The sequence below is a fragment of the Xanthomonas sp. CFBP 8152 genome (assembly GCF_014199025.1).
Classification (GTDB): domain Bacteria; phylum Pseudomonadota; class Gammaproteobacteria; order Xanthomonadales; family Xanthomonadaceae; genus Xanthomonas; species Xanthomonas arboricola_B.
Window position 1 is genome coordinate 57,672 of record NZ_JACHNO010000007.1, and the last position, 56,339, is coordinate 114,010.

Here is a 56,339-nt window from a genome sequence, read left to right on the forward strand (position 1 = left end):
GCATCGACAGCGCCGCCATCGACCTGCCCGAGGTGATCGCGCAAGTGACCGCCGCCTTCCACAGCTACGAGCAGGCCCTGATGCACGACGATATCGCCGCAATGGATGCACTGTTTCACGCCGCACCCAGCACGGTGCGCTACGGCGTGGGCGAAGTGCTCTACGGCATCGATGCGATCCGCGCCTTTCGCATCGGCCGCGGCGGCTCGCCGCAACGCCGGCTTGCGCATGTGCAGGTGCACGGCTTCGGCCACGACTTCGCCACCACGCATGCGGAATTCATCCGCGACGGCAGCAGCGTGCGCGGCCGCCAGAGCCAGAGCTGGGTGCGTTTTGCCGACGGCTGGAAAGTGGTCGCCGCGCATGTCTCGCTGCAGGGAACGCATGCATGAGCGTGATCGACGACAGCGTGCTGGACGATGCCGCCTTCGTGGCGCGCTATCGCGAGCTGTTCGAGCATTCGCCGTGGGTGGTCGAACGCGCTGCACGGCGGCGCCCGTTTGCCGATGTGTACCGCGGGTTGATGCAGGTGGTGTTCGACGCGTCGCAGGAGGACCAGGTCGCGTTGATCCGCGCGCACCCGGAGCTGGCCGGCAAGGCGGCGATCGACCGCACGCTCACCGCCGCGTCGGCCGCCGAGCAGGCCTCGGCCGGATTGGACCGGCTCGGCGAAGCCGAATTCAAGCGCTTCCACGCGCTCAATCAGGCCTATCGCCATCGGTTTGGATTTCCGTTCGTGATCTGCGTGCGGCTGCATGACAAGGCCGGCATCCTGGCCGCGCTGGAACGCCGGCTGGACGCCTCGCGCAGCGAAGAGATTTCCACCGCCCTCACCGAGATCGGCAAGATCGTGCAACTGCGCCTGGAGGCACTGCCATGAGCCTGGCCCAACTCGAACGCGAGCTCCACCACGACCTGCAACGCCTGGCCCACGGCGGCGATGCCTGGGTGCAGCCGCGCGTGCATCCGGCAGGGCACGTGTACGACGTGGTCATCGTCGGCGCCGGCCAGAGCGGCCTGGGCGCGGCCTTCGCACTGCAACGCGAGCGCGTGCACAACGTGCTGGTCATCGATGAGAACCCGGCCGGGCAGGAAGGCCCGTGGGTGACCTACGCGCGCATGCAGACCTTGCGCACGCCCAAGCAGATCACCTCGATCGACCTGGGCGTGCCGTCGCTGACGTTCCGCGCCTGGTGGGAAGCCCAGCACGGCGGCGCCGGCTGGGACGCGCTGGACAAGATCCCGCGCGGCAGCTGGATGGACTATCTGCGCTGGTACCGCGCGGTGCTGCGCCTGCCGGTGCGCAATGCCACGCAGCTGGCGCGGGTGGAGCCGGATGTGGCGCCGGGCATCCACCGCCTGCATCTGGCGATGGGCGCGCCATTGCTGACGCGCAAGCTGATCCTGGCCACCGGCATCCAGGGCGGCGGCCAGTGGATGGTGCCGGACTGGATCAGCCGCGCCCTGCCCGCACAGCGTTATGCGCATACCTCCGGCCAGATCGACTTCGCCGCGCTGGCCGGCAAGCGCGTGGGCATTCTGGGCGGTGGTGCCTCCGCGTTCGACAATGCCTGCTTCGCGCTGGATCAGGGCGCCGCCGGTGCCGAGGTGTTCGTGCGCCGCAGCGCATTGCCGCGCATCAATCCATTCCGCCACATGGAACAGGCCGGCATCATTCCGCGCTTTCTGGCGCTGCCGGATGCGGACAAGTACCGGATGATGGCCAGCTTCTTCGCGCATAACCAGCCGCCGACCAACGACACCTTCCAGCGCGCCTGCGCGCATGCCGGCTTCGCGCTGCATCTGGGCGCGCCATGGCTGGAGGTGGCCGAGCGCGATGACCAGGTGGTGGTGCGCACGCCGCAGGGCGAGCACCGTTTCGATTTTCTGGCCGTTGCCACCGGGCTGGTCACCGACCCGCAGCTGCGTCCGGAACTGGCCGCGCTGTCCGGGCGCATCGCCTGCTGGTCCGACCGCTACCAGCCGCCTCCGGGCCAGGCCAATCCGGTGCTGGATGCGCATCCCTACCTGGGGCCGGGCTTCGAACTGCTGCCGCGCACGCCCGAGGATGCCGCGCTGCTGCACGGCTTGTTCGCCTTCAACTATTCGGCGCTGATCAACCATGGCCCGTCGGCGGCGGCCCTGTCCGGGCTCAAGGTCGCGCTGCCTCGGCTGGCCCGCGCAGTGGCCGACCAGCTGTTCCTGGACGACCGCCAGGCCATCGTCGACAGCTACCTGGCCTACGACCAGCCCGAGTTCGTCGGCCAATGGCCGCAACCGACCCAGGCGGTGGCATGAGCACGCTCTCCACCCATGTGCTGGATACGGCCACGGGCCGCCCCGCCGCCGGCATCGCATTGCGCCTGTTCGCCGGCGCCACCCTGCACTTCGACGGCGTCACCAACCAGGACGGGCGCTGCCCCGCACTGGCTGCGCTCACGCTGCAACCCGGCCGCTACCGGCTGGAATTCGAGGTGGCCGGCTATTGGCGTGCAGCCGGCACCGCGCTGGCCGAGCCGCCCTTCCTGGAACAGGTGCCGATCGCGTTCGGCATCGCCGACGACGGCCATTACCACGTGCCGCTGCTGCTCTCGCCGTACGGGTATTCCACCTATCGCGGCAGCTGAGCGGCCGCCGGTTCGGCGACGGATCGGCGGGGCACACGCCGCGTTCCGCGTCGCCCCCGTAGAATGGCGCCTTTCCGGCCACAGGCCGGGGCCCCGGAATTGTCATGATCCACAACGATGTACTGCGCAGCATCCGCTACATGCTCGACCTCAGCGACGACAAGGTGGTGGAGATCACCCACCTGGCCGACCCGGAGTTCGCGCTCGACAAGCCGCAGGTACAGGCCTGGCTGAAGAAGGAAGACGAGCCCGGTTTCGAGCCCTGCACCGACGCAATGCTGGCGCGCTTCCTCGACGGCCTGGTGCTGCGTTTCCGCGGCCGCGACGAGAGCCAGCCGGTGCGCCCGCTGGAAACCCGCGTCGGCAACAACCTGGTGTTGAAGAAACTGCGCGTGGCCTTCGAGCTGAAAGACGTGGACATGCACGCCATCTTCGCCAGCGCCGGCTTCCCGCTGTCCAAGCCGGAACTGTCCGCGCTGTTCCGCCAGCCCGGCCACAAGAATTTTCGCCCCTGCGGCGACCAGCTGCTGCGCGCCTTCCTCAAGGGCCTGACCGCGCGGATGCGCGAAGCGGGTTGATGCCCGGGTGCTGAGGTCGGCCTGGCCTGGCTTGGCCGTCCAACAACGACGCAACTTGAATTCGCAGAGGTAGCGCAGCTGTCTTCTGTCTCGAAGTGACTGGATGGTGCCGATGGATCGATCCTGGAGCGGTCGATCTGTCGCTTGGCTGCAGGGCCCTTGCCCGCCCACCATCGCTGGACACGCCGCAAGTACGTCCATGTAGGCTCTGGCGCGGCATCCATGCCGCTCAAGGTCCCGCGACGGTGGGCGGGCAAGGACCAAGCGAGATGGTCGGTGTGCTTGGTGCAAGCAATGCACGACGTGCGTTGTGCGGATTATGAGCTTCCGGTTCGCTTCTCAATCGACGCCGAGCAACAGGCAAACCTTGAACAAGGCGATCTCGAACTTCGAAGCAAACACAGGTTTTGACCCGGCCACCGACCAAGGCTCTGGTGCGGTGTCCCCGCCGCTTGCGGGAACCTTGGTGGCATGATGCCGCCAAGGAGCCTCCACGGAGGGATGCACGGCGTGTCCCGCAAGCAGTGAGGGCACCGCGCCCTCGACGCACCGGGCTTTGATTCAAGCAGCTGCACCTGGGCCGCTACAACGCCTCACGCAATCAAGCCGCAGCCGCCAGCGGCGGCCGACGTGCATCCAGACGGAACACCGATACCGCTTCGCTCAGTTCCACCGCCTGCTCTTCCATCGCACGTGCCGCGGCCGAGGCTTCTTCCACCAGCGCGGCATTGCGCTGGGTGGTTTCGTCCATGTCGTTGACGGTGCGGGCGACCTGCTCGATGCCGGAGGACTGTTCGCGCGATGCGGCGGAAATCTCCGCGATCAACGTGGTCACCTGCTGCCCCGACTGCACGATCTGCTGCATCGTCTGCCCGGCCTGATCCACGCGCGCGCTGCCGCGCTCCACGCTGTTCACCGAGGCATCGATCAGGTGCTTGACCTCCTTGGCCGCGCCGGCCGAACGCTGCGCCAGCGCGCGCACTTCCGAGGCGACCACGGCAAAGCCACGGCCCTGTTCGCCGGCACGCGCCGCCTCCACTGCCGCGTTCAGCGCCAGGATATTGGTCTGGAACGCGATGCCGTCGATGACGCTGATGATCTCGGCGATCTTCTTGGACGACACCTCGATCTCGCCCATGGTGTCGACCACGCTGGCCACCATCTCGCCACCGCGCCCGGCGATCTCGGCGGCCGCCTGCGCGCCGCGGCTGGCCTGCTGCGCGGTGTCGGCGTTCTGGCGCACGGTGGAGGTGAGTTCTTCCATCGAGGCAGCGGTTTCTTCCAGGTTGGCAGCCTGCTGTTCGGTGCGCTGCGCCAGGTCGTTGTTGCCGGCGGCAATCTCCGCCGAGGCGGTGCGAATGGTCTGCGCGGCCACGGTGATGTCGCCGACGATATCGGTCAGGCGCTGCACCGTGGCGTTGGCATCGTCGCGCATGCGCGCGAATACGCCTTGCTGGTTGCCATGCATGCGCGCGGTCAGGTCGCCATCGGCGATCGCCTTGAGCAGCTGCGACAGCTCGGCCAGATTCTGGTCCACGTTCTGCATCAGGCCGTTGACGCCGCTGACCATGGCGCGGAACTCGAACTGATAGGCCTCGGCATTGCCGCGCGTGGCAAAGTCGCCGGCCGCCGCCGCGTCGACCAGGCCACGGATTTCGCCATTGATCGCCGCCAGGTTGCGCTTGGTGGTGTCCATCGCCTCGGTGATCTGCGCTTTCTCGCCCGGCAGACGCGGCATGTCCACCGACATGTCGCCGACCGCGTAATGCTGCATCACCTGCAGCATGTCGCCGATCAGACCGACCTGCGCGCCGATCAAGCCGTTGGTGTCGTCGACCATGCGGCCGTATGCACCCGGGAAGGCTTGCGCATCCATGCGGTAACTCATCTGCCCGGCTTCGTGGCGCTGCGCCATGTCGGCCTGCGCGGTGGAGACATCGGTGAGCGTGTTGACCACCTGGCCCATGGCCTGGCCAAGCAGACCGATTTCATCGCGATTGCTGACTGCTGCACGCGCCGACAGATCGCCAGCCGCCACCTGGCGTGCCGCACGTGCCACGTTTTCGATCGGGCGTACGATCGAGCGACGAATCCACCAGCCCAGCACTGCCACCAGGCACAGCGCCGCAGCGATCGTGGCCACCGCCGACAGCACCAGCTTGTGCTGCGCCGATTGCGAACTGGCCAGCACCGCCGCATCGGCCAGGGTCTTGCTGCGTTTCACCAGCGCTTCCAGCGTCTGGCTGGGCGCGCGGTCCTGGCCCTTGACCAGCTGGTCGCCCACCTGGGTGTCGTAACCGGCCTCGGCAAACTTGCCCAGCGCCGCTTCGTAATTGCGCTGCAAGGTCAGATGCGCCTTGGCAAAGTCCTGCGCCAGCGCGCGCGCCTGCGGGTCCCGGGTTGCCCTGGCCAGCGCCTCGGTGCTGGCCTGCACCTTCCTGCCCTGCTCGCGGAATGCGCCCAGGTGCTTGTCCAGCAGCGCCGGATCGCGCCCGCGGATCAGCACGTTCTTCCATTCCTGCACCTGCAGGCGGAAATCGCGGGTGATCTCTTCGCTGCTGGAGGCCTGCGCCACCTCCGGCGGCACCTTGCCCGACAGACTCAGCCACGCCGTGCCCAGACCGCCGAGGGCGCACAGCAGGATGACCGACAGACCCAGCGCGAGCGCGCCGAGCAGCTTGCTTTGCAGGCTGACGAATTTCGGGGTGACAGCAGACATGGTGCATCCAGATCGTGGATTACATCGGTTGTCGACATGTGTCTTACCGATCTGAAGCAGCGCCGGCCGCCGGAATCATCGCTTGAATGCCCGAAGAGGTGAGCACTTCCGGATTCCCTGACAGGCTTCACCCGACGGCCAACCATCGCGCCATCTGTGGCGGCCCCGTATCCTTCCCGCGCATGACCGAGCCTGCTTTTCCGATCGCCCCACTGCTGCCGCAGCTCCGCGACAGCCTGGCCGCCCATCCGCGACTGGTGCTGGAAGCCCCGCCCGGGGCCGGCAAGACCACCCAGGTACCGCTGGCCTTGCTGGACGCATCCTGGCTGGCCGGTCGCAAGATCGTGATGCTCGAGCCGCGTCGCGTCGCCGCCCGCAGCGCCGCGGTGTTCATGGCGCGCCAGCTGGGCGAGCCGGTCGGCGAGACCGTGGGCTACCGCATCCGCTTCGAGAACAGGACCTCCGCACGTACCCGCATCGAGGTCGTCACCGAGGGCATCCTGACCCGGCTGATCCAGGACGACCCGATGCTGGAGCACGTCGGCGCGCTGCTGTTCGACGAATTCCACGAACGCCATCTGGCCGGCGACCTCGGCCTGGCGCTGGCGCTGGACGTGCAGGCGCAGGTGCGCGAGGACCTGCGCATCGTGGCGATGTCGGCCACGCTGGATGGCGAGCGCCTGGCCGGCTTTCTCGACGCACCGCGCCTGAGCAGCGCCGGGCGCAGTTTCCCGGTGGACATCGCGCACTTTCCCGCGCGCCGCGACGAGGCGCTGGAGCCGCAGACCCGGCGCGCGGTGGAACACGCCTTGTCCACCCATCCGGGCGATGTGCTGGTGTTCCTGCCCGGCCAGCGCGAGATCGCACGCGTGCACAGCGCGCTGCAGGACATGCTGGACCCGGCGATGCAGGTGCTGCCGCTGCACGGCGAGCTGTCGGTCGAGGCGCAAAGCCAGGTGCTGCAACCCGACCCGTCCGGGCGCCGCCGCGTGGTGCTGGCGACCAACGTCGCCGAGTCTTCGGTCACCCTGCCCGGCGTGCGCGTGGTGATCGACAGCGGGCTGGCGCGCGAGCCGCACTACGACCCCAACAGCGGTTTCTCGCGCCTGGACGTCACCGCCATCGCGCAGGCCTCGGCCGACCAGCGCGCCGGCCGCGCCGGGCGCGTGGCCAGCGGCTGGGCGTACCGGCTGTGGCCGCAATCGCAACGGCTGGAGCCGCAGCGGCGCGCGGAGATCACCCAGGTGGAACTGGCCGGCCTGGCGCTGGAACTGGCCGCCTGGGGTAGCGCCGCGCTGCGCTTCGTCGATGCCCCGCCGGCCGGCGCGCTGGCCGCCGCGCAGGAATTGCTGCAGCGGCTGGGCGCGCTCACCGGCAGCGGCGGCATCACCGCGCTGGGCCGGCGCATGCTCGCGCTGGGCACGCATCCGCGCCTGGCCGCGATGCTGGCGCAGGCCGGCGATGCGACACGCGTGGCGCTGGCCTGCGACCTTGCCGCCTTGCTGGAAGCGCGCGACCCGCTGCGTCAGGGTGGCGATGGACTGGCTGCGCGCTGGCGCGCACTGGCCGCATTCCGGCAAGGCCGCAGCGCACACGATGCCAACCGCAGCGGCCTGGCCGCGATCGACAGCGCCGCCAAACAATGGCGACGGCGGCTGCGCTGCGACAGCGCCCCGCCTGCCAGCGTGGAGGCGCACGCGCTCGGCGACCTGCTCTCGCATGCCTTCCCCGACCGCATCGCCGCACGCCACCCCAACGACCCGCTGCGCTACCTGCTCGCCAACGGCCGCAGCGCGCGCCTGTTCGACCACAGCGACCTGCGCGGCGAACCCTGGCTGGTCGCCAGCGAACTGCGTTACGAAGCCAAGGACGCGCTGCTGCTGCGCGCCGCGCCGGTGGACGACGGCTATCTGCGCCGCAGCGTGCCCGAGCGCTTCGTGCAGCAGGATCTGGTGCAATGGGACGCGGACAAGCGCGCCCTGGTCGCGCGCCGGCAATCCAGCTTCGACCGCATCGTGCTCGACAGCCGCCCGGCCGGCCGCGTCGATCCGGCGCAAGCCGCCGGCGCCCTGACCGAGGCCGTGCGTCAGCTCGGCCTGGATGCCTTGCCGTGGACCGACGGCCTGCGCCAATGGCGTGCACGCCTGCAGTCGTTACGCGCCTGGATGCCCGAGCTTGCGCTGCCCGACCTGTCCGACCCGGCGTTGCTGGAGACGCTGGACACCTGGCTGCGCCCGGCCTTCGCCGGCAAGACCCGCCTGGACGCGCTGGACGAGGCCACTCTAGGCGAAGCGCTCAAGGCCGCCCTGCCGTGGGACCGCCGCCAGCTGGTCGACCGCCATGCGCCCACCCGCATCAGCGTGCCCTCGGGCATGGAGCGACAGATCGTCTATGCCCTCGACCACGCCGAGCAACCGTTGCCGCCGGTGCTGGCGGTCAAGTTGCAGGAGCTGTTCGGCCTGGCCGAAACCCCGCGCATCGCCGACGGCCGCATTCCGCTGACCCTGCACCTGCTCTCACCCGGTGGACGCCCGTTGCAGGTGACCCAGGATCTGAAGAGCTTCTGGATCACGACCTATCCGGATGTCAGGAAGGAGATGAAGGGCCGGTATCCGCGGCATCCGTGGCCGGAAGATCCATGGACTGCGACTGCAACCCATAGAGCAAAACCGCGCGGCACCTGATGTAAGCCCTTCTCCCGGCGGGAGAAGGGAGTCGACGTCGATACCGGCCAGGGCAGGCCTCTGTTGCATCCAGGTAAATGCCGAATCCAGGTAAGCACCGATCACAGCGTCGCCCCGCATCGTTACTTAACCGCAACCCAAACAAGCCCTGCCACCGCTAACACCGTCTATACGCACCAGCCCACACACTGCGGCACACGTACTCAGAAAGGAAACGCCTCCAATGAGCAAGCTGACTGTGATCACCGAACGCGCCCTGGAGCGTGCCCTGGAACTGGCTGGCAATGCCGGCGACCACCTGCGTCACGCCGCCTCCAACGCGGGCGATCAGGCCCGTCATGCAGGCAGCAGCCTGCGTCATTTCGGTCCGGGCGCCAGCGAATGGCTGAAGACCGGCGCTGCCCTGGGTGCCGTGCGCACCGGCGGCAAGGTCGTCAGCAAAGTGGTCAAGCGCAACCCGGCCGTCACTGTGGCTGCGGCTGTCGCCGGCCTGGGCCTGATCGGCTATGCCGTGTATCGCAAGCGCCAGCGTGACCAGCAGGTGCTCGGCGGCAATGTGCATCGTCTGGACCGCGAACATGCCAGCAACGCCAGCGCGCGTCGCGCCGCCTACCAGCGTCGCGGTGCAGTGACCCCGAGCGACGGCATCGAATAAGCCGTCTTTCAAGGCACAAACAAAAACGCCACGGCCCAGCGCCGTGGCGTTTTTGTTTGTGGACGACGGCCGGTGCCACCATGAAATGGTTAAGCCATCGATGCCCACTCGCGCGGTCGAAGAATGCGGCATTACATGTGCAGATTAACGATCGCGTGTGATCGCGTTGCTTGCCCCTAGTCGCGCCCCTGTCATTACCGCGCTTGCCCTGCCCCGCGCCGTCTTGCCGCATCGCAGGGTGGATCGGCCACGCAGGCACGCAACCGTTGCATCTGTGCGCGCGTTACCCATCCTGCTGCTCATGCCGCATGAGCGGTGCGGTAAGCGACGTCGTCCAAAATGCATCGAGCTCAGCGCCGCGTGCGGTGCAGCGACTGCTGTACCGAATGCAGGATCAGCGTCGCGTCCTGCCAGGGCGCGCGCCATGCGGTTGTTCAATGCGCCACTGGCCGGGCGCCAGCGCATCCAGGGTCCAGTCGCCGATCGCCACGCGAATCAGACGCAAGGTCGGAAGGCCCACCGAAGCGGTCATGCGCCGCACCTGGCGATTGCGCCCTTCGGTGATCCGCAATTCCAGCCAGGCATCGGGCACGGTCTTGCGCACGCGCACCGGTGGATCGCGCGGCCACAGCTGCGGTGCCGGATCGAGCCTGCGCACATCGGCCAGGCGGGTCGAGCCGTCGTTGAGCAGCACGCCATCGCGCAAGGCCTGCAGTTGCGCAGGTTCTGGGTCGCCTTCTACCTGCACCCAATAGGTCTTGGGTTGCTTGTGGCGCGGGTCGGTCAAGCGATGCGCCAGTGCACCATCGTCGGTCAGCAGCAACAGGCCTTCGCTGTCGTGATCCAGGCGACCGGCCGCGTAGACGTCGGCCGGCAGGCCGAATTCGGCCAGCGTGCGCTTGGGCGGCTGCGAGCGGTCGCTAAATTGCGACAGCACGCCATAGGGTTTGTTCAACAACACCAACATGCCAATCCTGTTGCGCAAGGTCGTTGCAGGGCACGCACATGGCGCGTGAATTCGTGCACCGGGTCAAAGAGGTTTCGCCACGAGCGACAGGTGATGCGCTGCATCTGCCCGTAACGGCATCGAACGCTGAGGCCGCGAGTATCGCTTCGCGAGAGGTTGCGCATCCCTGGCATGCTGGGTGCAAGCGCCGCAGCATCGGTCTGGCAGGCCGTTATTACGCTGCCGGCGCCGTCTATGCAGTCGCCTGATCGCACCGTCATCGCATGCCGCGCGTCATGACACCACCGACGCACCATCGTGGGCAGCGCCCAAGACCCTGCATGCCGACACGCGATGCGTCGGCATGCAGGCGGCGTCTCACTGCTTGACGAACTTCAAGGTCATGCGGTCGCTCTCGCCGATCGCCTTGTACTTGGCATCGTCGGCCTTGTCGTGGTTGTTGCTCGGCGGCAGGGTCCATACGCCACCGGCATAGTCCTTGGTGTCGCGCGGATTGGCGTTGACCTCGCTCTTGCCAGCGAGCTTGAATCCGGCCGCTTCTGCCATCGCGATCAACTGCGCCTGGCCGACATAGCCGCTCTTGTCGTCGGCCGCCACGTCGGCCTTGGCACGGTGCTCGACCACGCCAAGCACGCCACCGGGCTTGAGCACCTTGTAGAAGCCGGCAAACATCGCATCGGCATTGCCGGCCATACGCCAGTTATGCACGTTGCGGAAGGTCAGCACCAGATCGGCCGAGTTGTCCACGCCGAACGAAGGCGTCTTGGGCACATAGGACACGAACGACGGCTTGCCATACACCTCCGGTTTTGCCGCAAACTTCTTCTCCAGCTCGTCGCGCCCACGTTGTGCCGAGTCGCGGCCGCGCCCCTCCGGCACCGCCGCCGGGTCGACCACCGCGGCAACATACCTGCCCTTGTCGCGCAGGTACGGCGCCAGGATTTCCGAATACCAGCCGCCGCCCGGCGTGATTTCGATGACGATCTGGGTCGGCTTGATGCCAAAGAACGCCAGCGTCTGGCCCGGATGACGATAGACATCGCGCTGCACGTAGACCCGGTCGCGCCAGTTGCCGTCGATGGCTTTTTGCAACGCCGCATCGGGCGCCGGCAAGCTGGCGCTATCGGCCGGTTTCATTGCCATGGCCAGTGGCGCGCTCATCGCCACTGCCATCCCCACCACACACGCATACACCAGCTTGTTGCGGATCATCGCAGCGCCCTTTGCGGGAAAAAGTAGCGCGAGCCTAGCATGCGGCCCGAAGGCTGCCATGTGCATGGATCGGTGCGCCGCATGACGCGCCGCACCAGGCGCGCCGGGCTACATGTTCAAACGACGTGAGTCGATGAGGGCGATCTGCGGAACGCTGAATCCACGCAGGTGTCACACGCAACATCGACACGCATGACTATCCTGTCGGCAGTTCGAATCAGGAGCAACCGTGATGACCCACTCCCGCGCGCTAGGCCGCTCCGGCCTGCAGGTTCAACCGATCGTGTTCGGTGGCAATGTGTTTGGCTGGAGCGCCGACGAGGCGACCTCGTTCGCGTTGCTCGATGCCTTCGTCGATGCCGGCTTCAATCTGATCGACACCGCCGATGCGTACTCCGGCTGGGTACCGGGCAATCGCGGTGGCGAGTCGGAAACCATCATCGGGCGCTGGCTCGCACGCAGCGGCAAGCGCGACAAGGTGTTGATCGCCACCAAGGTGGCCAAATGGAGCGAGCATCCGGGCCTGTCGCCGGAGAACATCGCCGCCGCGGTGGAAGATTCGCTCGCCCGCCTGCAGACCGATGTGATCGATCTGTACCAGGCGCACGAAGACGACGAGTCGATTCCGCTGGAAGCCACGCTGGCCGCGTTCGGCCGCTTGATCGAACAGGGCAAGGTGCGCGCCATCGGCGCGTCCAACTACAGCGCTGCACGCCTGCGCGATGCGCTGGATATTTCCGAGCAGTACACACTGCCGCGCTATGAAAGCCTGCAACCGGAATACAACCTCTACGACCGCGCCAGCTATGAGGCCGAGCTGGAGCCGCTGGCGCGCGAACGCGAGCTCGGCGTGATCAGCTACTACTCGCTGGCCAGCGGCTTTCTGACCGGCAAATACCGCAGCGCCGACGACGCCGGCAAGAGCAGCGCGCGCGGCGCCTCGGTGGTCAAGCAGTACGTCAATCCGCGCGGTCTGCGCATCTTGCAGGCGCTGGACGATCTGGCGGCCACCCACGGTGCAACGCCGGCACAGATCGCACTGGCATGGTTGATCGCACGCCCGGGCCTAACCGCACCGATCGTCAGCGCCACCAGTGTGACCCAGTTGCACGACGTGCTGGCCGCCGCGCAGCTGTCGCTGAGCGCCGATCAGATTGCGCAGCTCGACGCCGCAAGCGCCCCCGAGCCGGCCGACGCGGCCTGACGCCTCGGCTTGCACCGCGTACGCAGGCGACCAGGCGCGTGTTTCCGCGCGCAGCCGCCATCGCGGCTGCGCTCCCCCCGTCGCGTACGCGCGGCCCTTTCCGCAAGGAATTCCCATGCCATCGATCACCAACCGCCGCATCGTGCTGGCCTCACGCCCGCACGGCGAGCCGAACGCAGCCAATTTCCGCATTGAAGACGTCGCCTTGCCGCCCACCGGGCACGACCAGATCCTGGTGCGCAACCGCGTCCTGTCGCTGGACCCGTACATGCGCGGACGCATGGACGAAGGCCCGTCCTATGCCGCACCGGTGGAGATCGACGCGGTGATGGAAGGCGGCACCGTCGGCGAAGTGCTTGAGTCGCACCATGCCGGCTATCAGCCGGGCGACCTGTTGGTGCTGCCCGGCGGTTGGCAGAGCCACAGCCTGCTCACGCCCGCCGCACCGTTGCGCAAGCTGCCCAAGGACGATGCCCTGCCGCTCAGCACCGCGCTCGGCGTGTACGGCATGCCCGGCTTCACCGCCTACGCCGGCCTGCACGAAATCGGCAAGCCGCAGGCCGGCGAAACCCTGGTGGTGGCGGCAGCCAGCGGACCGGTCGGTGCCACCGTGGCCCAGCTGGCGCGTCTGCAGGGGTTGCGCGTGGTGGCCATTGCCGGTGGCGAGGAAAAGGTGCGGTACCTGCGCGAGGTGCTGCGCGTGGATGTGGCGCTGGACCATCGCGCCGACGACTTTGCCGAGCAGTTGCGCGCGGCCGCCCCGGACGGGATCGACATCTATTTCGAGAACGTGGGTGGCAAGGTCTTCGACGCGGTGTTGCCGCAATTGAACGCCTTTGCGCGCATCCCGGTGTGCGGCGTGATCGCCACCTACAACAGCCGCGGCCAGGCATTGCCTGGGCCGGATCGCCTGCCGGAGTTCGTGGGCCAGGTGCTGCGCAAGCGGCTGACCGTGCGCGGCTTCATCCAGCACGATTTCATCCGCCTGATGCCCGCCTTCCTGCGCGAGATGGGCCAGTGGCTGCGCGACGGCCAGATCCAGTACCGCGAACACGTCCTGCACGGCCTCGACAGCGCCCCGCAGGGCCTGATCAGCCTGCTGCGCGGCGAGAACTTCGGCAAGGCCGTCGTCGCACTGGACTAATGGCTCACAGCGCCCCGCACGACATCAGCGTTTGCGATTCACGATTCCTCATTCCCGATTACCAAAGGAACACAATGACAGTCCCCGCATTCGGCCTCGGCACCTTCCGTCTCAAGGACCAGGTCGTCATCGACTCGGTGCGCAATGCACTGGAGTTGGGTTACCGCGCCGTCGATACCGCGCAGATCTATGACAACGAAGAACAGGTCGGCCAGGCCATTGCCGCATCCGGCCTGCCGCGCGATGAGCTGTATCTGACCACCAAGATCTGGGTCGACAAGTTCGACCGCAGCGCCTTGCTGCCCAGCCTGCAGGAAAGCCTGCGCAAACTGGGCACCGACTACGTCGACCTGACCCTGATCCACTGGCCTTCGCCCAAGGATCAGGTGCCGATGCGCGACTACCTGGAAGCCTTGAACGAGGCCCGGCAGCAGGGCCTGACCCGTGCGATCGGCGTCTCCAACTTCACCATCGCGTTGATCAAGCAGGCCATCGAGATCCTGGGCGCGGAGGCCATCGCCACCAATCAGATCGAAGTGCATCCGTACCTGCAGAACCGCAGCCTGATCGCGTTCCTGCGCGAGCAGGGCATCCATGTCACCTCCTACATGACGCTGGCGGTGGGCGAAGTGCTGAAGGATCCGGTGATCCAGGCGATTGCCGCGCGCCACGACGCCACGCCGGCGCAGGTCACCCTGGCCTGGGCATTGCAGCAGGGCTATTCGGTGATTCCGTCCTCGACCAAGCGCGACAATCTGGAAAGCAATCTCAAGGCGCAGACGTTGCGGCTGAGCGCGCAGGACATGGCCGAGATCGCGGCACTGGACCGCGGGCAGCGTCTGGCCAACCCGAAGGCCATCGCACCCGACTGGGATTGAGATCCCGGCTGCCACGGGTCGGCACTGCCCGGCCCGTGGCATCATCACCGCGACGACCGCTCGTCGTCGCGTGCTGGTTGCACGCGGCAGGCGCTGCTACGGTGCCGGGCACAGGGGGTAGTCTCGGCAACGGAGTCCTACCCATGCACAGCGCATCCGTCTTGACCCGCCGCACCGTCGATCTCGCCACGGAGATCGCCTACTGGCGCGATGTCCACGCCGAAGGCCATCTGGGTGGTTACGCGTTCGCCGATTACGCCCGGCTACTCACACTCGGCTACGACATCTATCTGGCCTATCCGCGCGCCACCGAGGCGCAGCTGTATCGCGTGCTGCAGGACGGCTATTACCACTACCAACCGCTGCTGTCGGTGCCCTGGGACCAGGCGCGCTGGATCGTGCGGCATGCGTGGCGGCATCTGGAGGAAGCCGCCGTTCGGCATTGAAACAAGCATTCTGAAAAAGAATTGGCCACTCGGACGACCGCGCAGCCCTTGCGGCTGCCCGGTACTGTCAGCTCACTGCGCCAACCCCATCGCCTGACGATCGATGCGGTGCTTGTCGGCCAGTGCCTGCATGCCCTGCAGCGTAGCGGCGATCAGGCCGGCATAGCGCAGCCGCCACAACGTGGCGCGGGCGTTGTCGTCATGCGTATTGCCCAGGCCGTCGAGCACCTGCGGCAGACGGCGGTCGGCCAGCGCGGAGGCGGCCAGATAGGGCTTCTCGGGTGCGATCACATCCACCGGTGCGCGCCAGTCGTTGGCAACCTGCTGGGAAATGCCGGCCAGGTGCGAGAGCTGGTGCATCCCGATCAGCGTCTCGTGCAACATCTCGCGGCACGCCCACTGCCACAGCGCCACCTTCTCCGATGGGTCCTTGGCAATCTCGGTGAGTGCCAGATCAACCTTTTCGATGCGTGAGTCGAGCATTGCTGAGCTCCGATGCTGCTGTGCAACATAATTCACACCATACACCGTGAGAATCAAGTGAGCCAAACGTTTGCAGGATGTCGGCGCAACGATGCTCGACCCGGTTCACGCTTTGCGTGTCGAGGCCAAGACGCCGCTGCGGCACCCTGACTTCCTGCCCATGGCCAGGCGTGCAGCTGCGCGCCATGCTGCCGCATCACCACTCCCGGGCATCCGTCATGCGCGTCCGCACCTTCCTGGCCCCGCTCCTGCTGCTGGCGGCCTGTAGCGCACAGGCTGCAACCGCCAGGCCGCAGGTGTCCGCACAGCAATGCGACGTCAGTACCTCCTACGACGTGCTGGCCGACAGCGGCGGCATCTGGCTGCGTCGCAAACAAGGCGTGCCGCGCGAAATTTTCTTCCACGGTGGCGAACTCAACATCGATCGCCAACCGCAAGCGGTCAGCGCTGCCGACGCGCAACGCCTGCGCGAACTCGAACAGGGCGCACGCGCGCTGATGCCGGCCGTGACCGCCATCGCCCGTTCGGTGGTCGACATCAGCTTCGACGCACTGGCCGGCGTGGTGCAGATGCTGACCGACAGCGCGCGCCAGGAGCGCAAGGTGGAGCGGCTGCGCGGCACCGCACTCGCGCAGGTCGATGCCACGCTGGGGCGTGGGCGCTGGGAACAGGCGCTGTTCGACGAACGTTTCCAAGCCAGTGTCGGACGTGCTGCCGACGACCTGGCCGGCAGCCTGGCCCGCAGCGTGATGTGGACGGTGATGACCGGACGCGCTGCGCAGCTGGAGCGACGCGGCGAGCAACTGGATGCGCGCATGGAGCAGCAGATGCAGGTACGCAGCCAGGCGCTGGAAGCACAGGCACAGACGCTGTGCACGCAGGCGCAGGCACTGTATGGAGTGCAGCAGGCGCTGGAATATCGTTTCCAGGGGCAGCGGCTGCAGATGCTCGAACTCAACACGCACCGGCAGAAAGACGACGCGGATGCGCCGGTGCCCAGCAGCGTTGTGGCGACGGCCGCGCGTTGACGGCGGCGATGCAGCACATGCGGACTTGCACGCCTTGTGGCAGCCCAACGAGTCGCTTCAGCCAGATGGCTGCCGTGACTGCGTATGACGCAATGCATGCATGAATGCAGGCATTGCGCAGCAGCCGGCGGCGCGCTGATCGCCGTCCCAGGACCGCTGCTTCAGAGCCCCTCATCCCGCACTGGTTGATGCCATCCCAGGGCGATCGCACGGCGGCAGGCATGGCTGCGTCGGCCGGTTGTCTCGGTATCAGGCGAGCAGCCACTGCCGCAATGCATCCGACACCGCCTGCGGCTGCTCCAGTGGCGACAGATGGCCGCACGCAGGCACTTGTACCAGACGCGCCTGCACTGCGAGTGCGGCCATTTCCTCATGCAAGGCAGGCGGGGTGATCGCATCGTCCTGGCCGCACAGCACCAGCAGCGGGCCGGCATAGGCGCGCAGCAGCGCGCGGCCGTCTTCCCGCTCCAGCCGGTTCTGCCGCAGGAACACCTCCACGCCCAGACGCTGGGTCATGCCACGCACCCGCTCCAGCAAGGCCTCGTCCTGCCAGCGCGAGGGATGCACGTAGTGGCGCAGCAGCCGTTCGCCGAATCCGTGGAAGGCACCGGCGCCACGCACACTCGCTTCCTGCGCGCGCCGTTGCGCCGTGCGCTCGGGCGAATCGGCACGTGCGGAGGTATCCAGCAAGGCCAGCCGCTCCACGCGTTCCGGCGCGATACGCAGGATTTCCTGCGCGACGTAGCCGCCCAACGAAAACCCCGCCAGCGCAAAACGCGGCGGCATCTGCGCCAGCAGCTGCGTCGCCAGCGCGCGCATGCGCTCGCCCTGGGTGATGTCGCCGACCACGCAGTCGGCAACCTCGGCCAGGGCCACGCGCTGCGCCTGCCACAATTGCGCATCGTTGAGCAGACCGGGGAGCAGCAGCAAGGTCGGACGCGTTGCGCTCATGCGCAGGCAAATCCGATCGGGATCGCAGAAACAGGCACTGTCATCGCGACAGTGTGCCGCGCGGTGACGCCCATCGCCAGCGCGTGCATGCGCGCCCGGACGCGGGTGCATCGACTCGTTGGCGTGTCTTGCATCCATGCCAGGTCACGCTGGCACAGCGACGCCGACTGTCTGTGTTCTTCAGGGCAGCGCTCCTGCCGCTGCAACAAAAAACGGCCCGACGCAGGCGCCGGGCCGTTTGTGACTCCACCACGTATTGCGCGTGGTGGTGCTGGCGTGGATCAGGCCAGGGTCAGGGTGACGTCGATGTTGCCGCGGGTCGCGTTGGAGTACGGGCAGACCTGGTGGGCCTTGTCGACCAGCGCCTGCAGTTCGGCCTGGTCCATGCCCGGCACTGCGATGCGCAGCTCCACGGCAATGCCGAAGCCGCCTGGAATCTGGCCGATGCCGACGCTGCTGTCGATGCTCACGTCGCCCGGCAGCTTGAGCTTGTCCTGCGCTGCGACAGCCTTCATCGCGCCGATGAAGCAGGCTGCGTAGCCGGCAGCGAACAGCTGTTCGGGGTTGGTGCCGTCGCCGCCGGCGCCGCCCAACTCGCGCGGCGTGGAGAGCTTGGCGTCCAGCGCCTTGTCGGAAGACACGGCACGGCCTTCGCGGCCACCGGTGGCAGTGGCGTGGGCGGTGTAGAGGACTTTTTCAGGTGAGGCCATGGTGGTTCTCCAGAATGAGCGCTGTCAGCGCGCGATGTAGCTGAATAGTTGGCGATTAAATCGTGTGCGATATTTTTAGGAAACGTACAGGCAACGCTGGATCGACTCACCCCGCACCGAGGCTGGAGCGTAACGTCTCCAGTTGCTGCTTGAGTTGACGCAACTCGTCCAATGAACACGCCGAGGCACACAACACCTGCTCCGGCACCGCGCCGGCCTTGGCGCGCAGTGCGCGGCCGGCATCGGTCAGCGCAATGATCACCTGACGCTCGTCGCTGGCGGCGCGGGTGCGGGTGACCAGTCCGGCAGCCTGCAGCCGCTTGAGCAGCGGGGTCAGCGTGGCCGAGTCCAGGTACAGGCGCTCGCCGATCTCCGACACGCTACGGCCGTCGGTTTCCCACAACACCAGCAGCACCAGATATTGCGGATAGGTCAGGTCCAGCGTCTTCAGCAGCCCGCGGTAGAGCTTGTGCATCGCCAGATTGGCCGAATACAGCGCAAAGCACAGCTGGTTGTCGAGTTGCAGCAGCGCATTGGTCCGGGCGGTGGTGGCTGTGGCGGTGTCCATGGCTGCAATTTACATTGCGCGCAATTTAATTGCAAGCGATTTTATCTATCGTGTCACCAGGTATCGTCGCCAACCTGGTCCATGCCGCCGTCCCGATCGGTCACGACGGCCTGTGGAATCGCGGGCCGGGCCGCGTGTGCACGTCTACGCCCGATGCGCGGTCGCCAGATACTCGGCGCTCTGCATCTCGATCAGGCGCGAGGCGGTACGCTCGAACGCGCCGGCCAGGCGCTGGCCGCTGTACAACGCAGGCGGTGCGTCCTGCGCGGTGCAGACCAGGTTGACGTGGCGGTCGTACAGCTCATCGATCAGATTGACGAAGCGGCGCGCGGCGTCCTCGTTCATGCGGTCGAAGTGCGGAATGCCGCCCAGCAACACGGTGGTGAATTCGCGCGCTATCTCGATGTAATCGCCCGGGCCACGCGGGCCTTCGCACAGCGCGGCAAAATCGAACCAGGCAATGCTCTTGCCGCGCGCGCGTACGCAAATCTTGCGCGCCTCGATTTCGATATTGCCGCTGCGCGCCTCCGAATGTCCGCTCAGTTCGCCCCACCGCTGCGTCAGCCACGCATCCGCCTGCGCATCCAGGGGTGCGCGATACACCGGTGAGCGCGTCAGCGCGCGCATGCGGTAATCCTCGGTGCCTTCGGCATAGAGTTCCACGCAGAACTTCTGCAGCAGACCGATCGCCGGCATGAAGCTGTCGCGCTGCAGGCCGTTGGCGTAGAGGTTTTCCGGCGCGGTGTTGGAGGTGGTCACCAGGGTCACACCTTCGGCGAACAGGCGTTCCAGCAGGCGCGCCAGCAACATTGCATCGCCGATATCGGTAACGAAGAATTCGTCGAGCACCAGCACGCGCAGATCCTCGCGCCACTGCTGCGCGATCTTGGCAAGCGGATCGCTTTGCCCGGCATGCTCGCGCAGTTGCTCGTGCACTCCGCGCATGAAGCGATGGAAATGGGTGCGGTACTTCTGCTTGATCGGCAACCCGTCGTAGAACAGGTCGACCAGGAAGGTCTTGCCGCGCCCCACCCCACCCCAGAAATACAGGCCGCGCACCGGCTCGGGCTTTTTCCAGAACGCCGACAGCCGGTCCAGCCAGCCGTCCTGCGCGCTGTCCACCAATGCCTCGTGGATGCGGTCCAGTTCCGCCAGGGCCGCCTGCTGCGCGGGATCGGCGCGCCAGTCGCCGCGTTGTACGCCGGCGGCGTAGCGCTGCGACGGGGTCATCTCACTCATCGTGTTCTCCGCGGGCCGGCTGCTGCCTTGCCCGCTCAACGGCGCATCGCCGGGCGATACGCATGGGCCCTGCCGCGGTCAGAGGGTGGCCGGCAACCAGCGCCGGACACCATGCTGGATCGCACCGCGCAGGTCGATCAATTTGCGGTGGAAAAAATGGCTGGTGTCGGGCATGCGTACCAGCTCCGGCGGCTGCTCCAGGGTGTCCAGCCAGTCATACACCGCCTGCGGGTCGACGACTTCGTCGGCATCGCCCTGGATCACCAGCCACTGCGCCGGCGGTTGCACATCGCTGAAATCCCAGCGCCCGGCCGGCGGCGCGATCGAGATCAGCACCTGCGGTTCGAGCGAACCGGCGGCGCGCAACGACACATACGCCCCGAAGCTGAAACCGCCCAGCCACAGCGTGTCGCCGGGGCGCTGGCTGCGCACCCATGCAGCGACCGCACGCAGATCGTCCTGCTCGCCATCGCCATGGTCGAACGCACCGGCCGAGTTGCCGACACTGCGGAAATTGAAGCGCACCACGGTGATCCCCAACTCGCGCAGCGCGCGCGCAGCCATGGTGACGACCTTGTTGTGCATGCTGCCGCCCTCGGTGGAGAGCGGGTGGCAGACGATGGCGGTGACCGGTTGCACGGCAACGTCCGGCTCGGGCAGATCGACCGCAACCTCGAGCGGGCCGACCGGCCCGTCCAACGTCAGTGCAGCCGCTTCGGTGGGGAATAAGGGATTGGACATGCCGTCATAATAGCCGCCCCGCCGGCCGCGTTCATCGCCCTGCCTGCACACTTCGTTGCGTTGCCCATGCATTTCCTGCTGTTTTCCGTCGTTTGCAGTGTCCTGGTGTCGGTGTTGCTGAAGCTTGCGCCACGCCGCGATATCGATGTGTTTCAGGCCATTACCTGGAACTACGCTACCGCCAGCGTGTTGGCTGTTGCACTGCTCAAGCCCTCGTTTGCCAGTCTGGGCGCGCCGGCCACGCCGTGGTTTGCGCTGCTGGGGCTTGCGTTCGCGTTGCCGGGTATTTTCCTGCTGCTCGCACGCTCGATAGGCGTGGCCGGCATCGTGCGCACCGATGTGGCGCAACGTCTGTCGCTGTTGTTGTCGCTGGCGGCGGCCTTCAGCGTCTTTGGCGAAACCGCCGGGCCGTGGAAGCTGGCCGGCCTGGGTGTCGGGCTGCTGGCAATCGTCGGTATCGCGCAGCGCCCGCGTGCTACCACTGCGGTCGAGCCCGCATCGAACGCCGACAACCGCGCGCGCGCGTGGCCGTGGTTGCTCGGCGTGTGGGCCGGCTTCGCGCTGATCGATGTGCTGCTCAAGATCATCGCGCTTTCCGGCACGCCATCGCTTACCGCATTGACGCTGTGCTTTGCGATTGCATTCGCGTTGCTGCTGGTCGCGCAGCTGGCGCGCACGCGGCGCGGCCATCGCCTGCATCTGCGCAGCATCGCTGCCGGCCTGCTGCTGGGTGTACTCAACTTCGGCAACATCCTGTTTTACGTGCGCGCGCACCAACGCCTGCCGCATAGCCCGGCAACGGTGTTTGCGACGATGAACATCGGCGTGGTGGTGCTCGGTGCGCTGGTCGGCATTGCGGTGTTCGGCGAGCGCACCACCGTTTGGACGCGCGTGGGCCTGGCCCTGGCAGTGCTGGCGATCGCACTGATTGCCTGGGGTTCGCGCTGACGCAGCACGCATGCGGTCGCGCAGGGCGTGCGCAACTCGCGCACGCGTTGCGCGGCAGCTTCAACGCTGCCAGTGCGGAAACGGATCGTCCAGCAGTTGCCATTGCGCCGGGCCCTGGCGCAGTTCCTGGTCGCTGAGCAGGCACGCATCCAGCGCTGCGCGCGTGCGCGGTGCATCCATGTCCACGCCGATCACCGCCAGCTCCTGGCGACGGTCGCCCCACAGCGGGTGCCAGAGCCGCTGCATCGCGGCGTATTCGCTGGCATCGCCGACCTCGTGCAAGTGCGGCAGCGGCGCGGTCCAGCACCGGGTCTGCTGACGTTGCCAGCCGATATCGGTGTACGGCAATGGCGTGATGCTGGTCTGCAGCGGCTCTCCGATCGCGTGCGCATCCACGCGATGGCGTGCGGCGAACCAGAAACCGGCCGCATTGGTCTGGGTCGCGCCACCCACGCTGGACAATTCGCCGACCCAATCCATGCGGCTGGCCAGCCAGAAAAAGCCCTTGCTGCGAATCACCTGCGGCAGCCCGCCCTGCACCATGCGCGCGAAACGCTGCGGGTGAAACGGCCGGCGCGCACGATAGACGAAGCTGCTGATGCCGTATTCCTCGGTCTCCGGCGTGTGCTGGCCGCGCAGTTCCTGCATCCAGCCCGGCGCCAGCTGTGCACGGGTGAAATCGAAGCGGCCGGTGTCGAGCAGCTGGCGCAGCGGCACCTCGCCGTGCGCCGCGTCGACGATCGCCGCCTCGCGATTGAGCGCACGCAACACCGCGCGCAGGCGTTGCAGCTGCCGTGTATCGATCTGATCGCACTTGCTGATCACCAGCACGTCGGCGAATTCCACCTGTTCGCCCAGCAACTGCACCAGCCCGCGGGTATCGTCCGGGCCGGCTTGCTGGCCAAGCTCGGCCAATGTGGCCGCCGAGCCGAAATCCTGCAGGAAGCGGCTGCCGTCCACCACCGTCACCATGGTGTCGAGCCGGGCGATGTCGGCAAGGCTGAAGCCGTCGGCATCGCGCACCGCAAAGGTGGCCGCCACCGGCATCGGCTCGGCGATGCCGGTCGATTCGATCAATAGATAGTCGTAGCGCTTCTGTTCGGCCAGCTTGCGTACCTCCTGCAGCAGATCGTCGCGCAGCGTGCAGCAGATGCAGCCGTTGCTGAATTCCACCAGCGTCTCTTCGGTGCGTCGCAAGGCCGCGCCGCCCTCGCGCAGCAGTTGCGCGTCGATGTTGACCTCGCTCATGTCATTGACGATCACCGCCACGCGCAGGCCGTCGCGGTTATGCAGGATGCGGTTGAGCAAGGTGGTCTTGCCGGCGCCGAGAAAGCCGGACAACACGGTGACGGGCAGGCGTGAATCGCGCTTGGGGGACAGGGACATCCTGAGGGCCTGGCTGGAATGGAAGTGTTACTATATAACACTCGCTCGACAGGACACCCCCCGATGCGCGTTACCGCTTCCGTGCTGGACAACTCGGCCATCGCCTTATCCAGCCTGTGCCTGCTGCACTGCCTGGCCCTGCCATTACTGGCCGCCACATTGCCGCTACTGGGTGCCTGGAGCCAAGCCGAATGGGTGCATGTGGTGTTTGCCGCGGCTGCCGTGCCGCTGAGCGGCTACGCGTTGCGGAGCAGCCATCGCCGGCATGCGCTGCCCGCGCCGGTGTGGGCGCTGGCGGTCTTCGGCCTGGCCGGCCTGGTGCTGGGCGCCAGCGGGGTTGCCGACGGCAGCTGGGAAACCCCGATCACGGTGACCGGCAGCCTGCTGCTGGCCGGCACGCACCTGCTCAACCTGCGGCTGCGCCGCCGCGCCGGGAGGTGCGCCAGATAGCGCGCTATAGCGAAAAACCCAGCAGCACCGGGTCGTGGTCGGAACTGCGCCACGGGCCGGGCAGGTTGCGCTTGGCATAGCCGGCGTCGTCCATGACATCGGCGTTGATATGCCATTCCACCGCGCCGCGCAGTTGCTTGGCCATCGCCGGGCTGAGCAGGGCGTGGTCCAGCCGCCCGCTCATGCCATCGTAGACGTAGCTGTAGGGCTGCTTGACACCAGCCACCGCAAAGGCGTCCTGCCAGCCGCTGGCACGCAGGCTGCGCATCGGGGTTTCCATCGCGTAGGCATTGAAATCGCCCAGCAGCACGGCCAGCCTGGTCTGCGCGCCGGTGGGGTCGGTCTGCAGCCACTGGTGCAGGCGCTTGGCCGATTCGGTGCGGGTCGCGTTCCAGCAGGCCTGGCCGTCGCGCTGGTCGGCATCGGCGCCGCTGGCACTGCCGCAGCCCTTGGACTTGAAGTGATTGGCGACCACCACGAAGGTCGCCCCGCGGGTGCTGCGAAACGCCTGCGCCAGCGGCACCCGGCTGTGGCTGTCGAACGGCCCGCCGGTCAGCGTGGCCGGCTTGCCGACCGGAGTGACCTGCGAACTGCGGTACACGATGCCGACCCGGATCGCGTCGTCGCCCGGGCCGCTGCCGGTGTCGACGAACTGCCAGTCCTTGTCCTTGTCGCCCGCGTTGAGCGCGGCGACCAGTTGCGCCACCGCCGCATCGGCGCCATTGCCGTCGTTTTCCAGCTCCATCAACGCGGCCACATCGGCACGTAGCGGCACGATGGTGGACACCAGCTTGGTCAGCTGCGCCTGGAACTGTTCGTGCGTGCTCGCGCCGCGCTTGGTCGGAAAGCCGCCGCCGCGGCCATTGCCGTTGAAGAAGTTCTCCAGATTGAACGAAGCGATACGCAGATCGCCGCCCACCTGCGGCGCCACCGCGGTCGGCATGGCCGGCAGCGTCAACGGACTCAGGACCTGGATGCGGTAGTTGCCGTCGTAGCGCTGGTCGACGATACCGTCGACCGACTTGAGCAGGCTGCCACTGCGTAGTACCGGATCGGCCGGCAGATAGGCCACCGTCTTGGGGCTGCGGCCATTGCGTGCGTCGTCCAGCAATACCTGGCGACGGGCATTGTCGGCCTCCACCTGCGCGAAGGCCGGGGTACCGGCGGCGGCCACGTCGCTTGGCTGCCACAAGCGCCCGCCGAACGCGGCGACCAACTCGCCATAGGTGTCCAGGCGATCGCTGCCATTGAGCGTCAACGCGGCGATGCGTACGTGCTCGCCTTCCAGCGCTTCCCAGTTGGCCGGCGGCCCGCTGAGCATGCGCACCGGCACCGGCTGGCCGCTGGCCAGTCGCTCGATGCTGCTGGCATCCACCGTGGTCAGGCTCGCCTCGCCACCTGCCGATGCCTCGCGCACGGTGCCGACGATGCGCACGCGGTCGCCCACCGCCACCTCGGCATTGCCGGCACCGGTGACGAACAGGCCGTGCGAGCGCCGCGGCTCGAAGCCGGGCTGCTGCACGAACAGACCCGCCAGGCCGGCACGCGTATCGGCGGTGACGATGCCCTCGACGTCGACCACACGGCCGTCGTGGGGGCTACGGGTGTCTTCGCCCTGCACGTCGGCGATCGACAGACGTTGCGGCGCGCCCTCGGCGGCACTGCCCAGCAGTGGCGCCAACAGACCGATCACACCGAGCACAACCAGCGAGCAACGCGACATCGACACACTCCAGAAGGACGTAGACCACATGCACGCGCCACCCCGAAAGGCGGTGCGTGAGAACCGCGACAGGCTAGCAAAACGTTGCGAGTGGCGACCAGTTGCTGCATGGATCTCGTGGCCGTGCGCAGGTGCCGGCAACTGCGTACATTCCCCGAAGCGATGGCGCTGACGTGGCCGCCCGAGGCTGACGTCGTCGTACAAACACGTCGTGCAGCGAGTGCAAGCGCTCGCGCAATGCCTGCCACCCTACAAAAGCAAAGCGTGCTCCAGCGCGCGCAAGCCTCGCGATTGACCAGATCGACGCGCCCGCGCACGGCAGGCGCTACCACCTGGCCGCACACCGACCGCTTGCATCAGCCGCTTGTTGCGAGTGCTTGCTGCTGCTTCAGGTGCTTACTTCAGGTTGCCCAGCATCCAGTCGACCGTGGCCCGCACCTGCTCTTCGGTCAACGCCGGGTTGCCGCCCTTGGGCGGCATGATGCCGCCGTCCGGGCCGGTATAGCCCTCGATCGCGTGCTTGTACAAGGTGTCCTTGCCCTGGGCGATACGCGCGTCCCAATGCGCATGGTCCAGCGTCGGCGCCTTGCCCACGCCGGTGGTGTGGCAGGCGGTGCACAGGTTGTCGAAGATGGTCTTGCCGTCGGTGCTGCCGCCATAGGCAGACTGCGAGGCGGCCTTGGCCAGCGCTGCCGCCTGGGCTGCGGCCTGTGCGGACGCGCCGGTGGTGCCGGCATAGACCGCGCCGGCCGGGGCGATGCGTTGCTGCACGCGCTTGGCCGCGGTGGGCGAGACTTCGTCGGGAATGGCGCGTTGCAAATAGGCTGCCAGGGCAATCAGGCCCAGGGTGATCACCACCAGTAGGCCGATCACCATCGAGAATTTCTTCAGGAACTCGAGGTCGTAATTCCGCACGCGCTCACCCCTGGCTGTTGGTCGAAGACCTCTGCTAGCGCCGGAGTATAGAGCACAGTTTGCGCCCGTCTGGCCACTGTGCATGACAGTGATTGCAGCGGTGTGCGCTGCGCCCTGGCGCGCTATGGGTCTTGCGCGCATGCACCGTCTGCAGCCGCCGATGAATTGCCGCAATGCCGCATGAGACGTTGGTCTGGCTGGACGGAATTGCGTATCATTCCCATCAATCCACGGTGATGCGGTCCTCGCCTCGCCCGGTCCCGCTGACGAGGAGTCGCCGCGATGAAGTCCTTCCTGCTGTCCTGCCTGGCCTTGGCCAGCATCAGTCTGTCTGCCCAGGCCCACGAGATCTGGATCGAGCGCGACGGCAGCGGCCCGGTGCGCATCTACTTCGGCGAGCCGGCGCAGGAAGCCCTGGATCACGGCGAAGACGAGATCAAGCGCCTGGTCAAGCCGACCGTGTTCGGCAGCGCCGGCAAGGCTGGCGCCCTGCAGCGCGGCAGCGCCTTCCTCACCGCGCCGTTGTCCGGCACCGGCGATGCCTGGCTGAGCGACGACAGCGTATTCGAGCCGTGGAAGGGCGAGGCCGGCGGCTTCGAGACGGTGAGCTACTACGCACGCGCCGGGCGCGCCACGCCCTCGGCCAAGCTCGATTTCGAACTGGTGCCCACCGCCGCCGACAGCAACACGCTGACCGTGCTCTATCGCAACAAGCCACTGCCCAAGGTCGAGGTGACGGTGATCGACCCGCAGAAGTGGCAGAAGACGCTGACCTCCGATGCCAAGGGCCAGGTGACCCTGCCCAAGCTGCGCGCCGGCCGGCACATCCTGGTTGCCACCAACAAGGAGCCGGTGAAGCGTGAGATCGCCGGCAAGCAGGTATCGATGATCCATCACATCAGCACGTTGACCTTCCTGGCCGAGTAAGTCGGCCACACGCCTGGCTGATCCGATGTCTACCGCACCGTCCCTGCCGCTTCCCTGGTTCAGGCGTCCCTGGCTGGGCGTGCTTGCGCGCACGCTGGCGGCGATGTTCGGCGGCTATGCACTCGCCAGTGCCACCAATCTGCTGCTGGCGCTGGTCCTGCCCCTGCCACGCAGCGAGGCGGTGTTGACCAGCATGCTGGTCGGCATCGTGGTGTGCGCCTGCGCGCCGCTATGGGCCTTCGCCACCGCCAGCGTGTGGCGCGCCTGGGCCGGCATCGCGGTGCCGGCGGCGCTGATGTTCGCACTGGCTGCATGGCTGCAACGGGGCGTGGCATGAAGCAGGGATTCCGCCAGTCGATGGCGTGGCTGCACACCTGGACCGGGCTGCTGGTCGGCTGGGTGCTGTTGTTGATCTTCATGGGCGGTACGGCGAGTTATTACCGCGACGAAATCAGCCGCTGGATGCGCCCGGAATTGCCCACCACCACGGTGAGCAACGCAACCGCGCTGCGCAGTGCCGAGCAGTATCTGCAGACGCATGCAGCCGATGCGCAGAGCTGGAACATCACCTTGCCGGACACGCGCAATCCGGTAGTCAGCATGTACTGGCAAAACCCTGCGCCAGCCGATGGCAAACCGGCCAGCCGCCGCCAGATGTACGGCAACGCCATCATCGACCCGGCCACCGGCAAGGAGATCGCCGCACGCGACACCCTGGGCGGCGAATTCTTCTACCGGCTGCATTTCGATCTGCATTATCTGCCGGTGATGTGGTCGCGCTATATCGTCGGTTTCTGCGCGATGTTCATGCTGGTGGCGATCATCAGCGGCGTGATCACGCACAAGAAGATCTTCAAGGACTTCTTCACCTTTCGCCCGGGCAAGGGCCTGCGCTCGTGGCTGGATTTCCACAATGTCAGCGCGGTGACCGCGTTGCCGTACCACGCGATGATCACCTACACCGGCATCGTGACCTTGATGTTCATGTACCTGCCGTGGGGCATCAAGGCGCAGTACTCCGACAACGAAATGCGTTTCTACGAAGAGGCCGCCAACCGGGTGGCCGATACGCGAAGCGCCTCTGGCACGCTGGCGCGCATGCTGCCGCTGGAACAATTGGTGGCGCGTGCGCGCAGCGACTGGCGCGGCGGCGAGGTTGGCAACGTGGCGGTGTCGCTTCCCAACGACGCGCACGCGGCGGTCGGCGTCACCCAGTTGGCCGACAATCTCTCCACCGATGCGCCGTCGATCCTGTTCGATGCGATCAATGGACAGCGCCTGCAGCGCAGCGGGCCGCCGGGCGGTGCCAGCCAGACGCGTGGGGTGATGGTGGGCCTGCATATCGCCCACTTCGCCGGGCCATGGATGCGCGCGCTGTTCTTCGGTTCCGGCTTGCTCGGTTGCCTGATGGTGGCCAGCGGCGTGGTGATGTGGGCAGTGAAGGAACGCCCCAAACATCTGAAGGCCGGGCGCATCGGCTTCGGGCTGCGGTTGGTGGATGCGCTCAACATCGGCACGGTCGCCGGCCTGCCGATCGCCTTTGCCAGTTTCTTCTGGGCCAACCGCTTGTTGCCGGTGAGCCTGGAAGCGCGCGCGGCAATGGAGGCCAATCTGTTCTTCGCCGCATGGGCTACTGCATTGCTGGCAGCATTCGTGTGGCCACGGCGCGCGATGTGGAGCTGGCAGCTGTATCTGGGTGCGGGCTTGTTCGCGTTGGTGCCGGTGGTCAATGCGATCACCACCGATGTGCATCTGGGCGTGACCTTGCCGGCCGGGCAATGGACGCTGGCCGGGGTCGATCTGGTCTGCCTGTTCCTTGGCGTGTCTCTGGGAATGGCGGGGTGGCGCTTGCAACACTGGAAGGCACCGCAACCGGCGTCGGCACGACGCGCGCGCGCCACTGCCGCCGCGCCTGCGCAAGGCAGTGTGCCGATGCAGGAAAGCGCATGAGCGTGTGGCTGTTGCTGGCGCTGAATTTTTCCGGATTCGCCGCGCTGTGCCTGGCGATGGACAAGCATCAGCAGGACGTACGTGGCCGCACGCTGGGTGCCGCGCGTTCGCGGCAACTGCGCGTGCTGGGTTGGCTGCTGTTGCTGCTCACCTTCGGCCTGGCGGTACGCGCGCAAGGCTGGGGCATCGGTCCGGTGTTGTGGCTGGGCACATTGACCGGCGCTGCCGCGTTGCTGTCGCTGGGGCTGCTGCCGTATCGGCGTGGATTGATTCTGCCGACGGCTGTGGCCGCGCCGGTGCTGGCGGGTGCGCTGCAGCTGTTGGTGGGTTGAAGGACGTCGTTACGCCTCAATCGGCGGATCGCCCCAGCTGCGCCCGTCGCGCGGCAGGCGGCCATCGTCGAACACATGCAGCACGTGTTCGGGCTGCAGCATGTCCACAAACAGCACCACGTTGATGCCCTGCGGCAAGGCCATGCTGGGAAAGATCACGCCGGGGATCTCCGCCTCGCGCAGCATGTCGCCGAGCACCCAGCTCACCGGTTCGATCTTGTTGACCAGGGCCTTGCGCCAGTCCTCGGTCCAATCGGCCCAGAGCGGATCCCAGCTGGCATCGAGCAGGCGCAGATCGGCCAACGCCGGCAGGTCGGCGGCGTAACTGACCAGGGTCAATGGCGGCAGGAACAGCGCGGCCTGCGCGTATTCGGCAGCAGCGGTTTCCAGCTGCAGCGACAGATACAGCGCCGGCTGCCCGAAACGATTGAAGCGCCCGCCCGAGCGCGCCGCACCGGCGCCGCTCAGCGGTTCGGCGGCCCAGCGCGGAGTGAAGGCGCGATACAGCGTGCAGCGCGCCGGGGCGCTCAGCTTCAACCGGCGGCCCCCGAGGCCACGGTGCGCAGATAGGTCAGCGCATCGTCGGTACGGCCCTGTTTGACCACTTCCAGCAAGGTGGCGAATTCGAACGCGGGGATCGGGGTGTTCTTGAGGTGGAACACCACCTGGCGTTCGTCCGGCTGGACCTGCGTCATCGCCACCAGCAGGCGCGACAGGTTGCGTAGCAAGTCCTGCACGCGCGGGCTTTCCGGATGCACCCGCAGGCTGTTGCGATGCACGCCGGCCAGCTCGGCCAGCTCCTGCTGCGACAGATCCAGCAGGCCGGCCATGGCCGTGGGCGACAGGATGGTGCGATCGGGCACGCGCAGGCGTTCGGTCAGGGCCAGGGGATTGAGAACGGCGACCATCGCACGACTCCAGCAGGACGAGTGCACATTATATGCACAGTAAGAAGAATTCATACAGCCCAGTTAGGCGCTCAGTCAGTGCACTGTCAGCCCGTCGGCTGGTGCGCTCCCACCGCGCGCAGGCAGAACCCGCAGATCGCCTCGACCAGTTGCTCGCCCTGCTGCGGGTCGCCACGCCTGGGGGCGATCGGCCCCACCAGCGCCTCGGTGAAGGCGCCGACGATGCAGGCCGCCGCCGCGTCCAGCGACTGCTGCGGGAACTCGCCGGCCGCCACGCCTTCAGCAAGCAGCTGGCGGAACACTTCGCCGAACAAGCGTCGGCCACGGATGCGCTCGGCATCCACTTCGCTTTCCACCGGCTCGGCGATGAAGGCATATGCCAACGCGGGGCCGGCCAGCGCGCGCCGCACGAAGGTCGCGATCGCATTGCGCAGGCGCTCAGCAGCGCTGGCCTGGGTAGTGGCGATGGCGCGCAGGATGGTCATCTCGCGCTGTATTGCCGCGTTGAGAACTTCCACGAAGAGCTCTGCCTTGGACGGGAAGTGTCGGTAAATCTGCCCGGTCGACACGCCGGCGGCAGCGGCGACGGCGGTCACCGGGGCATTGCGATAGCCGCCTTCGGCAATCAGGGCGCGGGCCGCATGCAGGATGCGTTCGCGATTGCCGGCCAGGCGTTCTTCCATCAGGGCGGAGCGTCGATAAGCCATGGTGTGATTCTGGGTTCAATAGTTGAATTTTAGTTCACTTTTTCATTGCGGACCGCTAGGCTGCTTACAAACGCCGTGCGGCCTGCCCGCTCCCACCCGGCACATCCCGATCCCTGCGGAGTCGCTCCATGCACGTGCCGTCCCTGAATTTTGCGCTTGGCGAAGACATCGATCTGCTGCGCGAAAGCGTGGCGGCCTTCGCCAGCCACCATATTGCCCCGCTCGCGGCCGCGGCCGATCAGGACAATGTCTTCCCCGCCCAATTGTGGCGCCTGTTCGGTGAGCAAGGCCTGCTCGGGTTGACCGTGGAAGAAGAGTACGGCGGCAGCGGCATGGGCTACCTGGCACATGTGGTGGCGATGGAAGAGATCTCGCGGGCCGGCGGGGCCATCGGCCTGTCGTACGGCGCGCATTCCAATCTATGCCTCAACCAGCTGCGCAAGAACGCCACGCCGGAACAGAAACAGCGCTACCTGCCCAGGCTGTGCACCGGCGAGCATGTCGGCGCGCTGGCGATGAGCGAGGCCGGCGCCGGCTCGGATGTGGTGTCGATGAAGCTGCGCGCCGAGGCGCGCGGCGACCGCTACGTGCTCAACGGCAGCAAGATGTGGATCACCAACGGCCCCGATGCCGATGTGCTGGTGGTGTACGCCAAGACCGACCCGGATGCCGGCGCACGCGGCATCACCGCCTTCATCGTCGAAAAGGGCATGAAGGGGTTCTCCACCGCGCAGAAGCTCGACAAGCTGGGCATGCGCGGCTCCAACACCTGCGAGCTGGTGTTCACCGATTGCGACGTGCCGGCCGAGAACGTGCTGGGCACGCTCAACGGTGGCGTGCGCGTGCTGATGTCCGGGCTGGATTTCGAACGTGTGGTGCTGGCCGGTGGCCCGTTGGGCTTGATGGCCGCGGCGATGGATGTGGTGCTGCCGTACGTGCACGAGCGCAAGCAGTTCGGCGAGCCGATCGGCACCTTCCAGTTGATGCAGGCCAAGCTGGCCGACATGTACGTCGGGCTCAACGCCTGCCGCGCGTATGTGTATGCGGTGGCGCGCGCCTGCGATGCCGGGCTGACCACGCGCCAGGATGCGGCCGGCGCGATTCTCTACGCCGCCGAAAAAGCGACCTGGCTCACCGGCCAGGCGATCCAGGTGCTGGGCGGCAACGGCTACATCAACGACTACCCCACCGGGCGCCTGTGGCGCGATGCCAAGCTGTACGAGATCGGCGCGGGCACCTCGGAGATCCGACGCATGCTGATCGGCCGCGAGCTGTTCGAACGCACCGCCTGACGGAGCCACCATGAGCGTGATCACCAGCCAGCTGCAGATCAGCGGCGAGAGCTTCCAACATAACGCCGCAGCGATGCGCACCGTGGTCGAGGATTTGCGCCGCACGCTGGCGCAGACCGCGCTGGGTGGCAGCGCCGCCGCGCGTGCCAAGCACAGCGCACGCGGCAAGTTGCTGGTACGCGAGCGTATCGATGCCTTGCTGGATCCGGGCAGCGCCCTGCTGGAGATCGCGCCATTGGCGGCGCATGGCATGTACGACGATCAGGTGCCCTGCGCCGGTGTGGTGGCCGGCATCGGGCGCGTGTCCGGGGTGGAATGCGTGATCGTGGCCAACGATGCCACCGTCAAGGGCGGCACCTATTACCCGATGACGGTGAAAAAGCATCTGCGCGCGCAGGAAATCGCGCAGCAGAACCGCTTGCCGTGCATCTACCTGGTCGATTCAGGCGGCGCGTTCCTGCCGCTGCAGGATGAAGTGTTTCCAGACCGCGACCACTTCGGGCGCATCTTCTACAACCAGGCCAACCTCTCGGCCAACGGCATCCCGCAGATCGCCTGCGTGATGGGCTCGTGCACCGCTGGTGGTGCCTACGTGCCGGCGATGAGCGATGAAACGGTGATCGTGCGCGAACAGGGCACGATCTTTCTCGGCGGCCCACCACTGGTCAAGGCGGCCACCGGCGAAGAGGTCAGTGCCGAAGAACTCGGCGGTGCGGATGTGCATACGCGCATCTCCGGCGTGGCCGACCACGTTGCCGACAACGATCTGCAGGCCCTGGCACGCGTGCGCGCCATCATCGCGCAGCTCAACTGGCGCAAGCCGGCTGCATCGCTGGCGCTGCAGGCACCGCTGTCGCCGCGCTACGCCGCCGACGAACTGTATGGCGTGATTCCCGCCGATACGCGCAAGCCCTTCGATGTGCGCGAGGTGATCGCCCGCATCGTCGACGACTCGCAGCTGGACGAATTCAAGCCGCGCTACGGCAGCACCCTGGTCACCGGCTTTGCGCATCTGCATGGCTACCCGGTGGGCATCATCGCCAACAACGGCATCCTGTTCTCCGAGTCCGCGCTCAAGGGCGCGCACTTCATCGAGCTGTGCACGCAGCGCGGCGTTCCGCTGGTATTCCTGCAGAACATCACCGGCTTCATGGTCGGGCGCAAGTACGAACATGGCGGCATCGCCAAGGACGGCGCCAAGCTGGTGATGGCGGTGGCCTGTGCCAAGGTGCCCAAGTTCACCGTGGTGATCGGCGGTTCGTTCGGTGCCGGCAATTACGGCATGTGCGGCCGCGCGTATTCGCCGAACTTCCTGTGGATGTGGCCGAATGCGCGCATCGGCGTGATGGGCGGCGAGCAGGCCGCCAGCGTATTGGCCACCGTGCGCCGCGACGGCATCGAAGCCAAGGGTGGCGCCTGGTCGGGCGAAGAGGAAGATGCGTTCAAGGCACCGATCCGTGCGCAGTTCGAGCAGCAGGGGCATCCGTATTACGCCAGTGCACGCTTGTGGGACGACGGCATCATCGACCCGGCCGATACCCGCCGCGCGCTGGGGCTCGGACTGTCGGCCGCATTGAATGCGCCGATCGAGACGACGCGCTTTGGCGTGTTCCGGATGTGAGGTGGTGATGCCCGTTTGCACGTGCTGCGCTTCACTGTCTTGCAGTGCACATGCATCTGCAAGCAGGCTGTTGCGTGTTGTCTGGAGCATTGCATGAGGACGCTCGCGTTGCCTGCTTCGAGCAGCGAATCGCATCAGGGCACAGTGGTGTCAGCTGCCATCGCACCGTGTACCGCGCAATCCATGCATCCGTATCTTCATCGCAGTGCCCGCCACCATGGCGGCGTACAGAGAACTTGGTCATGACCCAGCGCGAACTCACCACCACAGCAAGGCCGCCCTATTTCGACAAGATCCTGATCGCCAATCGCGGCGAGATCGCCTGTCGCGTCATCGCCACCTGTCGCAAGCTCGGCATCGCGACCGTAGCGGTGTATTCCGATGCCGACCGCGGCGCGCGGCATGTGCGGCTGGCCGATGAAGCGATCCATATCGGCGCCGCACCGGCGCAACAGAGTTATCTGCGTGGCGATGCGATCCTGGAAGCGGCACGCGCAAGCGGGGCGCAGGCGATCCATCCCGGCTATGGCTTCCTGTCCGAAAACGCCGCGTTTGCCGATGCCTGCGCGCAGGCCGGCATCGTGTTCATCGGCCCACCGGCGGCAGCCATCCGCGCGATGGGCGACAAGAGTGCAGCCAAGGCGCTGATGCAGCGCGCCGGCGTGCCACTGACACCGGGCTACCACGGCGACGAACAGGCGCCGGCCTTCCTGCGCGCGCAGGCCGATGCGATCGGCTATCCGGTGCTGATCAAGGCCAGCGCCGGCGGCGGCGGCAAGGGCATGCGCCGGGTGGATGCCAGCGCGGCATTCGAAGAGGCATTGGCCAGCTGCCAGCGCGAGGCGCAGTCGGCCTTCGGCAATGCGCAGGTGCTGGTGGAAAAGTACGTCGAGCGCCCGCGCCATATCGAGATTCAGGTATTTGGCGATACCCGGGGCGAGGTCGTCCATCTGTTCGAGCGCGATTGTTCGGTGCAACGCCGGCATCAGAAAGTGCTGGAGGAAGCGCCTGCTCCCGGCATGAGCGAACAACGCCGCGCCGCAATGGGCAAGGCCGCCGTGGATGCCGCGCGCGCCGTGGGTTATGTCGGCGCCGGCACGGTGGAATTCATCGCCGGCCCGGATGGTGATTTCTATTTCATGGAAATGAACACCCGCCTGCAGGTCGAGCACCCGGTGACCGAGTTGATCACCGGCACCGATCTGGTCGAGTGGCAATTGCATGTCGCCGCGGGCGAGCCGTTGCCGCTGCGTCAGCAGGACCTGCGCATCCATGGCCACGCGCTGGAAGCGCGCCTGTACGCCGAAGATGCCGAACGCGGCTTTCTGCCGTCGACCGGCACGTTGCGGCAGCTGCAGTTTCCCGCACCCGGCGCGCATGTGCGGATCGATGCCGGCGTGGAGCAGGGCGACTGCATCAGCCCCTACTACGACCCCATGATCGCCAAGCTGATCGTATGGGATGTGGATCGCCCTGCCGTACTGGCACGCATGCGCGAGGCGCTGGCGCAATTCCATGCGGTGGGCGTCACCACCAACAGCGCGTTCCTTGCGCGCCTGATCGGCACGGTGTCGTTTGCGTCTGCCGATCTGGATACCGCGCTGATCGAACGCGAGCAGGCCGTGTTGTTTGCCGAGGCAGTCAGTCCGGCCAACGCCTGGTGGTGCCTGGCGGCGGCGTTGATCGCCGCAACATTGCCGAAGGCGGCCGCCGATCCGGCCGACCCGTTTTCGCCATGGCAGCACACCGATGGCTGGCGCATCGGCGCGCATGCGGCGCACACCCTGACGCTGGAGGCCGCAGGCGAACGCCGCCAGTTCGGCGTGCGACCGCTTGGCGATGGCTGGCAGGTCACGGTTGCGGGCGACACCCGCACACTGCGCTACCACCTGCAGGACGATGCACTGCGCGTGGAAATGGATGGCCGGCAATGGCGCATGCAGGTCCTGCGCGACGGCGATACACTGACATTGCGCGATGCCACGCAGCGCGCGACATTCCGCCACCATGATGCGCTGCTCGAAGCCGATCAGCCTGCGCACGACACTGGTGGCCTGACCGCACCGATGCCGGGCCGCATCGTGTCGCTGGTCGTCCCGGTGGGGCAGTCCGTCACTCGCGGGCAGGCCCTGGTGGTGCTCGAAGCGATGAAGATGGAGCACACCTTGCATGCACCCAGCGACGGCACCGTCGCGGCGTACCTGGTGGCCGAAGGCGAGCTGGTCGCCGAGGGTGCCGCGCTGGTGGAATTTGTGTCCGCGTCTGCGTAGCGGCGCCTGGCCGCTGACCAACGGCACGTCCGCAGCGGCCGGCCTTGGCCCTAGCGTGGGGAAAGCGGCTGGAGTCGCCGTGCCCCAGACCGGAGACGTCCATGCAACGCCTGCTTTGTTTCGAGCACTGTCCGCCTGCAGCGACAACGCCGCGCCCACCACCGACAAGGCCGACAAGCCGGTGCCGCTGCCGCTGCCGCTGGTGCTGTTTGTGCATGGTGGCCCGTGGGCGCGCGGCAGCTACGGCGGCTACGGCGGCTACGGCATGCTGGTCTGCCTGACCTTCACCCCGGACGCGTTCAAATGCGGCGTGGACATCGTCGGCCCGGCCAATCTCAACACTTTGCTCGGCACCGTGCCGCCGTACTGGGCCAGCTTCTACAAGCAGCTGACCCAACGCATGGGCGACCCGCCCACCGAGGCCGGCAAGCAGTGGCTGACCGAGCGCTCCCCGCTCAGCCCTGTCGACAAGATCAGCAAGCCGCGACTGATCGGCCAGGGCGCCAACGACCCGCGCGTCAAACAGGCCGAGAGCGGCCAGATCGTCAACGCGATGAAGGCCAAGAACATTCCGGTCACCTACGTGCTGTTCCCGGACGAAGGCCACGGCTTCCGCCGCCCGGAAAACAGCACGGCCTTCAACGCGGTGACCGAGGGTTTCCTGGACCAATGCCTGGGCGGCCGCGTGCAACCGATCGGCAACGACCTGACCGGCTCCAGCATCACGTGCCGGAAGGCGCCGACAAGGTGAACGGTCTACGCGATGCGTTGAAGACCCATGCGCAGGCGATTCGGCGGTAACGCTATTTGCGAAGTGCTTGCTTTGGATCTACGTCAGCGCTCGCCTACAACGAAGAGCGCTGACGGTTGGACCGAGGTGCTTCAACGAACCGGTACGCTTGATTCCCCTCGCCAAGCGATCCAGATCGAGCGATGTGTGATGGTCTCTCGCTAATGGGGTCCGATGTCCTTGCCCGCCGCTGGGTCACGACCAGACGACCACACTGCGCCACCGGGATCCAGCTCGGTATTGTTCATCTCCTCGCCACGCCAACCGAATCCGCAGATGGCCAGTGGTCCGTCCTGGAGGCCGTCCAGGCCAAGCGCCTGTTCGATATCCACCTCGTTGATTGCCGAGGTGACAAACGCTCCCAGCCCCAGGTCGGTTGCGCTCAGATAAAGCGTCTGCGCGATATGGCCGACATCCAGAATCATCGCGCGGTAGGCCTTGGCATGGTTCCGATACTTCCAGAAACTGCGTAGAAACCGCGGTACCAGGATCACCAGCACCGGCGCATCGGCAAACCAGTGCTGCCCGGACACAGCACGACGCGCAAAGTCCACCAGCGGCTGCGGTGGCGACTGCAATGGCTGCAATGCATGATCGACAGGGCGATAGTGATAGAGACCGCTCGTCATTCCCTCGACACGTTGGACCAGCAGATAGGTTTCGGTGGGATGGAGACTGCCCCCCGACGGTACCGGCTTCTTCAAGAATGCGGTGTCGTGCCCCACTTCGATGCGCGCGCTTGCCATGACGCTGCGCTCAAGCATCTGGCCGAGCAAGATGGGTGACAGCAGACGCTGCGTATCGAAATTGCGACAGGTGACGCGACGCGACAGCAGCTCATCGAATGTGCCCGGGGTTGATCGCGGCAAGGCAATGCGCGCCTCCACGCCGCCCTTGCCTCGGTCTACGATCTCTGCCGGGGGTGCGCCCAGCCGGCCTACCATGCCTTCTGCAGTTGTCAGGCCATGCGCTTCCATGGTGGCCACGCTGTCTTCGCCGCTCCAGCGCGCCGATCGGTGCCATAACGCGGCCAATGGCCACCAGCGCTGCTGCTGCACGCACTCGTCGTTGCGGCGGTGCTGAACATGTTGTGGTTGGTCGCTGATCACAAGACCTTGCTCGATTAGACGCTCCGCCCAGATTGGCCACGGATGCACCTGATCGATGGAATGCCAGCGCGAGGAACTCAACTCGCCCAGCCATTCGCGCTCGTCCTTTGAAACCTCCACGTCTGCATCAAGATGAGGCGCGAGCGCCAACCAGCGTGTGCGGCGACGCAGGCCATCGCCACCGGCAAGCAATCGTGCAAGATCAAACACCGAATCGTCGCGCAGTTCAAAAAATAGCGTGGTACAGCGACGAATTTGCATAGGAACATCTCAAGGACGCATGAATACGGTCGATATTGTGTCAGGTCTCACGTCATACGACAGCGCATTCCCTCACTCTCCAGGCAAGCCACACCATGACAGACGCAGCCAATAACACCCATCTTCCGTTTGATGCATCCACAGCAGACAAGCTGCTGGAGCTACTGGCAACCGACGACGATTTCCGCGACTGCTTTCAATGCAATCCGGCGCAGGCGCTTGCCCAGATCGGTGCACCTGGCGTGAGTGCGGACAACGCCGTCCCTAGCGCAGGAGAGGCTTATTACTGCATGAACACCAATCAGCTCGCATCCAAGCAGGACATTGCAGCGGCTCGCGCCGAGCTGCGGAGCTACCTGACCGAAAAGGCCAATCACACCGTGATCTTCGCCTTCGAGTCGGACAGCATGCGTTCCACCCTGCTGCGTAAATAAGCAGGCAGACTCGGTAGAGGCCAGGCGCGCGCAAACGCCTGCGCCTGTTCGCGCGCCTCCTGGGTACGGCCGAGTGCGTGCAGCGATTCGGCCATCCAGAGCTGGGCCAGACGCGCATCGGCAACATTGAGCGGCTGCAGCGTTTGCGACGCATTTGCTTCGATGTAAGCACGCCCGCGATGGAGAAGCAGCCAACGTGCCTGTTGCAACGCCTCAGCGTGCCGACCGCTCTCGTGCAGTAGCGTGTAGAGCGTCACGCGCGCCAGAAAAAGATCGCCGTCGCTGACCGGCAGGCGTGCGATGGCTGCCTCACGGTCGCCCGACAGCGCCAGCTGCTGGGCTTCGACAATGGCGCGCAGGTCGGCAAGCACCGGCGTTTCATGCACAAGCGCCGGCTTGATCGCCGCAAGTGCGCGGGCGGTGAGGCTGTCATCGCCGCTCCGCTGCGCCTGGCTTGCGAGGATCAGCACCATCGCGGCATTGTCCTGCAGGTTTACCGTTGCCGATCCATCGTCAATGACCGCAGACACCAGCCGATCGAACGTCGGCTTGAGCGCTGCCGCCGTCGCCATGGATGGATCGACCAACGCATCGGTCGTCACCGCAATGACCGAGAATTGCCGATGGTTGAAATCGTCGCCTTGCTTGCTGCGCGCCAAACCTTGGGCGATCGCAGCGCGCGCAGCGGTCCAGTCGGCCTGATCAATTGCGATGCTGGTGCGATCGATCAATGGCACCACATCGTCGTTGGCGTAGCCTTGCTCGACGATCCTGTCGAGCGTTTGCTTCGCTTCGACATGGCGATTCAACACCGCCAGCGCGTTCGCCTGGCGCCGCAGCGGGCCGGCGCGATCGGCATCACCGGGAATGGAAAAGTGCTGCAGCGCCGCTTCGGCCTTTCCCTGAGCCAGCAGAATGCGTCCAACCCGATCGGTCGCGATCGCGCGCAGCGGGTCTTGCGGGACATCGGCCGCCTGCGCGTATGGCAACGCGTCGGCAAAACGATTGGCAACGAACAGGTGCCACGATGCGTTCGCGGTGCCGGCAAAATTGTCCGGGTAGAGCGAGGCCAGCGTTCTCCACAACGTCAATGCCTTGTCGGGTGCTAGCAGCTCCGCTGCCCATGCATCCATATACAACTGATCACGCTCAGGCAGACGCTGACGGAAACGAATTGCCTTCTCCAGGTACGGAAGCGCACCACGGCGATCAGAGACCGCCACCTTGATGCGTGCCGCCCCCAGATACGCGAGCGCAAATTCCGGATCGATGGCCACCGCGCGCTCGAACAGTTCCAGCCCTTCTTTCCATTGGCCTTTCGCCGTTGCGTCGACCCCCAGGGCATAAGCCCGCAGCGCATCCAGGCTGGACGTGGTCACTGCGGGTAACGGCACAGAATTCTTGTCGATCGACGCCACCACCTCACCCAGGCCCTGCCTGAGCTTGCGGGCAACCTGATCCACCGAGGACAGTGCCGATGGCAATCCATCGCCTTGCACAAACTCCGAGTAGACAGTGGTCTGGGTCCGCGGATCCACCAATTCAACGCCGAAACGGAGCTTGCCGCCGATCTCCGCGACGGTCGGCAGCAGCACAGCGCTTGCACCATCGCGCAGCGCCACCTCCGAGGCGATGGCGCGATCGACGATCACGCGATCCGGATCGCGCTTCATCCGGGCCATGGTTTCGCGCACTTTCATATCACTCAGGACATTGACGTAGCGCGACTGCTCCAGACTGATGCGCAGCGCCTGGTCGAGCGAACTGTCGAGCAATGTATTGCCGGTGAGATTACGTAGATCCCCGACCACCACCCACCCACGTTCGGAGAACGCAATGGCTGGCTCGGAACGGGTGAAAAACCACACCGACACGCACACCGCGACGACCAAGGCGGTTTCCGCCAACAGTGCCGCAGGCCGTCGCCACAGCGGAACATCGCGCCAGGCCTTTGCCGAATTCTTCGGCGTGCGCAACGGCGTCAGGCCGACTTCGCCAACCTCATAGATCTCCATCGGCGTGGGCACGCCCTTGAAGCGCCAGCGGCCGTGGGATTTCCACAGGATGCGGTCGCCGCGGTCGCCCAGTTCGCGTGCGGCGCGATGGGTCAACGACTCGGCCACTGCCGACAACAGGATCTGCCCGGGCCGCGCCATCGACATCAGGCGTGCGGCGGTGGGCTTGGCCAGGCCTTCGACTTCGAGCGGTTTGGCGCCGATGCTGACCGCTTCGTCGCTGTTGCGCCAGGTCAGCACTTCGCCGACGTGCAGCCCCTGGCGCGCGCACAGCGTCAGCGCGCGGGCATCGCCCATCGCCTTGAGGCCGCGGGCGTAATCCAGTGCAAAGCCCAGACCGTCGATGGGGCGATCGAACAGCAGCAGCAATCCATCCGAGCGGTCGATCAGGCGGCCACGCCACTGCTGCTGCAGTTTGACGACCAGCCGATCGTGCTCGCGAAACAGCGCGGCGGCGGCGTTATCACCAATGCGTTCGACCAGCGCGGTCGAATCGCACAGGTCGGTCAGCAGCAAGGTACGCAAGCGCGGCGCCTGGATCGCTTCCAACGACGCATCCTTGCGTGCGTGGGCGCGAGCGCTCATTGCTCAGCGATTGTCCGACGTGGTTGGGTTGCCGGATGGCTGTGTGACGCCCGACACCAGCGTTTCATGCATGCACAGCACGTTGCCGCCCTGTCGCTTTGCCTCGTACAGCGCGCTGTCGGCCAGCGTGTACCAATCGTTCCATGCCGCGTCGGCGTCGATCATGCACAGACCCACGCTGACCGAGCAGCCCTGCTCGCCCTGGCCATTGCCCAGGCGCGCCTCCACCGCGCGTACGATGCATTCGCCGATGTGATGCAGCAGCTCCTGGGTGCCCAGTGCGACCAGCACGCAGAATTCGTCGCCGCCGAGCCGGCAGGCGAGGTCGCCGTCGGCGATGACCGAACGCAGTGCATGGGCGACGTTCTGCAACACGCGGTCGCCAGCCAGATGACCGAATTCGTCGTTGATGCGCTTGAAGCGGTCGCAGTCGATCAGGATCAGGCCCACCCCGGGCACGCGGCCGGCGCGTCGGCATTCCTGCAGATGCAGGGCGAGGCCGCGACGGTTGTGCAGGCCGGTGAGCTCGTCGGTGCGGCTGAGTTCTTCGGTGTGGTTGAGCTGGTGCGAGGTGACGTAGAGGTTGTCCAGCGCCGCTTCCAGGTCGTGATTGCGCCGGCGCAACTGGCGGATCAGCAACTGCTCGTTGTTGACCACGCGCACGATGGAGCGGCGCAGAAAATGCGCCACCATCGACGGATTGCGGTCGACCAGGCGCTGGAAGTCTTCATGCGCCAGTTCGATCAGACGGGTGTCGGCGGATGCACTGGCGCCGGCACTGCGCGCATGGTCGCCGATCAGCAGGCCAAGTTCGCCGAAGAATTCGCCCGGGCCCAGGTGCTTGAGCATCAGGTCTTCGCCGAAATCCAGATCGACCTGGCCACTGACCACGATGAACATCTGCGTGCCCACCGCCCCGCGCTCGAACAGCGCCTGGCCGGCAGCCAATTCGCGAGCACGGCCAAAGCGGGCGAAAAACGCCAGCTCTTCGGCAGTCATCAGCGCATGCAGCCCGTCCGACAGCGTCTTTGCAACGCTCCCCGTCGGCTCCACTGCGCCGGCAGTGTTATGGCACGTCATCCAAATTCCCTTAGACCGACCTGCAGCGCCGGCCTGCCCTAGCATCGTACAGGAGCGTTTTGTTCAGCACCAGGTCACATTCTATCTCATTTAACTTGAGACGAAATGACGGGTATTTGCAAAAAAGTGAGGGCTCGGTTGCCCAAGCCCCTTGCTCCCTTCCTGCAGTAGCGCATGGCGCCGCGCGCGAGGCCGGCGCTGTTCTACGGTGCTGGCGCAGACTTGCCGGCGGGCAAAACCACATGCTCCGATCCATCCCGCAGCCAGCTGACGAGCGTTCGCGACGCAGCGTTACGCCGCCTTTTCGCCGTGAAACTGCTCTTCCTCGGTCGAGCCTCGCAGCGCGGTGGTGGACGACTGGCCCTGCTGGATGGCCTGTGTCACCGCGTCGAAATAGCCGGTGCCCACCTCGCGTTGATGCTTGACCGCGGTAAAGCCCATCTCGGCCGCCGCGAACTCTGCCTGCTGCAACTCGACGAAGGCACTCATCTGGCGGCGTGCGTAGCCATGCGCCAGGTTGAACATGCCGTAGTTCAGAGCGTGGAAGCCGGCCAGGGTGATGAACTGGAATTTATAGCCATAGCTCGCCAACTCGGTCTGGAATCTGGCGATGGTGGCGTCGTCCAGGTTCTTCTTCCAGTTGAAGCTCGGCGAGCAGTTGTAGGCCAGCAATTTGCCCGGGAATTTCGCATGGATGGCTTGCGCGAAGGCACGCGCAAATTCCAGATCCGGCTTGCCGGTTTCGCACCAGATCAGATCCGCATATGGAGCGTAGGCCAGCCCGCGGCTGATCGCCTGATCCAGCCCGTTGCGGGTCTTGAAGAAGCCTTCGACGGTGCGCTGCCCGGTGGTGAACGGCTGATCGTTGGCATCCACATCGCTGGTGATCAGATCGGCCGCCTCGGCGTCGGTGCGTGCGATCAGCAGCGTGGGCACGCCCAGCACATCGGCAGCCAGACGCGCGGCATTCAACTTTTCGATCGCCTCGCGGGTGGGCACCAGCACCTTGCCACCCATGTGTCCGCATTTCTTCACCGATGCCAGCTGATCTTCGAAGTGCACGCCGGCGGCGCCGGCTTCGATCATCGCCTTCATCAGCTCGAAGGCGTTGAGCACGCCGCCGAACCCGGCCTCGGCATCGGCCACGATCGGCTGCAGGAAGTCGATGTCGTCGTTGCCTTCGGCGTGATGCAGTTGATCGGCGCGCAACAAGGTGTTGTTGATGCGCTTGACCACCGCCGGCACCGAGTCGGCCGGATACAGCGATTGGTCCGGATACATCTGCCCGGCCAGGTTCGCATCGGCGGCGACCTGCCAGCCGGACAGGTAGATCGCCTTCAAACCGGCCTTGACCTGCTGCATCGCCTGGTTGCCGGTCAACGCGCCCAGCGCATTGACGAACGGCGTGGCGTGCAACGCGTTCCACAACTTGTCCGCGCCCAGCCGCGCCAGCGAATGCTCGACATGCACGGTGCCGCGCAAGCGCACCACGTCGGCGGCGGTGTAGTTGCGGGTGATGCCGGCCCAGCGCGGATTGCTGGCCCAGTCTTGCTGGATCTGTTCGGCGGTCTGCAGTGTGCTGCTCATGGTGCGTTCTCCTGGCAGGGATACGACGGATGCAACGAGGAAGGAATGGCGCATCAGAGGCGCGCCGGGCATGGCAAGGCCGTCGTTGCGCGCGTGGGCGCAACGGGCGGTGTGGTGCATGACGTTGATGGATTGCAGCGACAGCGCGCGTGCGCTGGCGTGTCGCGGCAGCGTTGGCTCAATCGATCAGGCGATACGCCGGCACGGTGAGGAAGTCGGCCAGCACATCGGCACGGCTGAGTGTGTCCAGCAGTGCAATGGCGTCGTCGATGCGCGCGGCGCCCGGCAGTGCATCGGTCGCACCCAGGCGTGCCGGCAGCGCACGCAACGTGGCCTGCAACAGGGGCTGATCGATCGCAGTGCCGTCGTCCAGGTGCTGGCCGTGATGCAACCACTGCCACAGCTGCGCGCGGCTGATCTCGGCAGTGGCGGCGTCTTCCATCAGGTTGTGGATGGGCACGCATCCATTGCCGTCCAGCCAGGCGGCCAGATAACGCACGCAGACTTCGACATTGCCCTCAAACCCGGCGCGGGTGACGGTGCCCGGCGAAGGCGCGATCAGCATGTCGCGCGTCACCTGCACGTCGTTGCGCAAGACATGCTGCTGATGCGCAGTGGGCATGTGTTCGTCGAAGATCCTCATCGCCACCGGGATCAGGGCCGGATGCGCCACCCAGGTGCCATCGTGCCCGGCGCTGACTTCGCGCAGCTTGTCGGCACGCACGCGTGCCATCGCCTGCTCGTTGGCGGCCTCGTCGTGATTGATCGGAATCTGCGCGGCCATGCCGCCCATCGCATGCGCGCCGCGGCGATGGCAGGTCTTGATCAGCAGTTCCGAATACGCCTTAAGGAAGGGCTGGCTCATGGTGACCTGGCCGCGTTCGGGCAACACGCGGTCGCGATGCGCGCGGAAGGTTTTCAGATACGAAAAGATGTAGTCCCAACGCCCGCAATTGAGCCCGACGATGCGCTCGCGCAGCGCATGCAGGATCTCGTCCATCTCGAACACCGCCGGCAGCGTTTCGATCAGCACGGTCACCTTGATCTGCCCATGCGGCAGACCGAGCATCGCTTCGATATGCGCCAGCGCGGTTTCCCACAGCGCGGCTTCTTCCATGCTCTGCAACTTGGGCAGATACAGATACGGGCCACGGTCCTTGGCCAGCAGGGCGCGGCCGTTATGGAAGGCGAACACCGCCGCGTCGAACAGTCCGCCGGCCAGCGGCTGGCCATCGATGAGCACGTGCTTCTCATCCAGATGCCAGCCGCGCGGGCGCACGATCAACACCGCCCGTTCGGCCTCCGGGCGCAACGCGTAGTGCTTGCCGTTGGGCGCATCGAAGCTGAGATCGCCTCGCACCGCAGCGGCCAACGTGCGCTGCCCGGCCAGCAGATTGCGCCAGGTCGGCGCGGTGGAATCCTCGAAGTCGGCCATGAACACCTTGGCGCCGGAGTTCAGCGCGTTGATGACCATCTTCGGATCGGTGGGGCCGGTGATCTCCACCCGGCGGTCCTGCAGCGCCGACGGCAGCGCGGCGACGCGCCACTCGCCATCGCGGATGGCGCGGGTGTCTGGGCGGAAGTCCGGCAACTGACCGGCATCGTAGTCGGCCTGGCGCGTGCGCCGCTGTGCCAGACGCTGCTGGCGACTGGGCTCGATCGCGCGATGTAGCGACACCAGCAAGGCCAGCGCGGCGGCAGGAAGGAGTTCCACCTGACCTGCGACCTGCATGGTCAGCGACAGACCGGGAGTGGCGCGTTCGGTAGGACGTGGGGCAAAAGCGGTAGAAGACATGTCGGGGAGTCCTTCTGAATCCGGACTTGCACCGTGCGCCGAACGCGAATATTTGACAAAGCAGTTTTATCAATGCTGTAAATAAGCCAGGCTTATATTTCATGCCGGAACGCACTGAGATGGCGCCAACCCCTCGATTTTCCTACAAATCCGATCGACTCAAACCGCTGCGCGCGTTCTGTCAGACGGTGCGTTTGGGTTCTGTCTCACGGGCGGCTGAGGCGCTGTATGTGAGCCAGCCGGCAGTGACCCTGCAGCTGCAGGCGCTGGAACGCGACCTGGGCGTGGTCCTGTTCGAGCGGTCGGGGCGACGCATGGCGCCCAGCCGCGAGGGCCAGCTGCTCTACGACATGGCGCTGCCGCTGGTGGAGAGCCTGGACGGGCTGGAGACGAGCTTCCGCGAGAAGGTGCGCGGGCTGGATGCGGGCGAGCTCAATATCGCCGCCAACAGTTCCACCATCCTGTACCTGCTGCCGCGCATCGTGGCGAACTTCCGCGCGCGTCACCCGGATGTGCGCCTGACCCTGCACAACGCCATCAGCGCCGACGGCACCGACCTGCTGCGCGAAGACGCAGTGGACCTGGCGATCGGCTCGATGCTGGACGTGCCGGCCGACCTCAACTACGCGCCGGTGTATCGCTTCGAACAGCTGCTGATCACCCCGCCCGATCATCCGTTGGCCAGCAAGTCCACGGTCACGTTGCAGGATCTGTCGCCGTATCCGCTGATCCTGCCGCCGCGCCGGCAGGTCACCTATCGGCTGGTCGATCTGATCTTCCAGCAGGCACGCGTGCCCTACACCGTGGCGTTGGAAGTGGGCGGCTGGGAAGTGATCAAGCAATACGTGGCGATGGACATGGGCATCTCCATCGTCACCGCGATCTGCGTTACCGAGGCCGATCGCGACAAACTTGCCACCCGCTCGCTGAAGGATTACTTCCCCACCCGCAGTTATGGCGTGGTGGTGCGCAAGGGCAAATATCTCTCGCCGCAGGCACGCGCATTTATCGAGCTGATCCAGCCGGATCTGTTTACCCCGCGCGGGTATGACGAAAGTGGCGATTCGGAGCGGTGACCCTCCTGCCTGCTTGTGCGCGTGAGTCCCAGTAGCCCCCGAGCGTGCTCGCCAGGCACTGCGCATGAGAACGCCATGCGTTCTCCATCGGCGATGCCGTGCGCGGCGTGCGGGTCGCCAGCCGAAGGGGTCGCTCGATCGAGCCGTACAAGCGACACGGGGTCGCCCCGACGATCGGCGCCGCATCATCTCGGCTCGATGCGACTGCACGGCGGTTGGTGTCATAGACTAACAACGGGCAACAAAACGCGGCGAGCGGTCGTCAGGTGGGGGCGGACGGCGCGCTCAGAGCCGGAGTGTACGAGTGGGACATGCCGATTCCGAACACCGGCCGCGCCCGCCTGACGGCGGCGCCGTCGTTTTGATAGCCGCTCTCAGCCGATGCTGTGGGTACTGCATGTCATCAACAGCTGGTCAGTCCGGGGAACCATTTGGCCAGATGCGCAGCCGTCCCGTACTGCGGGGCGAGCCGACTCAACCAACGCGAAGGGCTGAAGCAATGAATCCGACCATGGTGTTGCTGGTGCAGTTGGCGGTGATCCTGGGCGCGGCGCGTGCGTGCGGCGCGCTGTTGCAACGCTTCGGGCAGCCGCCGGTGATCGGCGAGATGGCCGCCGGCCTGCTGCTGGGGCCGATCGCATTCGGCGCGTGGCTGCCGACGTTGCATGGCGTGTTGTTCGCCTCCAGCAGCTTGCCGCCGCTGTCGGGACTGGCCAACATCGGCGTGGTGCTTTTCATGTTCATCGTCGGCGTGGAGTTGCGCGCGCCGGAGGGCACCGCCGCGCAGGTGCGCTCGTCGGTGCTGGTGGGGCTGTCCGGTATCGTGCTGCCGTTGCTGCTGGGGCTGGTTGCCGCGCCCTGGTTGTTTACGCGCTTTGCACCGCAGGGCATCGGCTTCTGGCCATTCGCCTTGTTCATTGCCGCGGCGATGTCGGTGACCGCGTTCCCGGTGCTGGCGCGCATCCTCAAGGACCGCAACATGACCCGCACCCCCGCCGGCCGCCTGGCCCTGGGCGCGGCGGTGATCGACGATGCCACGGTGTGGATGTTCCTGGCGATCGTGCTCACCCTGACCGGCGGCAACACCCATGGCGGTGTTGCGTTCACTGCGACCGGTGCTGTGGTGTTGATTGCGGTGGTGTTCGGCGTGTTGAAGCCGGTGTATGCACGTGTGCTCACGCCGCGCGCAAGCGATGGAGACTATCCGTCGACTGCGTTGGTGTGGGTGCTGATCGGTGTGCTGGCCTGCGCCGCGGTGGCCGAATGGATCGGCCTGCATGCGATCTTCGGCGCATTCCTGTTCGGCATCTGCGTGCCGCGCGATGACCGCCTGCTGGTACACCTGGCCGGGCGCATCGAACCCCTGGCGATCACCTTGCTGATGCCGGTGCTGTTTGCGGTCGCCGGCCAGGCCACCAGCCCGGGCGTGTTCGTCGGCGCAGGCGCCGCCGGCTTTGCGCTGGTGGTCGGCGTGGCGGTGACCGGCAAGCTGGTGGGCTGCACCCTGGGCGCGCGCCTGAGTGGGCACGATTGGCGCGATAGCCTGAGCGTGGGTTCGCTGATGAACGCACGTGGCCTGATGGAACTGGTGGTGATCAAGATCGGCCTGGACAGCGGTGTGATCGGGCCGGATCTGTTCACCCTGTTGTTCGGCATGACGCTGGTGACCACGGTGATGGCCTCGCCGATAGTGGCCTGGTTCCAACGCGGCCGGCCGGCCGTCACTGCCGGCGGGTTGGGTGCGGGTCGGTCGCCGCATTGACGAGGCAGCACAGGTCATCTGCGTGCGGCCTCGATGGACGCGTCTGCGTCGGCCTGCGATGTCCAAGGCATCAGTCGGCGCCACGCACCCTCACCGCTGCGGTCGCCGAGCAGCACCGCATCCACTTCTTGGCACAACGCACTGATGTCCGACCTTTCCGAGTCCTGTTATGCCGAAAGCCCGGCACCGCCGGCATTACGCACGCAGCTGCAGTGCAGTTGGCGCTTTCGCCAGGGCACGGCCACGATGGACCCCGTGCTGGTATTGCCCGATGGCAGCGTGGATCTGATCTGGGATGGCACGCTGCTCCTGGTTGCCGGGCCCGATCGCACGGCCGCCATGGCAGCGCTGGCACCGGGCAGCGCGCTGGCCGGGGTGCGCCTGGCGGCGGGTGCGGCGGCCGGCCTGTTGAAGCTCCCGCTGCACGCCATCGCCGGCCGACGGGTCGCACTGGAATCGCTGTGGGGCGTGCGAGGCCGCACCTGGCAATACCGCCTGGAAGACGGCGCCGACCCGCTGCACACCTTGCAGGCGCTCTGCCGACAGCACGGCACATCGCAAGACCGGCAGATGGCGTGGCTGTTCGATCGATTGACCGCCGGCAACCCTGCGCGGCTGAGCGACTTGACCCAGGTGATGGGTCTGAGCGAACGCTCGCTGCGCCGCCGCTGCCAGGATGCCTTCGGCTATGGCAGCAAGACACTCGAACGGGTGCTGCGTCTGCAGCGCTTCTTGCGTATCGCCGGCCAGCACCGCAGCCTGACCGACGCCGCGCTGCATGCCGGTTACGGCGATGCGCCGCATCTGGTCCGCGATGCGCGCCAGCTCACCGGCCTGAGCCCGCGCGTGTTGGTACAGCGCCACGCACGCTGAGTTGGCCGTTTTCGCCAAGCCAGGCGCGCGCGCCGATTGCATGCTGTGCCTCCACTTCCGCAGGACGCCACGCCATGATCGACAACGCGCCGCAGCACCGCATCGATTACCTCGAATTCGCCGTTGACTCGATCGCCATCGCCAAGGCGTTTTACGGGCAAGCCTTCGACTGGACGTTTCAGGATTACGGCCCGGATTACTGCGAATTCCGCGACGGCCGCCTGACCGGCGGCTTCTTCCACGGCCCCGCCCAGCCCGGTGGTGCGCTGGTGGTGCTGGCCTCCGACGACCTCGCCCATAGCCAGGCACGCATCGAAGCGGCGGGCGGGCAGATCACGCAACCGGTCTTCGCGTTTCCCGGCGGGCGACGTTTTCATTTCACCGATCCGCATGGCTATGCGCTGGCGGTGTGGTCGAAGGACTGAGCACCCAGCACGCGCAGGCTGCAACGGCATGGTTGCGCAGGCAGCGTGGTGCAGAACGTCTCGGTTGCAGCTGCAGTGCTGCGGCAGACATGCACCTGGCACGCGCATGGCGTGCCATCACTCGCGCCCGTACAGACCCAGGAACATCGCCACTGCCGATTCGGCCACCTGGCTGCGTTGCTGCGGCGACAACGGCGGCTGGCCCATGGCGATCTGCGGCCAGAACGCGAAACCCTTGATCAATGCCTGCAGTTGCTGCGCACCGACGTCCGGCTCCACGCCCGCCAGCCGACCGTCGGCCAGTGCGGCGCGCACCCAGGTAGTGGTGCCTTCTTCCTTGCTGCCCAACTGCGCGATCAGCGCGCGCGCGCGCTCGGGCGAATGGATGCCTTCGGCGATCGCGACACGCGACAGGTCGATAAATGCCGGATCGTTGAACAAGTGCAGCTTCTGCTGCAGCAGTTGGATCAGCTGCGCGCGCAGCGGCTGGTCGGGCCGGTAGACCAGATTCACCGCATCGGCGCTGCGCTGCCACAGCCCGCGCAGGATCTCGCCGAACAGCGCGTCCTTGCTGGGAAAATGGTTGTAGACGGTACGCTTGGACACGCCCGCGGTGGCCGCCACGCGGTCCATGCTGGTGGCCTCGAAGCCATGCTGGCGGAACTGGGCAATGGCCGCCTCGACGATGGCGTGGCGCTTGCGGTCGGTCAGCCGCAGCGGCGCAGCCAGGGGAATTGATGCAGTCGACATCGGGCCATTTTACACCGGACAGTTTACTTTTCGCGGAATAAAACTACACTGGCCAGTGTAACTTACTCCTGCTGTCATTCCCTGCCTCGGTCGGACTTTCCATGGCTACCTCTCGCCCTTCCCCTTATGCCGATTCACCGCAGTTTCGCGGTGGCCGGTTCCGCAATGCATTGCCGCTGCCGACCACCGTGCTCAGCCTGAGCAAGCAGATCGGTCTGATGTGGACGCTCCTCTTCGACAAGCCCAGCACCACGGTGCCGTCCGCGCCGCTGCCGGTACAGCCGCTGACACGCGCGCAGTTGCTTGCCGCGCCGGATCGCAGCCTGTATCGCCTGGGCCATTCCACCGTGCTGATGAAGCTGGCCGGTGGCCTGTGGCTGACCGACCCGGTGTTCTCCAGGCGCGCCTCGCCGGTGCCGTTCGCCGGGCCCAAGCGCTTTCATGCGCCGCCGATCGCGCTGGATGAGCTTCCGCCGCTGGCCGGGGTGATCCTCTCTCACAACCATTACGACCATCTCGACCGCGCCAGCATCCGTGCCCTGGCCGACCGCGTCGGCGTGTTCGTCGCGCCCCTGGGCGTGGGCGATTTGCTGGTGCGCTGGGGCGTGGACCCGGCCAAGGTGCGTCAGCTGGACTGGTGGGACACGATCACCGTCGATGGCCTGCGACTCACCGCCACCCCATCGCAGCATTTTTCCGGACGCGGCTTGTTCGATAGCGGGCGATCGCTGTGGTGTTCCTGGGCGATCCAGGACCGCGAGTTGCGCGTGTTCTTCAGCGGCGACGGCGGTTACGGCCCGCACTTCAAGACCATCGGCCAACAGCTCGGGCCGTTTGACGTGGCGCTGATCGAAAACGGCGCCTACGACCAGCAATGGCCGCATGTGCACATGCAGCCGGAGCAGAGCCTGCAGGCCTACCTGGACATTGGCGGGCAGACCCTGCTGCCTATCCACAACGGCACCTTCGACCTGGCCATGCATGCGTGGCAGGAACCGCTGGACCGGATCGTGGCATTGGCCGACAGCGCCGGCGTTGCACTGGCGACGCCGCGCATGGGCGAGCGGGTGGATTTGAATGCGCCCGGCAATCGCCTGCGCTGGTGGCGGCAGGATGCTGCCACGCAGGCGTCCGATGGCTTGGTGGCGACGCGCTAGCCCGATACATGGCGCCGCCGGCGCATGCGCGGCGGCGTTCGCGTTGCCCTGCGTCATTGCCATCGCAGCAAAGTGCGCGATAACCGCCGGGAAAACCCTGCTTTGCTTCGCTAGCGTAGGGCGCTAACGCCGTCGCTCCTGCTGGCGTGTAAGCGCAGACCACGCATCACAGGCGTTGCCACTCCAGCCCTTGGCCGCGCCGGTAATACACCGCCACCGCCTTGCCGTAGACGGCCGGCGCATCGACCAATCCGAAGTAACGTCCATCCAGGCTGTTGCCGCGGTGATCGCCCAGCATCAGCAGCTTGCCGGGCGGCACAGTCAGCCCGACGATGTTCGGGCCGCCGCCATTGCCGAGATTCAACTGCGCCAGGTGCGCCCCAAAACGTTCGGCATCGCCGCCCTCCGCTCCCAGCGGCTTGTCGTTGATCTGCAGATGGCCGTCGATCAACCCGACCCGGTCGCCTGCCACCGCCACCACACGCTTGATCAGGCGTGTGCCATCGCGCGGCGAATCGAACACCACCACCTCGCCACGCTGCGGTCGATCGCCATCGACGAGGATGCGGTTGCTCAACGGCAGTCGCCAGCCGTAGGCATGCATGTCCACCACCACGCGATCGCCCGGCTCCAGGGTGGGCTGCATCGAGCCGCTCGGCACCTGGTAGTGATTGGCGAACGAGGAACGCGCCGCGGTCATCAGCACCAGCAGCACCAACAACGGCAGCAGTTCCCTGCGCGACCAGTGCGCGGCGCGTTGCAGACGTGAGGCCGCCGGAGGGACTTGGCTCATGAGGCACCTGTTGGTTTGAAGGGTGACGGGCGATACCCGATGAAGATGCGCCTACGCGCCGGGCGGGCGGAAGTGACGAAAGGCATGGCACCAGCTGGGTCGTTACTTCGGATGCTGCCTGGGTGGCTGCCCTGCTGTCGCCAGTGCCGCTGCCGGGTGGCGGTTCAAAGGCAACAGCAAAGCACCATCGCCAAGGGCAGTCGCAACACCATCACCTGACCCGCCATCAAAAAAAAACGGGATGACGCGAGGCCATCCCGTTCGATTGCTGAGTGCGGCGATTACACGTGCATGCGCCAACGACGCAGGCGCGTCACCCAGTCGCTCACTCCGTCAGGCCGCGATTTTCCAGCAGCGCCTTGACGCTGGGATCCTTGCCGCGGAAATCGCGATACAACGTGGCCAGATCGACGGTGTTGCCGCGCGACAGGATCTTGGCGCGGAAGATGTCACCGTTCTTGCGGTTCAAACCGCCGTTTTCCTTGAACCATTCGAACGCATCGTCGTCGAGCACTTCCGACCAGAAATACGCGTAATACCCGGCCGAATAACCGCCGCCCCAGATGTGGTCGAAATAGCTGCTGCGATAACGCGGCGGCACTTCGGCCAGGTCCACCTTGAAGCGCTTCAAGGCATCGGCTTCGAACTTGCTCACGTCCTGCAGCGGCGCGCTGGCCGGCTGGGTGTGCCAGGCCAGATCGAGCAGCGCGGCCGACAGGTACTCGGTGGTGGCGTAGCCGCTGTTGAAGGTCTTGGCCTTCTTGATCTTCTCCACCAGCTCGGCCGGCATCGCCGCGCCGGTCTGGTAATGCTTGGCGTAGTTGGCGAAGACCTTGGGATCGGAGGCCCAGTGCTCGTTGAACTGCGAGGGGAACTCGACGAAGTCGCGCGAGGTGCTGGTGCCGGCGATCGAGGGGTACTTCACCTTGGAGAACATGCCGTGCAGCGCGTGGCCGAACTCATGGAACAAGGTGGTGACATCGTCAAAGCTCAGCAGCGCCGGCTGGCCGGCGGCCGGCTTGGTGAAGTTGCAGACGTTGTAGACCACCGGCTTGGCGCCGGTGAGGCCGTCCTGCTCGACAAACACATCCATCCAGGCGCCACCGGACTTGCTGTCGCGCTTGAAGTAGTCGGTGTAGAACAGCGCCATCGAGGTGCCGTCCGCGTCGAACACTTCATACACCTTCATGTCCGCGTGATAGGTCGGGATGTCGGTGCGCTGCTTGAAGGTGATGCCGTACAGCTGCGTGGCCGCGTAGAAAACGCCATTCTGCAGCACGTTGTCCAGTTCGAAATACGGCTTGATCTGTGCCTCGTCCAGGTCGTACTTGGCCTTGCGCACCTGCTCGGCGTAGAAGTCCCAATCGGAGGCGGCGAGCCTGAAATCGCCGGTCTTCGAATCAGCGCGCTGCGCGTCGATCACCTTCTGCATCTCGGCCACCTCGCGGCGTGCCTTGGCGGTGGCGGCCGGCACGGTGTCGGTCAGCAGCTTGAGCGCGGCTTCCGGGGTCTTGGCCATCTGGTCGCCCAGGCTGTAGGCGGCGTAGGTGTCGAAGCCGAGCAGCTTGGCCTTTTGCGCGCGCAGCTGCGCTAGGCGCTGGATGGTCTGGCGGGTGTCGTTGGCATCGCCCTTTTCCGCGCGCGTTTCCGACGCCTTGAGCACCTCGGCGCGCAGCTGGCGGTCCTTCAGCGAGGCCAGCACCGGCTGCTGCGTGGTGTTCTGCAGGGTCAGCAGATACTTGCCGTCGAGCTTGCGCGCCTTGGCCGCATCGGCGGCGGCGGCGATGTCGCCCTCGCTCAGGCCGTCGAGCCTGGCCTTGTCGTCCACCACCACCGCACCGGCAGCCGAGGCGGCAACCAGACGGGTGTGGAACTGGGTGGAGAGCGTGGTTTCTTCGATATTGAGCTTGCGCAGGCTGGCCTTGTCGGCATCGGACAGCTGCGCACCGGCGCGTACCAGCTCTTCGTAGTCGCGCTCGACCAGACGCTTCTGCTCCGGCTCCAGGTTCAGCGTGTCGCGTTGGTCGTAGATCGTCTTGACGCGTGCGAACAGCTTGGGGTCGAGATTGATCTCGTCCTGGTGCGCAGCCAGCTTGGGCGCGATCTCTTCCTGGATCTTCTGGCGTGCATCGCTGGTGTCGGCCTGCACCAACCCGAAGAAGATGCGCGACACGCGCGTGAGCGTTTCGCCGCTGCGTTCCATCGCCTCGATGGTGTTGTCGAAGCTGGCCGGCTCGGGGTTGTCGGCGATCTTGCGGATGTCGGCCAGGTGCAGGCGCATGCCTTCTTCGAAGGCCGGCAGGTAATCGGCGTCCTTGATCCTGTCGAACGGCGGCGCCTGGAACGGCAGCGTGCTGGCGCTCAGCAGCGGGTTCGGCGCGGCATCCGCGGCCGGGGTGGTGGCGGTCTTTTCGGGCACGGTGGTGGACTCCTTACCGGACGAATCTTTTCCAGAACAAGCAGCCAGTGCCAGGGTGATGGCAGCGGCCAGAACGACGGTACGCGACATGGCGTGTGATTCCTGAGTGGGTAGCGCAGCCGGTCACGCTAGCGGGTTTTCGCAGCGTCGGCATGTGCCGTTGGATTGGGGGGCTGGGTGCGCTTGAGGAGGCGTGTGCTACAGCGTCTCGTCCTTGAAGATCGCCACGTGCGGGGTACCGTCTGCGCCGATCCAGCCGCGGTACATGCCTTCGGTATTGAACGGGAATGCGGCGTTGCCCTGCGCATCCAGCGCGATGGCGCCACCGTCGCCGCCGGCCTTGGGAATCTCCTGGTCGATCACCGTGTCGGCGGCCTGTTGCAACGACTGCCCGGCGTATTTCATGCGTGCGCAGATGTCGTAGGCGGCCACCGCACGGATGTAGAACTCGCCCCAGCCGGTGCCGGACACCGCGCACTGGCTGTTGGCATAGGTGCCGGCGCCGATGATCGGCGCATCGCCGACGCGGCCGTAGCGCTTGTTGGTCATGCCGCCGGTGGAGGTGCCGGCGGCCAGGTGGCCGGCGCGATCCAGCGCCAGCGCGCCCACGGTGCCGAAATGCTTGGCGGTTTCCAGATCCAGTTCGGCCTGCGCCTGACGGTCGCCGGCTTCGGCCTTGCGCGCTTTCTGCAGCTGTTGCCAGCGCTTGTCGGTGCGGAAATAATCCGGGTCGACCAACGTGACGCCCTGCTCGCGCGCGAACTGTTCGGCGCCGTCACCGACCAGCATCACGTGTTTGGAATGGTCCATGACGCTGCGCGCCAGCTGGATCGGGTTCCTGACCGTGTGCGCACCGGCAATCGCGCCGGCCTTGCCGGTGGCGCCGTCCATGATTGCGGCATCCAGTTCGTTCTTGCCGTCGTGGGTGAACACCGCACCGCGCCCGGCGTTGAACTGCGGCGCATCCTCCAGCACGGTGATGGTGGCCGCCACCGCATCCACCGCACTGCCGCCACCTTGCAGCACCGCGTGCCCTGCGCGCAGCGCGCGTTGCATCGCCTCGCGCGCCTGCGCCTGTTCCTCGCTGGAAAGGCTGGATTTCTCCACCCCGGCGCCGCCGTGGATCACCAGCATCGGCGTGGCCGCCAGCACAGGACCGGCAGCG

General features: G+C 66.2%; 51 protein-coding genes, 1 other RNA gene and 1 pseudogene (2 of these 53 cut by a window edge). 28 read left to right on the plus strand and 25 right to left on the minus strand.

The features are described 5' to 3' along the window. The 5 genes from hpxZ to FHT09_RS18710 all read left to right on the plus strand — a co-directional run. A protein-coding gene (gene hpxZ, locus FHT09_RS18690; RefSeq protein WP_104606916.1) for an oxalurate catabolism protein HpxZ crosses the window boundary here: on the plus strand, positions 1–392 show its 3' portion. 4 nt of this gene lie to the left of the window's left edge; the window shows 392 of its 396 coding nt (coding positions 5–396); the start codon falls outside the window, past its left edge; the stop codon is at positions 390–392. Further along, positions 389–880 carry a 2-oxo-4-hydroxy-4-carboxy-5-ureidoimidazoline decarboxylase gene (gene uraD, locus FHT09_RS18695; protein ID WP_104606917.1) on the plus strand — a complete coding sequence of 164 codons (492 nt, stop codon included), beginning with the start codon at positions 389–391 and terminating at the stop codon, positions 878–880. Before hpxZ ends, uraD begins: the two co-directional genes overlap by 4 nt. Continuing rightward, a complete protein-coding gene (gene hpyO, locus FHT09_RS18700; RefSeq protein ID WP_184417076.1) occupies positions 877–2,298 on the plus strand; it encodes an FAD-dependent urate hydroxylase HpyO in 1,422 nt (473 codons plus the stop codon). The genes uraD and hpyO overlap by 4 nt, the downstream gene beginning before the upstream one ends. Beyond that, the gene (gene uraH, locus FHT09_RS18705; RefSeq protein WP_104606918.1) at positions 2,268–2,627 is read left to right on the plus strand and encodes a hydroxyisourate hydrolase; all 360 of its coding nucleotides are present in this window, start codon (positions 2,268–2,270) and stop codon (positions 2,625–2,627) included. The genes hpyO and uraH overlap by 31 nt, the downstream gene beginning before the upstream one ends. A gap of 104 nt (positions 2,628–2,731) precedes the next feature. Next, positions 2,732–3,205, plus strand: a complete 474-nt coding sequence (locus FHT09_RS18710) for a DUF1456 family protein (RefSeq protein WP_016901421.1) — start codon at positions 2,732–2,734, stop codon at positions 3,203–3,205. A gap of 601 nt (positions 3,206–3,806) precedes the next feature. Here the strand turns inward: FHT09_RS18710 and FHT09_RS18715 are convergent. Then, on the minus strand, positions 3,807–5,924 hold the full coding sequence (locus FHT09_RS18715; protein ID WP_181141394.1) for a methyl-accepting chemotaxis protein: 2,118 nt from the start codon (positions 5,922–5,924) through the stop codon (positions 3,807–3,809). Between the two features lie 182 nt (positions 5,925–6,106). Here FHT09_RS18715 and hrpB point away from each other — a divergent pair, with 182 nt between their 5' ends. Both hrpB and FHT09_RS18725 read left to right on the plus strand, forming a co-directional pair. Continuing rightward, entirely contained in the window at positions 6,107–8,608 is a 2,502-nt protein-coding gene (hrpB, locus tag FHT09_RS18720) for an ATP-dependent helicase HrpB (protein WP_104606920.1), read from the plus strand. 223 nt (positions 8,609–8,831) lie between these two features. Continuing rightward, positions 8,832–9,263, plus strand: coding sequence for a hypothetical protein (locus tag FHT09_RS18725; protein ID WP_016903604.1), 432 nt, complete (start codon positions 8,832–8,834; stop codon positions 9,261–9,263). Positions 9,264–9,657: 394 nt separating this feature from the next. Here the strand turns inward: FHT09_RS18725 and FHT09_RS18730 are convergent, their stop codons facing one another. Then, complete coding sequence (locus FHT09_RS18730; protein ID WP_104606921.1) at positions 9,658–10,230, minus strand: pseudouridine synthase; 573 nt, start codon at positions 10,228–10,230, stop codon at positions 9,658–9,660. Between the two features lie 357 nt (positions 10,231–10,587). Continuing rightward, positions 10,588–11,442: a class I SAM-dependent methyltransferase gene (locus FHT09_RS18735; RefSeq protein WP_104606922.1), complete on the minus strand. Its 855-nt coding sequence runs from the start codon at positions 11,440–11,442 to the stop codon at positions 10,588–10,590. Positions 11,443–11,674: 232 nt separating this feature from the next. Here FHT09_RS18735 and FHT09_RS18740 point away from each other — a divergent pair, with 232 nt between their 5' ends. The 4 genes from FHT09_RS18740 (at position 11,675) to FHT09_RS18755 (ending at position 15,114) form a co-directional block, all read left to right on the plus strand. Next, the gene (locus FHT09_RS18740) at positions 11,675–12,646 is read left to right on the plus strand and encodes an aldo/keto reductase (RefSeq protein ID WP_104606923.1); all 972 of its coding nucleotides are present in this window, start codon (positions 11,675–11,677) and stop codon (positions 12,644–12,646) included. A gap of 115 nt (positions 12,647–12,761) precedes the next feature. Further along, the gene (locus FHT09_RS18745) at positions 12,762–13,790 is read left to right on the plus strand and encodes an NADP-dependent oxidoreductase (RefSeq protein WP_184417078.1); all 1,029 of its coding nucleotides are present in this window, start codon (positions 12,762–12,764) and stop codon (positions 13,788–13,790) included. A 74-nt stretch (positions 13,791–13,864) separates the two neighbouring features. Then, entirely contained in the window at positions 13,865–14,668 is an 804-nt protein-coding gene (dkgB, locus tag FHT09_RS18750) for a 2,5-didehydrogluconate reductase DkgB (RefSeq protein WP_104606914.1), read from the plus strand. A 143-nt stretch (positions 14,669–14,811) separates the two neighbouring features. After that, on the plus strand, positions 14,812–15,114 hold the full coding sequence (locus FHT09_RS18755) for a hypothetical protein (RefSeq protein ID WP_104606913.1): 303 nt from the start codon (positions 14,812–14,814) through the stop codon (positions 15,112–15,114). 72 nt (positions 15,115–15,186) lie between these two features. On the opposite strand, the gene FHT09_RS18760 is transcribed toward FHT09_RS18755, so the two are convergent. After that, complete coding sequence (locus tag FHT09_RS18760) at positions 15,187–15,597, minus strand: hypothetical protein (RefSeq protein ID WP_181141393.1); 411 nt, start codon at positions 15,595–15,597, stop codon at positions 15,187–15,189. A gap of 218 nt (positions 15,598–15,815) precedes the next feature. On the opposite strand from FHT09_RS18760, the gene FHT09_RS18765 reads away from it, so the two are divergent. Further along, the gene (locus tag FHT09_RS18765; protein ID WP_104606927.1) at positions 15,816–16,625 is read left to right on the plus strand and encodes a DUF2884 family protein; all 810 of its coding nucleotides are present in this window, start codon (positions 15,816–15,818) and stop codon (positions 16,623–16,625) included. 249 nt (positions 16,626–16,874) lie between these two features. Here FHT09_RS18765 and FHT09_RS18770 read toward each other — a convergent pair whose 3' ends face one another. The 5 genes from FHT09_RS18770 to FHT09_RS18790 all read right to left on the minus strand — a co-directional run bounded on the left by FHT09_RS18770 (position 16,875) and on the right by FHT09_RS18790 (position 20,834). Further along, positions 16,875–17,576, minus strand: coding sequence for an alpha/beta fold hydrolase (locus FHT09_RS18770; RefSeq protein WP_104606911.1), 702 nt, complete (start codon positions 17,574–17,576; stop codon positions 16,875–16,877). 281 nt (positions 17,577–17,857) lie between these two features. Then, positions 17,858–18,286: an organic hydroperoxide resistance protein gene (locus tag FHT09_RS18775; RefSeq protein WP_104606910.1), complete on the minus strand. Its 429-nt coding sequence runs from the start codon at positions 18,284–18,286 to the stop codon at positions 17,858–17,860. 106 nt (positions 18,287–18,392) lie between these two features. Then, positions 18,393–18,854, minus strand: coding sequence for a MarR family transcriptional regulator (locus FHT09_RS18780; protein WP_104606909.1), 462 nt, complete (start codon positions 18,852–18,854; stop codon positions 18,393–18,395). Between the two features lie 144 nt (positions 18,855–18,998). Further along, complete coding sequence (zapE, locus tag FHT09_RS18785) at positions 18,999–20,093, minus strand: cell division protein ZapE (protein WP_104606908.1); 1,095 nt, start codon at positions 20,091–20,093, stop codon at positions 18,999–19,001. 78 nt (positions 20,094–20,171) lie between these two features. Beyond that, entirely contained in the window at positions 20,172–20,834 is a 663-nt protein-coding gene (locus FHT09_RS18790; protein ID WP_104606926.1) for an alpha/beta hydrolase, read from the minus strand. Between the two features lie 66 nt (positions 20,835–20,900). Between FHT09_RS18790 and FHT09_RS18795 the strand changes: the two genes are divergently transcribed. Next, positions 20,901–21,782 carry an EamA family transporter gene (locus FHT09_RS18795; RefSeq protein WP_166775236.1) on the plus strand — a complete coding sequence of 294 codons (882 nt, stop codon included), beginning with the start codon at positions 20,901–20,903 and terminating at the stop codon, positions 21,780–21,782. 60 nt (positions 21,783–21,842) lie between these two features. Here the strand turns inward: FHT09_RS18795 and FHT09_RS18800 are convergent, their stop codons facing one another. Beyond that, positions 21,843–23,168, minus strand: a complete 1,326-nt coding sequence (locus FHT09_RS18800) for a GTP-binding protein (RefSeq protein ID WP_104606907.1) — start codon at positions 23,166–23,168, stop codon at positions 21,843–21,845. A 63-nt stretch (positions 23,169–23,231) separates the two neighbouring features. Here FHT09_RS18800 and FHT09_RS18805 point away from each other — a divergent pair, with 63 nt between their 5' ends. Further along, positions 23,232–23,618, plus strand: a complete 387-nt coding sequence (locus FHT09_RS18805; protein ID WP_104606906.1) for a MerC family mercury resistance protein — start codon at positions 23,232–23,234, stop codon at positions 23,616–23,618. A 4-nt stretch (positions 23,619–23,622) separates the two neighbouring features. Here the strand turns inward: FHT09_RS18805 and FHT09_RS18810 are convergent, their stop codons facing one another. Then, a complete protein-coding gene (locus FHT09_RS18810) occupies positions 23,623–25,341 on the minus strand; it encodes an ExeM/NucH family extracellular endonuclease (RefSeq protein WP_104606905.1) in 1,719 nt (572 codons plus the stop codon). A 396-nt stretch (positions 25,342–25,737) separates the two neighbouring features. Next, the gene (locus tag FHT09_RS18815; RefSeq protein WP_104606904.1) at positions 25,738–26,256 is read right to left on the minus strand and encodes a c-type cytochrome; all 519 of its coding nucleotides are present in this window, start codon (positions 26,254–26,256) and stop codon (positions 25,738–25,740) included. A gap of 282 nt (positions 26,257–26,538) precedes the next feature. Here FHT09_RS18815 and FHT09_RS18820 point away from each other — a divergent pair, with 282 nt between their 5' ends. The 4 genes from FHT09_RS18820 to FHT09_RS18835 are packed head-to-tail and all read left to right on the plus strand — an operon-like array spanning position 26,539 to position 29,465. Further along, positions 26,539–27,183, plus strand: coding sequence for a DUF4198 domain-containing protein (locus FHT09_RS18820; protein ID WP_104606903.1), 645 nt, complete (start codon positions 26,539–26,541; stop codon positions 27,181–27,183). Between the two features lie 25 nt (positions 27,184–27,208). Further along, complete coding sequence (locus FHT09_RS18825; protein WP_104606902.1) at positions 27,209–27,520, plus strand: DUF3649 domain-containing protein; 312 nt, start codon at positions 27,209–27,211, stop codon at positions 27,518–27,520. After that, positions 27,517–29,133, plus strand: a complete 1,617-nt coding sequence (locus FHT09_RS18830) for a PepSY-associated TM helix domain-containing protein (protein WP_104606901.1) — start codon at positions 27,517–27,519, stop codon at positions 29,131–29,133. The genes FHT09_RS18825 and FHT09_RS18830 overlap by 4 nt, the downstream gene beginning before the upstream one ends. Then, positions 29,130–29,465 carry a DUF3325 domain-containing protein gene (locus FHT09_RS18835; protein WP_047124549.1) on the plus strand — a complete coding sequence of 112 codons (336 nt, stop codon included), beginning with the start codon at positions 29,130–29,132 and terminating at the stop codon, positions 29,463–29,465. The genes FHT09_RS18830 and FHT09_RS18835 overlap by 4 nt, the downstream gene beginning before the upstream one ends. 9 nt (positions 29,466–29,474) lie before the next feature. On the opposite strand, the gene FHT09_RS18840 is transcribed toward FHT09_RS18835, so the two are convergent. The 3 genes from FHT09_RS18840 to FHT09_RS18850 form a co-directional block, all read right to left on the minus strand. Then, on the minus strand, positions 29,475–30,002 hold the full coding sequence (locus FHT09_RS18840; RefSeq protein ID WP_047124548.1) for an RES family NAD+ phosphorylase: 528 nt from the start codon (positions 30,000–30,002) through the stop codon (positions 29,475–29,477). Continuing rightward, positions 29,999–30,373 carry a hypothetical protein gene (locus FHT09_RS18845; protein ID WP_047124547.1) on the minus strand — a complete coding sequence of 125 codons (375 nt, stop codon included), beginning with the start codon at positions 30,371–30,373 and terminating at the stop codon, positions 29,999–30,001. The genes FHT09_RS18840 and FHT09_RS18845 overlap by 4 nt, the downstream gene beginning before the upstream one ends. Before the next feature lie 86 nt (positions 30,374–30,459). After that, the gene (locus tag FHT09_RS18850) at positions 30,460–31,080 is read right to left on the minus strand and encodes a TetR/AcrR family transcriptional regulator (RefSeq protein ID WP_047124546.1); all 621 of its coding nucleotides are present in this window, start codon (positions 31,078–31,080) and stop codon (positions 30,460–30,462) included. Positions 31,081–31,208: 128 nt separating this feature from the next. Here FHT09_RS18850 and FHT09_RS18855 point away from each other — a divergent pair, with 128 nt between their 5' ends. The 4 genes and pseudogenes from FHT09_RS18855 to FHT09_RS18870 form a co-directional block, all read left to right on the plus strand. After that, a complete protein-coding gene (locus FHT09_RS18855) occupies positions 31,209–32,372 on the plus strand; it encodes an isovaleryl-CoA dehydrogenase (protein WP_104606900.1) in 1,164 nt (387 codons plus the stop codon). 10 nt (positions 32,373–32,382) lie between these two features. Further along, a complete protein-coding gene (locus FHT09_RS18860) occupies positions 32,383–33,993 on the plus strand; it encodes a carboxyl transferase domain-containing protein (protein ID WP_104606899.1) in 1,611 nt (536 codons plus the stop codon). 242 nt (positions 33,994–34,235) lie between these two features. After that, positions 34,236–36,263 (plus strand): acetyl/propionyl/methylcrotonyl-CoA carboxylase subunit alpha, encoded by a 2,028-nt coding sequence (locus FHT09_RS18865; RefSeq protein WP_104606898.1) that lies wholly within the window; start codon positions 34,236–34,238, stop codon positions 36,261–36,263. A 166-nt stretch (positions 36,264–36,429) separates the two neighbouring features. Further along, positions 36,430–37,064: pseudogene (locus FHT09_RS18870) on the plus strand (prolyl oligopeptidase family serine peptidase); the annotation flags it as partial. A 150-nt stretch (positions 37,065–37,214) separates the two neighbouring features. On the opposite strand, the gene FHT09_RS18875 reads toward FHT09_RS18870, so the two are convergent. Continuing rightward, positions 37,215–38,423: a putative peptide maturation dehydrogenase gene (locus tag FHT09_RS18875; RefSeq protein ID WP_104606897.1), complete on the minus strand. Its 1,209-nt coding sequence runs from the start codon at positions 38,421–38,423 to the stop codon at positions 37,215–37,217. Between the two features lie 95 nt (positions 38,424–38,518). On the opposite strand from FHT09_RS18875, the gene FHT09_RS18880 reads away from it, so the two are divergent. Next, positions 38,519–38,857 carry an NHLP-related RiPP peptide gene (locus tag FHT09_RS18880; RefSeq protein ID WP_104606896.1) on the plus strand — a complete coding sequence of 113 codons (339 nt, stop codon included), beginning with the start codon at positions 38,519–38,521 and terminating at the stop codon, positions 38,855–38,857. On the opposite strand, the gene FHT09_RS18885 is transcribed toward FHT09_RS18880, so the two are convergent. The 4 genes from FHT09_RS18885 to aceB all read right to left on the minus strand — a co-directional run bounded on the left by FHT09_RS18885 (position 38,797) and on the right by aceB (position 45,919). Then, a complete protein-coding gene (locus tag FHT09_RS18885; RefSeq protein ID WP_104606895.1) occupies positions 38,797–41,457 on the minus strand; it encodes a putative peptide modification system cyclase in 2,661 nt (886 codons plus the stop codon). The two genes, FHT09_RS18880 and FHT09_RS18885, sit on opposite strands and share 61 nt — an antisense overlap. 3 nt (positions 41,458–41,460) lie before the next feature. Further along, the gene (locus FHT09_RS18890) at positions 41,461–42,537 is read right to left on the minus strand and encodes a GGDEF domain-containing protein (RefSeq protein WP_104606894.1); all 1,077 of its coding nucleotides are present in this window, start codon (positions 42,535–42,537) and stop codon (positions 41,461–41,463) included. Between the two features lie 291 nt (positions 42,538–42,828). Beyond that, a complete protein-coding gene (aceA, locus tag FHT09_RS18895) occupies positions 42,829–44,124 on the minus strand; it encodes an isocitrate lyase (protein WP_104606893.1) in 1,296 nt (431 codons plus the stop codon). Positions 44,125–44,302: 178 nt separating this feature from the next. Continuing rightward, a complete protein-coding gene (gene aceB, locus FHT09_RS18900; protein WP_104606892.1) occupies positions 44,303–45,919 on the minus strand; it encodes a malate synthase A in 1,617 nt (538 codons plus the stop codon). A 119-nt stretch (positions 45,920–46,038) separates the two neighbouring features. Here aceB and FHT09_RS18905 point away from each other — a divergent pair, with 119 nt between their 5' ends. Beyond that, a complete protein-coding gene (locus tag FHT09_RS18905) occupies positions 46,039–46,995 on the plus strand; it encodes a LysR family transcriptional regulator (RefSeq protein ID WP_026064207.1) in 957 nt (318 codons plus the stop codon). Positions 46,996–47,231: 236 nt separating this feature from the next. On the opposite strand, the gene FHT09_RS18910 is transcribed toward FHT09_RS18905, so the two are convergent. After that, positions 47,232–47,308, minus strand: a non-coding RNA gene (locus tag FHT09_RS18910) — sX9 sRNA. Positions 47,309–47,494: 186 nt separating this feature from the next. On the opposite strand from FHT09_RS18910, the gene FHT09_RS18915 reads away from it, so the two are divergent. From FHT09_RS18915 to FHT09_RS18925, 3 genes are all read left to right on the plus strand, one after another. Then, complete coding sequence (locus FHT09_RS18915) at positions 47,495–48,757, plus strand: cation:proton antiporter (RefSeq protein WP_104606891.1); 1,263 nt, start codon at positions 47,495–47,497, stop codon at positions 48,755–48,757. A 144-nt stretch (positions 48,758–48,901) separates the two neighbouring features. Continuing rightward, positions 48,902–49,630: a helix-turn-helix domain-containing protein gene (locus FHT09_RS18920; RefSeq protein ID WP_104606890.1), complete on the plus strand. Its 729-nt coding sequence runs from the start codon at positions 48,902–48,904 to the stop codon at positions 49,628–49,630. 77 nt (positions 49,631–49,707) lie between these two features. Next, entirely contained in the window at positions 49,708–50,055 is a 348-nt protein-coding gene (locus FHT09_RS18925) for a VOC family protein (RefSeq protein ID WP_026064205.1), read from the plus strand. 117 nt (positions 50,056–50,172) lie between these two features. On the opposite strand, the gene FHT09_RS18930 is transcribed toward FHT09_RS18925, so the two are convergent. Next, positions 50,173–50,805, minus strand: coding sequence for a TetR/AcrR family transcriptional regulator (locus FHT09_RS18930; protein WP_104606889.1), 633 nt, complete (start codon positions 50,803–50,805; stop codon positions 50,173–50,175). Between the two features lie 101 nt (positions 50,806–50,906). Between FHT09_RS18930 and FHT09_RS18935 the strand changes: the two genes are divergently transcribed. After that, the gene (locus FHT09_RS18935; protein WP_104606888.1) at positions 50,907–51,962 is read left to right on the plus strand and encodes an MBL fold metallo-hydrolase; all 1,056 of its coding nucleotides are present in this window, start codon (positions 50,907–50,909) and stop codon (positions 51,960–51,962) included. Between the two features lie 166 nt (positions 51,963–52,128). Here the strand turns inward: FHT09_RS18935 and lepB are convergent, their stop codons facing one another. The 3 genes from lepB to FHT09_RS18950 form a co-directional block, all read right to left on the minus strand. After that, complete coding sequence (gene lepB / locus FHT09_RS18940; RefSeq protein WP_104538915.1) at positions 52,129–52,755, minus strand: signal peptidase I; 627 nt, start codon at positions 52,753–52,755, stop codon at positions 52,129–52,131. Positions 52,756–53,080: 325 nt separating this feature from the next. After that, positions 53,081–55,264 carry a peptidyl-dipeptidase Dcp gene (gene dcp / locus FHT09_RS18945; RefSeq protein ID WP_181141392.1) on the minus strand — a complete coding sequence of 728 codons (2,184 nt, stop codon included), beginning with the start codon at positions 55,262–55,264 and terminating at the stop codon, positions 53,081–53,083. 108 nt (positions 55,265–55,372) lie between these two features. Next, positions 55,373–56,339: the 3' portion of an isoaspartyl peptidase/L-asparaginase gene (locus FHT09_RS18950; protein WP_181126429.1), read on the minus strand. The gene runs 50 nt beyond the window's last position; 967 of the gene's 1,017 nt are visible here — the last part of the coding sequence; the start codon falls outside the window, past its right edge; its stop codon occupies positions 55,373–55,375.

Coding starts and splice junctions, on each gene's coding strand:
- uraD (WP_104606917.1), top strand. CDS start 389: ATGAGCGTGATCGACGACAGCGTGCTGGACGATGCCGCCTTCGTGGCG.
- hpyO (WP_184417076.1), top strand. CDS start 877: ATGAGCCTGGCCCAACTCGAACGCGAGCTCCACCACGACCTGCAACGC.
- uraH (WP_104606918.1), top strand. CDS start 2,268: ATGGCCGCAACCGACCCAGGCGGTGGCATGAGCACGCTCTCCACCCAT.
- FHT09_RS18710 (WP_016901421.1), top strand. CDS start 2,732: ATGATCCACAACGATGTACTGCGCAGCATCCGCTACATGCTCGACCTC.
- FHT09_RS18715 (WP_181141394.1), bottom strand. CDS start 5,924: ATGTCTGCTGTCACCCCGAAATTCGTCAGCCTGCAAAGCAAGCTGCTC.
- hrpB (WP_104606920.1), top strand. CDS start 6,107: ATGACCGAGCCTGCTTTTCCGATCGCCCCACTGCTGCCGCAGCTCCGC.
- FHT09_RS18725 (WP_016903604.1), top strand. CDS start 8,832: ATGAGCAAGCTGACTGTGATCACCGAACGCGCCCTGGAGCGTGCCCTG.
- FHT09_RS18730 (WP_104606921.1), bottom strand. CDS start 10,230: ATGTTGGTGTTGTTGAACAAACCCTATGGCGTGCTGTCGCAATTTAGC.
- FHT09_RS18735 (WP_104606922.1), bottom strand. CDS start 11,442: ATGATCCGCAACAAGCTGGTGTATGCGTGTGTGGTGGGGATGGCAGTG.
- FHT09_RS18740 (WP_104606923.1), top strand. CDS start 11,675: ATGACCCACTCCCGCGCGCTAGGCCGCTCCGGCCTGCAGGTTCAACCG.
- FHT09_RS18745 (WP_184417078.1), top strand. CDS start 12,762: ATGCCATCGATCACCAACCGCCGCATCGTGCTGGCCTCACGCCCGCAC.
- dkgB (WP_104606914.1), top strand. CDS start 13,865: ATGACAGTCCCCGCATTCGGCCTCGGCACCTTCCGTCTCAAGGACCAG.
- FHT09_RS18755 (WP_104606913.1), top strand. CDS start 14,812: ATGCACAGCGCATCCGTCTTGACCCGCCGCACCGTCGATCTCGCCACG.
- FHT09_RS18760 (WP_181141393.1), bottom strand. CDS start 15,597: ATGCTCGACTCACGCATCGAAAAGGTTGATCTGGCACTCACCGAGATT.
- FHT09_RS18765 (WP_104606927.1), top strand. CDS start 15,816: ATGCGCGTCCGCACCTTCCTGGCCCCGCTCCTGCTGCTGGCGGCCTGT.
- FHT09_RS18770 (WP_104606911.1), bottom strand. CDS start 17,576: ATGAGCGCAACGCGTCCGACCTTGCTGCTGCTCCCCGGTCTGCTCAAC.
- FHT09_RS18775 (WP_104606910.1), bottom strand. CDS start 18,286: ATGGCCTCACCTGAAAAAGTCCTCTACACCGCCCACGCCACTGCCACC.
- FHT09_RS18780 (WP_104606909.1), bottom strand. CDS start 18,854: ATGGACACCGCCACAGCCACCACCGCCCGGACCAATGCGCTGCTGCAA.
- zapE (WP_104606908.1), bottom strand. CDS start 20,093: ATGAGTGAGATGACCCCGTCGCAGCGCTACGCCGCCGGCGTACAACGC.
- FHT09_RS18790 (WP_104606926.1), bottom strand. CDS start 20,834: ATGTCCAATCCCTTATTCCCCACCGAAGCGGCTGCACTGACGTTGGAC.
- FHT09_RS18795 (WP_166775236.1), top strand. CDS start 20,901: ATGCATTTCCTGCTGTTTTCCGTCGTTTGCAGTGTCCTGGTGTCGGTG.
- FHT09_RS18800 (WP_104606907.1), bottom strand. CDS start 23,168: ATGTCCCTGTCCCCCAAGCGCGATTCACGCCTGCCCGTCACCGTGTTG.
- FHT09_RS18805 (WP_104606906.1), top strand. CDS start 23,232: ATGCGCGTTACCGCTTCCGTGCTGGACAACTCGGCCATCGCCTTATCC.
- FHT09_RS18810 (WP_104606905.1), bottom strand. CDS start 25,341: ATGTCGCGTTGCTCGCTGGTTGTGCTCGGTGTGATCGGTCTGTTGGCG.
- FHT09_RS18820 (WP_104606903.1), top strand. CDS start 26,539: ATGAAGTCCTTCCTGCTGTCCTGCCTGGCCTTGGCCAGCATCAGTCTG.
- FHT09_RS18825 (WP_104606902.1), top strand. CDS start 27,209: ATGTCTACCGCACCGTCCCTGCCGCTTCCCTGGTTCAGGCGTCCCTGG.
- FHT09_RS18830 (WP_104606901.1), top strand. CDS start 27,517: ATGAAGCAGGGATTCCGCCAGTCGATGGCGTGGCTGCACACCTGGACC.
- FHT09_RS18835 (WP_047124549.1), top strand. CDS start 29,130: ATGAGCGTGTGGCTGTTGCTGGCGCTGAATTTTTCCGGATTCGCCGCG.
- FHT09_RS18845 (WP_047124547.1), bottom strand. CDS start 30,373: ATGGTCGCCGTTCTCAATCCCCTGGCCCTGACCGAACGCCTGCGCGTG.
- FHT09_RS18850 (WP_047124546.1), bottom strand. CDS start 31,080: ATGGCTTATCGACGCTCCGCCCTGATGGAAGAACGCCTGGCCGGCAAT.
- FHT09_RS18855 (WP_104606900.1), top strand. CDS start 31,209: ATGCACGTGCCGTCCCTGAATTTTGCGCTTGGCGAAGACATCGATCTG.
- FHT09_RS18860 (WP_104606899.1), top strand. CDS start 32,383: ATGAGCGTGATCACCAGCCAGCTGCAGATCAGCGGCGAGAGCTTCCAA.
- FHT09_RS18865 (WP_104606898.1), top strand. CDS start 34,236: ATGACCCAGCGCGAACTCACCACCACAGCAAGGCCGCCCTATTTCGAC.
- FHT09_RS18875 (WP_104606897.1), bottom strand. CDS start 38,423: ATGCAAATTCGTCGCTGTACCACGCTATTTTTTGAACTGCGCGACGAT.
- FHT09_RS18880 (WP_104606896.1), top strand. CDS start 38,519: ATGACAGACGCAGCCAATAACACCCATCTTCCGTTTGATGCATCCACA.
- FHT09_RS18885 (WP_104606895.1), bottom strand. CDS start 41,457: ATGAGCGCTCGCGCCCACGCACGCAAGGATGCGTCGTTGGAAGCGATC.
- FHT09_RS18890 (WP_104606894.1), bottom strand. CDS start 42,537: ATGACGTGCCATAACACTGCCGGCGCAGTGGAGCCGACGGGGAGCGTT.
- aceA (WP_104606893.1), bottom strand. CDS start 44,124: ATGAGCAGCACACTGCAGACCGCCGAACAGATCCAGCAAGACTGGGCC.
- aceB (WP_104606892.1), bottom strand. CDS start 45,919: ATGTCTTCTACCGCTTTTGCCCCACGTCCTACCGAACGCGCCACTCCC.
- FHT09_RS18905 (WP_026064207.1), top strand. CDS start 46,039: ATGGCGCCAACCCCTCGATTTTCCTACAAATCCGATCGACTCAAACCG.
- FHT09_RS18915 (WP_104606891.1), top strand. CDS start 47,495: ATGAATCCGACCATGGTGTTGCTGGTGCAGTTGGCGGTGATCCTGGGC.
- FHT09_RS18920 (WP_104606890.1), top strand. CDS start 48,902: ATGTCCGACCTTTCCGAGTCCTGTTATGCCGAAAGCCCGGCACCGCCG.
- FHT09_RS18930 (WP_104606889.1), bottom strand. CDS start 50,805: ATGTCGACTGCATCAATTCCCCTGGCTGCGCCGCTGCGGCTGACCGAC.
- FHT09_RS18935 (WP_104606888.1), top strand. CDS start 50,907: ATGGCTACCTCTCGCCCTTCCCCTTATGCCGATTCACCGCAGTTTCGC.
- lepB (WP_104538915.1), bottom strand. CDS start 52,755: ATGAGCCAAGTCCCTCCGGCGGCCTCACGTCTGCAACGCGCCGCGCAC.
- dcp (WP_181141392.1), bottom strand. CDS start 55,264: ATGTCGCGTACCGTCGTTCTGGCCGCTGCCATCACCCTGGCACTGGCT.